This is a genomic window from Rheinheimera pacifica (genome assembly GCF_900108485.1).
Classification (GTDB): Bacteria; Pseudomonadota; Gammaproteobacteria; order Enterobacterales; family Alteromonadaceae; genus Alishewanella; species Alishewanella pacifica.
Map to the genome: position 1 here is coordinate 1 of NZ_FNXF01000020.1, position 56,311 is coordinate 56,311.

Below are 56,311 nucleotides of genomic sequence, written 5' to 3' on the forward strand. Positions count from 1 at the left end.
GTAGGAGTCTGGACCGTGTCTCAGTTCCAGTGTGGCTGATCATCCTCTCAAACCAGCTAGGGATCGTCGCCTTGGTGAGCCATTACCCCACCAACTAGCTAATCCCATATAGGTGCATCCGACAGCATATGGCCCGAAGGTCCCATACTTTGGTCCGTAGACGTTATGCGGTATTAACAGTCGTTTCCAACTGGTATCCCCCTCTGTCGGGCAGCTCCCTATACATTACTCACCCGTCCGCCGCTAGGTCCGAAAACCCCGCTCGACTTGCATGTGTTAGGCCTGCCGCCAGCGTTCAATCTGAGCCATGATCAAACTCTTCAATTAAAGTTCTTTCTGCCACCGAAGTGGCGCTCAGTCTTACTGACTTAAAACATATTTCTATGTAAGTCACTCAACCGATAAATTTCATTTTGTGAAATCCATCATAAGTGCCCACACAGATGATTGATTGCGAATTGTTAAAGAGCGTGCTTTGAACTCTCAAAGCGGGAGGCGTATGTTACACTTCCCAGTTTTTAAGTCAAGCGTGACGATGATTCTTCATTTAAAAACGCATCGTCACACCAGACTTCTTTACTCATTTCACCGCGTTAAACACCACCGTGAAGCGAGGGCGCCATTTTAGTGATTTAAGCGGGTCTGTCAAGCGTCTTTTTGAAAGATTTTTGCGAACCGTTTTAACTCACCTGAGACACCCAAACTGCAGCACCCGGCTGCGCGCCCCGCATGACATGGCGCGCATTATAGGTCCTTTTAGAATACCTGCAAGCGGTTATTTACCGGAAAAGCGTGACTGCTGATTATTTAGCCAAAACACGCTTTTCCCGTCTTTATATTAAGCAGCAACTTTACGACTATTATACTCAGCCACCATTTGCTGCATTTGTGCATCGTCGTAAGGCATAAGGTTACTCAGGATCATGCGTTTCTCGCCTTTACCTATCAGTTCGCCCTGCTCGCTTAACGAGAACTCCAGTAGAGCATTACCACGTTTACCATCTACTGACAGTGAAGATGCGGTAAGGCATAAATCCACTTTTTGTCTGGGCAGACGGGCAAAGCTTAGTGCCATACTCTCGTAGATCACCAGCGGGCGCTGCGGATTAATCATCACCTGATGCTTTTGCATCAGCGGTAACAGGATATGCGGGAAGTTCTGACCGGAGAATTTTACGTAGTCACGGATCAGTGGCTCAATAACAGCTAAGTCATGCTGGCAAGCGCCGTTATGTTGCAAAGACAAGTAGGTTTTATCCTGACTATCACAAATCGTTATCAGGTTATCCTGCTCTTTACATTGCAGCAGCACGTCAGCACCCACCATGCCAGAAAACTGGCAGCTAAGTTGCTCAGTAATGCCGTACCGGTTTAGCAAGTACGAAAACAGCAAATCGCCTGGTACGCAAAACCGTTTCGCCTCTTCGTCATGAATGGGATTAAAGTCTGTTGCCACTTGTTTGGCAAACTCACTGGCCTGTTTACGGCTGAAACTAAAACCTGCGCTACTCTGGTTAACATACTTTTCTAACAACATCGATTGCTGACTCTCTTACAATATAAGCAGGCTATTCTACTCAAATTTAGCGGGTTAATGGTCCAGCCAGTATTGAAACAGCTGTGGCCGGGCCTCTACGGCGCGAAACAAATACGCCTCCGGCCGGCAATTTTTTTGCCTCTGCTTTTGCTGATGCCGCTATGGCAGCCACATCATGATGACACACACATAGCACCGGATCGGGTAATACTACTCCTATAGATAAGGTCAGCAAAGGATAAAAGCAGCTATCACCAGAGCGATTAACGGCACTAAGCCCGCCCGCTTCGACATGCACTGCATCATAATAATGCACAATGCGCTGATTAAACTCCTGCACTATCTGCTGGCACGCAGTTTGCCAATTATCACTGGTAAAGATAATAATAAAGTCATCACCACCAACATGGCCAACAAAATTACCCGAGTCGGCCACGGCCTGGCTAATGGTTTCACCCAGCAGTTGCAACACTAAATCCCCTCTGCTGTAGCCATATATATCGTTGTATGGTTTAAAGTGATTTAAATCTGCATAAGCCAGAGTGAAGTTAATCTGTTGGCTTAGTAAGCGATCTACTTCCTGATAAATCGGCACATTGCCCGGTAATAATGTTAGTGGATTAGCATAGCGGGCATGTTGCAACTTTCGCTCGGTTATTTTCTTCAGTAATAGCCGCACTGAGCCAATACCGGCATAACGCTGTGCTGAGGTAACAATAAAAAACCAGTTATTATCACCATCTTCATTACTTGTAACTAACTGACTGACATCGTCCAGGCTGGTATGTTCATCTACCACTACCGGGCTTAATGCCATAAGGCGCTTTATTGGTTTTTTTTCATACAACGCCCGGCCATACGGCATTGCAAACATTGCCAGCAGCTGGGCCCGGTTTATCATTCCTACCGGAATGCCCGATTCAACAACAGCCAGGCCAGCCCAATCCGGGTTATTGCTAAATAATTGCATGACTTCGCCTGCCAGTATCCCACTTTCTATAGCCGGCAAAAACTGAATAATCGCAGACACTTTTTCCGAAGCTGCAGTATAGGGCTGCTTTTGTTTAACCAGTAAATATCGTCCAGGCGGTGAGGATTCTATTTTTGCAGCTGGCCGTCCGAGCAAAAAGCCCTGGCCATAATCAGCGCCCAGCTCCTGACACAGTAATAGCTCTTCCTGGGTTTCGATACCTTCTGCAACGATTTTTGAACCGGTTGCATTTGCCAGTGCCACTATATTTTGCACAAAAGCTCGTTTGGTCGGGTCGGTATGCAGTTGGCTGATAAAATAGCGGTCAATTTTAACAATATCTGGTTTTAATTCAGACCACAGCTTCAGGCCGGAAAAACCGCTGCCTAAATCATCAATCGCGATAGAGAACCCAAGCTCACGGTAATGGTTTACTGCCTTTATTAATACGCTTGGATCTTCAACCTGATATTGCTCTGAAATTTCAATAACAACCCGGGACGGATCAAGTTCGACTTGCTGCAATAGCCTGTTTGTCAGCCCGGAGGGATGATCTGATGTTAGTAATAACAAAGGGTTGACGTTCAGAAATAGTAAGCCAGGCATCTTTGCTCTGGCAAAAGCCTCGATACTTATCTGTCGGCACAACATTTCAAGCGGTTCCAGCATTCCACACATCAGTGCCGCTTTAAATAACAGTAAAGGAGAATGTAACGGGCTGTTAGACGGCCCGCGGATCAATGCTTCATAACCCAGCACTTCTGTAGATGACAGATTGAAAATAGGTTGAAAAAGCGGAGTCAGTGCGCGCTGCCGGATAAGGTGCGACAACTCAGTACAATAATTCGGGTTAACCGTCATAACTACAACCGATGTAAGCAACTGCGGCAAAAGGTTAATGCCTCAGTATGACAACTGCATGACATGACGTTGGTTTTATGACAGTAAAAAAACGGCTAAAACGCTTGCTTTTTACACAGCAAGCAAATACTGTATATACATACACTGTATAAATAAACATGTAGAGGTCGATATGTATAACCGCCCGGTTAATCAACAATTTTATGCTAATACAGCAACTGCTTACATCGATAGCCGTCTGTTAAAGATACATTCAGTAACCGATAGTGAAGCCGCTACAGCTAATGCCTCACATCACACTTTACTGCAGCTGATCCAGCAACATCAGCATCAGCAAGGATGGATTCTGTTAATAGCCCCATCCCATATACCGCATAAAACCTGGGCTGAACAGCACCACGTATCTTTTCATAACGTTTTGATTGTACATCAGAAGCAAATCAGGGATCTCAGTGCCACTATTCAGCAGGCATTAGTATCAGCGAGCTGCAAAGTCGTTATCAACTTTGCCCGGATGCTGGACCCGCAGCAGCTCGACATCTGCCGTAAACTGGCGGTAACGCATAACACCTGGTTTTATCAATGCGAACAGCTGCAACAGGAGCACATTACCCATTAATGCATGTTAAACGCGCGCGACAAAGATGCTAAGATCAGGCCTTTTAAAGAACAGGTAAAGCGGATTAATATGCAATGTTACTGTGGCTCAGCCAAAGAATTCAGTTTGTGTTGCCTGCCATTGATATCAGGGCAGGCACGAGCAGAACATTGTGAACAGTTAATGCGATCACGCTACAGTGCTTATTGCCAGCGTAATATCCAATATTTGTATCAGACTTACCATCTATCAAAACAGGCGGCTAATTCTGTTGCATCACTGGCAGCTTTTGCCAATAACAGTCACTTTATCAAACTGAGCATTCTTTCCTCAGAGCAAACAGATAGCGAGGGCTATGTTAGTTTCAGTGTGCGCTATATGCAGCAAAGTACACTGTACGAGTTTGCCGAGCGATCCCGTTTTGTATACGACAAAGCCTGGTACTACATTGACGGTATATTAAATGATAAAGCGCCGGTAAAAATTGGCCGCAATGAGCTTTGCCCTTGTGGTAGCGCTAAAAAATTTAAGTATTGCGTGGTGCACCGTCTATCGGGTAGCTAACAGCTTTGTTTAATAATCAGGCTGCCTCACTACCATGTAGTTGCTGTAATACTTCATAAAGATCTGCCGGGTTAGCCTGTGGTTTTTCAGGCGTGGTGTGTTGCAGTCTTCTGCGACTATGCAAACTTAAGCTTTGCCAGACATCATCAGCGATTCGCTGTTTATCATCATGCCGGGCTAAAGGCGGCGGACTAAGGTAAGTCGCTAGCTTTAGCTGAGCTAAACCAGTACTTGCCAGAGCCTCGCTATGCTTGAGCATTGTCATCGTATCAGTTTCTGTTTGTGCCAGACTACGCGGCAATGCAACACCGAGTTGCTGATATAAATTGAGTTGTGTACTTTGCTCAATAGCATCCGGGGTGAAAAACTGAGCAGACTCCTCTATGGCCGGTGACAACAGCGCAAGGTACAAAGCAAAATCTGTGCGCTGGGCATTTTGCAGAGCGCGATTTAGTTTTACATCAAGTTGCCATTCGTTAATTACCATCGACATTTTGCGCAGTTATACCGGTTTTGTTTTACTCTTGCTGCATTTATCGGCAGTCAGACAAAAAAGTTTAGTAAATGCCTTTACATCAAAAGTCAGTTTGATAATATGCCGTCCACTCGTGGAGGGGTTCCCGAGTGGCCAAAGGGATCAGACTGTAAATCTGCCGGCACTGCCTTCGAAGGTTCGAATCCTTCCCCCTCCACCATTTTCCTGCTTTATCAAGCTAAAACTTCACACTGCACTGCACTCCTGTATTAATTCTCTTGCTAATCACCTTGTTATTTCCGACACTTGACTGAATTTAGTTTTAAGCGAAGTGGTGTTGATGAATAACAAGACGCTTGAGAATCAGCGGATACTAATCGTTGACGATCAACGGGCTTTTCAATTGATGTTTAAAGGCATCCTGTACTCTATGGGAGCAACCAATGTTGCTTTTGCTCCCACCGGTGAGCAGGCACTGGCCAAATGTGCCAATGTAAATTATGACATCCTGTTTGTTGATTACCATTTGGGTGTAGGGAAAAACGGCAAGCAGTTACTTGAAGATCTGCGGGAAAAAAAGCTGCTTGGGCCACACAGTATTTTTATGTTGGTGACCGGCGAAAACACTGTCCCTATGGTGATGAGCGCAGTAGAGTTAGAGCCTGACGACTATCTGGTAAAACCCTTTTCACAAAACGTGCTACGCAGCAGAATTCTGCGGATAAAAAGAAAAAAAACTCAACTGGCAGCGGTGTATCAGGCGTTATTCGACGAGCAAGCTGAACAGGTAGTCACGTTGTGTCAGCAGGAAATAGGCACTGAAGGCCGGTATCAGCAATTCTGTAAACGTGTGCTGGTAGAAAATCTGATTAAGTTAAACCACCTTAGCGAAGCTGAACATATATTACAGGAAACGCTGTCACAACGACGCAGTGGCTGGGCATTGCTGCTGCAAGCTAAAGTATACTACCGGCAAAACCGTTATGAAGACAGTATGGCCCTGTGTCAGGAAGCGATAGAGAATAATCGTTATTTTGCCGAAGCTTATGATATTCAGGCACAAAATTATCGCGCCATGGGCGAGACGGATAAAGCCTTTAGCAGCATTCAGGCTGCAGCAGAAATAGCACCTTACAGTATGCAGCGTCAGTACCTGGTAATGGAGATAGCCCGCGATCTAAATAACATCCCCCAGCAGGTTCTTGCCAGTAAGCAGCTATATGAGATCACCCGCCGCTCTATAAAACAGGATATTATTCACTTACTTAACTATATCCGCACCGTTATCGAAGCCGCGGTAAGGGCCGACGAACCGGCAAGCCGCAACCGTTACCTGCAAGAGGTGTCGCTTGCTCTGCAAAGAGTTAAACGTGATGAAATGATGACCAGGGAAATCAACTTCGATTTATTTGAAGCCCTATGCCAGGCCCGGTTGGAATCATTAAACGGTGCCCAGTACCAGGCAAAAAAAACCTATGCGGCGGTATCTGAAGAACTGCATGACCAACATCAGATTTTACCTGACGCGATCTTTTTGCTGAATCAGATTGGCGAATATGAGCAAGCCGCAACTCTACAAAAGCTTTTACCAGCAGAGCTGATGGCCAACCCGGTGCTGAATTCACTGTTCGGTGATCAGCAACATTTTGTTGATCAGAAACAGCTGCAGTTTGGTGAGTTAAATAAAGCCGGTATCAAAAGCTATAAAGAGGGTAATTTTACTGCTGCCGTCAGGCAATTTGAAGCCGCACTGGAAGTGGCACCAATGAATACCGGCAGTGCTTTAAATCTTATCCAGGCATCCATTCAGCTGTTAAACAGTCAGCAAAGAAATAAATCAAGAGAGTTGTTTGAACGTTGTAAAAAAACATTCCGGGTTGTCGACAATATGCCATTACCCGAGCATCATCGCGTACGTTATAAAGAGCTTTTACAGCAATTTGATAAACTACGCGATGAATTCAGACGCTGATTACTGCGATAGAAGTTGTTGTGCCACGTCGTTAGCCAGCGCACTGGCGCCAATGCGCATGCCAGCATTGGTGGCAATTCGCCCGGTAATATCCTCATACAACTGCACCAGTTCAAGCGCCTGAGCAATACTACGTACACCGCCTGAGGCTTTAAAACCAACAGAGCGGTTTGCCGCCGCTATTACCGTGAGGATAATACGGGCCGCTTCAATAGTAACCCCCGTGGCTACTTTACCGGTGGATGTTTTGACAAAATCAGCGCCCCCTTCGATTACCAGTTCGGTCGCTTTGGTAATTTGTTGTGCAGTAACCAGCTCGCCAGATTCGATAATCACTTTTAGACAGGTGTTGTCACAGGCCTGACGTATATCGTACAAAAAACTTTTAACTAAACCATGCTCGCCCCGCAGCAGAGCTTTATAGGGCAACACACAATCAATTTCTGTTGCACCCGCCATTCTGGCTTGCTGAATTTGCTCGCATACGATATCGGCAGCTAAATCTGCACCGGGAAAGTTAACCACTGTTGCAATGTTAGCCTGTAGTGCCCGTTGCGGCCATCGTTGTAAAGTTGCCAAAAATTGAGGATAAACACAGTAAGCCGCAGGTGTCAGAGCGGGAACACTTTCAAGCCACTGGCCAAAGCTGTGTTCTGTTTCATCATCCTGTAAACGGGTAATGTCTAATAATTTTGCCAGTTGTTGCAGGCGTAGCAGGTTTGTCATAGTAAAAGTCCCGTCGCAAAACAGCGATATTAGCTGTCTGTTCGTTGTAGTAACACCACACTGTTGATGCCGCGGAGCTTAAACCAAATGCCTATAAAAATGCAAAGCGCTGTCACGAAAAATAATTGAAAATAATTTTGAATCTTTTGCCAGAAGCCCGGTCCTATTTACCAGTAGTAGCTAAGTAATACCTTTTTCTCTCCTGTTTCGATGTCCTAGTGTTTGCGCCGGTCTTGTACCGGCGCTTTTTTTATAGCTCTAATAAATGTTGATTGTGTTTTAGCCAGGTTTTAGCCTGCTCCGCTTGCGGATAATGCACACCCACCAATTGCCAAAAACGTGGCGAGTGGTTCAGGTGTTTAAGGTGCGCCAACTCATGCACCACCACATAATCCGTTACCCAAGCAGGCGCCATCATTAAACGCCAGTTAAACCCCAACTCGGAGTTACTTTTACAGTAACCCCATTTTGTTCGCCAATTGCCCACAAGTATAGTACCAGAGCGTATGTTCATCTTGTTTTGCCAATAAAACACCCGTTGGGTAAACCAGCTAAGCGCTTGTTGCTGATACCATTTTTGTAGCAACGCTAGCAGCACCTTTTCATAGCGTTGCGGTTGCACACGGGATGACACAATAACCGTAATGTTGTACTCATCGTACAGTACTGCTGATTTCGCTCCCCGCATCCGGGTTAGTGCGATGGTGTTGTCAAGTAGCGGTAATTGCTGCTCTGCCAGCCATTGTGGCCTGATTTGTAGTTTAACTTGCTGCAGATGTTTTAGTACCCACTGCTGCTTTTGTTGCACCAGCGCGTTAATGTCTGCCAGGCTATAACCCAGTGGCGCGCGCACTGTCAGCTGGCCCTGCTTAACCTGTAACGCCACGCTACGTCTTCGTGAGCTGTAATGCACGGTGTAGCTAAATTGCTCGGTTTCCATCATTAACGCTGACAATTTCTACTCCATACCGGTTTTCTGACTTAGGTTTATCCTGCCACCATTGTGCCACAGCATCGGATAAAGTGTTATTATCCGGCTACTTCGCTGCATTAAACAGATTAAGGGCCAACAACAACATGAAAATTATTTCATTTAATATCAATGGAATACGGGCGAGATTGCATCAACTACAAGCACTTATCGATAAGCATCAACCAGATATTATTGGTTTGCAGGAAATTAAAGTTCATGACGACGAGTTTCCTTTGGCAGACGTCCAGGCGATGGGCTATCACGTTTATCATTTTGGCCAGAAAGGCCATTACGGCGTGGCTATTCTCAGTAAACAGCCTGCCAGCAAAATGCAGTATGGTTTTCCTACAGACGAAGCGGATGCTCAGCGCCGCATGCTGATTGGCAGCTTTACTCTGGCCGACGGCACACCGCTAACCGTGCTCAATGGTTACTTCCCTCAGGGAGAAAATCGCGATCATCCGGTTAAGTTTCCGGCAAAAACCAAGTTTTATGCAGATTTACAACGTTATCTTACCGAACATCATACTCCAGACGAGCACATTGCCATTATTGGTGATATCAATATATCGCCAGTTGATCTGGACATTGGTATAGGCGAAGCCAATGCCAAGCGCTGGTTACGCGAAGGTAAAACCTCCTTTTTACCTGAAGAGCGGGCCTGGCTGCAGCAACTTAAAGACTGGGGCTTAATTGATACTTTCCGCGCCCTGCACCCGGAAACCGGCGCCCAATACAGCTGGTTTGATTATCGTTCTAAAGGTTTTGAGGACAACCGCGGCTTACGTATTGATGTTGTTATGGCTACAGCGCCCCTGGCGGAGCGTTGTATAGAGAGCAGTATTGACTATGAATTGCGTGGTATAGAGCGCCCTTCAGATCACGCTCCGGTATGGTCAGTATTTAACTAAGCTAACACTGTGTGCTAACAGGCAGTGACTACAGCCACTGCCTGACAAAAGTTTTATCCAACTGCTGGTAGGCTTTCTTCAATAAAGCTGCAAGGTCCTTGTAGCGCCCGGGTTGTGGCACGGGAGCCAGCTCTACCCCATGCTGCTGCATTTGCTGCCTTATTTGCTGATACCAGGATGCAATTGACGGAGGCAGCTTTGTTTCAGCACGCACTCCAAGCCAATACCAACCTTGTAACGGTAGCGATACTAAAAACAGCATCATCGCCAGAATTTGTGGTAAGAATGCTGCACCTAAATAACTGTATTGTACAGCCGCACACAGCAGTGCCAGGCCAGGTAAATAACGACCCGTTACTGATGTTAGCAAAATAACCTTATTTTCAATGAACAGGCTATTAAGCTCTGCCTTGGCAGGCCACAACTTACTGTACTCGCGCCCGGCGCGTAGGGTTGCATAAAGCGGATACTGCATTACCACCTCCTACTGAAAACTATGCCTGAACGATAGCATAAAACCAGCAACTTTACCCCCGGCATTATTAGCACTTCGCTCGGACGGCCGAATGTGCATGATATTACGGCAAATAAAATTACACTTTACCTAAGCAAAAAGTAGCGGTTCAATTAGTGGAAACTGAGATTTCAACCGGACTGAGCCATTGTTGTATTGCGAAACTCGCTTTTTACCAGCATTAGCCCCACCTTTAGCTTAAACACAAACTAACAAAAAATATGCCATAATATTTAGTCTTTAAGTTACATTAACTTAAGCAAGTTAAACAGCGTTACACACAAAGTTATCCACAAAATCTGTGGACAACACAACCCTATATAGCGCAATAAAACCACGGCTGCTGTCAGGTTATTTGCCAGTGAAAATAATGATTTCATGAAAAAATAATACTAAGTTCGTCAAAATGTCATATTTAACCTAAACAACACTGCTGATATTTTGTTTAACTTTGCCTGTAATCGCACGAATTTATTGAGTAGTCATGCCGGTTTGGATTAGGATAAGGCCAATGCTCTGTATTAGGACCTCCCCCTGTTGCTAAACTGGCTAGCGCAACTAAACGAAATAGAAGGTGTTGCTATAAAAAGCCCGGCCTGCGGCACCTTGTTGCCAATAAGCTCACACCCTGAGCTGTTGTATAACAGTGGCATTATGCAACAGGCTTTATGTATTAAATTACAGCAAGGCACTGTTGTGGCGCCGTTTAACAGTCTTTACCAGTGCTGCCTGAATGGCAGGCGCAGGTTGCGGTTTAAACATAGCAGCGGCCTGACTTTGCAACTGGATTTATCCTCACACCTGATCGCGGACTGTAGTCAGGGTATTGAGCATTTGGCTGCGTCAAACCAGCAGCTTAGAGCGGGTCAACCGGTATTAAGGCTGGACCCGCATTATTTGCAGGCTAGTCAGGGCTGTTATGCAGCGTTGATGATTTTGCCCCACCCTGCTATCGAGGCGATATTTTGCATGCAGCGCTATGTAGCTGCTGCGACAGATACCGCTATAATTATTCAGTTAAAGAACAAGTAAAATATGACTACGCTATACGGCATTAAAAACTGTGACACCATAAAAAAAGCCCGCAGCTGGCTGGAACAACAGCAAATACCCTATCAGTTTATTGACTACCGCGTTGATGGTTTAACAGCCGGGCAGCTGCAGAGCTTTGCCGCCCGGTGCGGTTGGCAAAACCTGCTTAATACCCGGGGCACAACCTACCGGCAGTTACCGCAGAGCGATAAAGCGGAGCTGACCGAACAAAAAGCACTGGCACTTATGCTGGCACAACCGGCCATGATTAAACGGCCGTTACTGGTGCATAATGGTGAACACCATTTAGGCTTTAAACCAGACGACTACCAACAGATTTTTGGACTAAACACATGAGCAGCCTGAGCGCCGTAGTGGCATTAACCCAAGACTTAATTTCCCGTCCGTCTGTCACCCCAGAAGATGCCGGTTGCCAGCAACTGATGGCTGCGCGCCTTGCTGCAGTAGGCTTTGATATTGAAGTTATGCATTTTGACGATACGTTAAACATGTGGGCCCGCCGTGGTAATGGCAAACCGGTATTTTGTTTTGCCGGCCACACTGACGTAGTACCCACAGGTCCGGTAGAACAATGGCACACGCCACCGTTTGAGCCCACTATTATCGGCGATACTTTATATGGCCGTGGCGCCGCTGATATGAAAGGCAGCCTGGCGGCGATGGTAGTAGCAACCGAGCGCTTTTTGCAACGCTTCCCGAGTCCCAAATTCGACCTGGCTTACCTGATCACCAGTGATGAAGAAGGCCCTTTTATCAACGGCACCAAACGTGTAATTGAAACCCTGGAAGCACGTAACGAAAAAATCAGCTGGTGTATTGTTGGCGAGCCCTCCAGCAGCCAAAAAGCCGGTGATGTGGTTAAAAATGGCAGGCGCGGTTCTTTAACCGGCCATCTTACAGTAAAAGGCATTCAGGGCCATGTGGCATACCCACAGCTGGCAGATAACCCGGTTCATAAAGCCGCTCCGGCCTTAGCCGAGTTAGCGGCCGAACAATGGGACAATGGCAATGCTTATTTCCCGGCAACCAGTTTTCAAATTGCCAATATTCATGCCGGCACCGGTGCCTCAAATGTGATCCCGGGTGAGCTAAAAGTTATGTTTAACTTTCGCTACAGCACCCAAAGCAGCGCAGAGCAACTACAACAACGTGTTATCGCCCTGCTGGACAAACATGGTTTGAGCTACGAGCTGGATTGGACACTAAACGGCCTGCCATTTTTAACCGACAGCGGTAGTCTGGTGGCGGCCACAGTTAAAGCGATTTATCAGGTTCAGGGCTTTGAAACACGGTTGGAAACTACCGGAGGCACCTCAGACGGCCGCTTTATTGCCCCCACAGGCGCCCAGGTGGTTGAGCTTGGCCCCTGTAATGCCACTATTCATAAAATTAATGAATGTGTGTCAGTAACTGATTTAGAGCAACTGGCCAAAATGTACGAAGCCGTACTGGAACAGCTTGAATTAAGCCTATGATTGACTGCAGCGATGACATTCTGACCGGCCTGAGCGAGCAGCACCTGCTAACGCGCCCGGACGGTTTTATGTTGCATAAAGCTGTCGCACAACCCTTTAGTGCATTATGCACTGCAGCAAAAGCAGATGGTATTGAGATAAAAATTGTTTCAGCCTTTCGCTCTTACCAGCGCCAGGCGGCTATCTGGCAGGCAAAATTAGCGGGGAAAAGGCCTGTTTACGATCAGGATGGGCAAGTAATTGATATCAGCAGCTTAACCGGCAAAGCTAAACTTGACGCCGTACTATTGTACTCTGCATTGCCCGGTGCCAGCCGTCATCATTGGGGCACAGAGTTTGATGTATACGATGCTGGCTCAGTGCCACCAGACTACAAACCGCAACTTGAGCCGGCAGAATATGGCCCGGATGGCCCATTTTACCGGCTACAACAGTGGTTAAGTGCATATGCCTCTGACTTTGGCTTTTTTTTACCCTACCGCGAGTTTCAGGGGGGGGTTGCCGCTGAACCCTGGCATATAAGTTACCAACCGCTGGCCAGCGCTTATCTGGCCAGCTTTAATAGCGGAATATTGCGTCAATGCCTGACACAGCATCCTCTGGCCGAGCAGCAATTAGTTTTAACCCACCTCGATGCTATTTTTAACCGCTATATTGCGAACATTTGTCTGGCAACACCATGAACTGGCCACTGTTTTGGGCATTAACCCTGGCCTTTGGCCTGGTGATCAGTAATCTTTTGCTGATAAAACACGCGGCAAAGTTAAAAATGCCCTCATCACCAAAACAGGCTGAGGGCAATAAAGGTAACGTTACCAAGCAGCATAACACTACTCAGCAGAGCCCTGTTCACGATCAAACGCCGAATAGCCCTGAATAAAGCGTTGTAACTGATCGCGCAGATTGGGTGGTGTGCCTTTAATCAAAATGGTATCGCTGTGCGGATCATACTGCACTCTGTCGCCAAGCAATTTTTGCTCAAAACTTAACGACAGGCCTGCTCCCTGTCCGGCAAATTTAATCAGTTTTTTCAGCTCTTTTACTTCTACCGGAAACTGCTCTGCCACCTCAAGCTGTTGCTCCTGGCAATAGCGTAAAAACCCCTGTTGCTCCTGTTCATCAATAACAGCCGACAGCTCTGTTAACACCACATCCTGCCCGGCTTTGGCCCGCTCTTCACAGTAGCTGAACACTTGTTTGCGGGCATCCGTTTTTTCATTGTTGTCAAACTCGGCAGCGCTAAAGTATTCTTCCACCGACGCCAGTACCACTTTACTGTTTACCCGCGCATCGGTACCTTCTTCACAGCCTAAAAAATCAAGAAAGAAATCGGCTACTTTGCGCCCGGCACGGCCACGGATAAAACTAATGTACTTTCCCTGCTCTGGCGAACTGCCATACTCGGTTAAATCAATACGGGCAGCCAGTTGCATTCTGGCAATATCCAGGTGGCGTGAAGTAGCCAGCTCCAGATCTTCGCTCAAAGAAAAATGATCCTTGCTGCCTAACAGACAAAACAGCAGGTAATCACTGGCCAGATAGCGATAATGGCAGATCAGCAAATAGCCGCTTTCCGGTAACTGATGCGCCTGCAGTTGCTGCTCCAGCGCAGCAGTAGAGGTATTGGCCAGCACAAGAAAATCCGAGGTTTGCTTTTGCCAGTCATTTAGTACTGTCATAACCTGCGGATCTTTATCGTCGTTAAAAGCAGCATAGCCTTTGGCGGGCTTACCGTTATAAGCCAGGTGCAACTGCTCTACCAAATGTGCCACTGCCGCCGTAGGTGCAACCAAAGACGGCCGGTAGTGCGCTTTACTCTGCGTTTGTTCATCCAGCTCAAGGTAATTTATTGCCAACTGCTGCACATCTACTGACATAACTTTTCCTGTTTAAAATGAATTCTGTTACTATTCTAACTGTTTAAACCACATGACTTGCGGATAATTCATGCCAATTGTATCAAAGTATTCCACCAGCCAGATTGAAAAACTGGTAAATCAGTTACTGGACGTACTGCACAACGAAAAAGCCACCACAGAACTAAGCCTGATGTGTCTGGGTAATGCCATTAGCCATGTTGTTAACAGCAGCGTACCGGTAGCACAGCGCCAAACTGTTGTTGCCCACTTTAATCAGGCATTAACCGATGCCGTAAATACCAAAGTGAACTAAGCGCGTATGGTGCTGGAAAATAATCTGTCACTGGTAAAAAAAGTAAACCGCCTGCTTAACTGGGGCCATTGGTTCAGTTTTTTTAATATTCTGCTGGCGCTGGCTGTTACATCAGCTTACTGGTTAGCAGAGCCCTCGCCGGTGTCTGTGCTGGGCTGGCTGTATCTGCTGTTAAACTGGATTGGCCACACCGCTTTTTTGTGTTTTATGTTTTTTATCCTGACTATTTTCCCGGTGTCGCTGGTATTTCCGTACCAGCGCCATGTACGTGGCCTGGCCGCTATACTGGCAACCACGGCCTTGGTGGTGCTGATTTTTGATGCTTATGTCTATGCCAGCCTTGGTTATCACATCGGCAGTGCCTCAATTGATCAGGCTACCGATCTGCTGCGCCAGCAAATAGTCACCAACTTACGTAATTTCGTGCTGATTGTACTGGCCGTTGGCTCTTTGTTGCTGGCCATTGAGTTGACCCTAAGCAACTACTGCTGGAAAAAGGTAGAACGTTTAAAGCAATCCGGTATCGCAACGCCTTTATTTGCGCTTTTTATCAGCAGTTTTATGCTAAGCCATCTGCTGCATGTTTATGCCGACGCTAATCTGAAGTACGACGTCACCAAACAAGACAATGTGTTGCCCTTATCTTACCCGGCCACCGCGAAAACCTTTCTGGCCCGTTATCAGCTGGTAGACTTAAACAACCGGGCTCTGGTTCAGTTGGATAAACTCAGCCTGCCAAACCAGTTTATTCATCAGGCGCTGGAGTGTAATGCTGATCATGCAGGTGCACCCACCCTGCTGCTGGTTACCAGCAACTTTAGTGAGCAGCTGAAAAACGCTGTTGCCAGTAAAGGCTTAAGGCCACTGGAGCAACATTTTGCGCCACGCGCGGTTAATGAGGCTTTGCTGAACTTACTGTATGGTAAGTTTATGATAGATAACCAAACAGAGCAGCAACTACAGGCAGAGCCGGGCTGGCTAGGTCAGCTTTCTTCCGCCAATATCAGCATCAACCGCAGCGCTGATACTGAAGTTGCAGACCTGCCCTGGCTACAAACCGGCGTTTCCGGTCAGTTTGCTATTTTATTTGATGACGCCCCACAGCTGCGCTGGGAAGAATATCAGCAATACAATAATATCGTATTGATGAACATCACCGGCAGCCACAATCAGTTTAATCTGGCGCCGGTTCAGGTTTGGTCAAACTGGGCTGCTTTGCGCCAGTTACAGCCGCACCAGGTAACCCAGCATCTGGACTGGCTGCCTACATTACTGGCGCAGGCTGGCTGCAGCTCTCATGCCAGTTGGCTTGGTGACAACCTGCTTAAACCCCGTTCATTACCCAAACTCAATATCAGTGGCCAGGAAATTATCAGCTTTAAAAAAGACAAGATGGTGATATTACGTGCCGATGGCAGTTACGGTGTGTGGTCTGCTGGTACACTACTGCCGCTAAACGATAAACTTGATTTGCCAATGTTGATTGATGCATTAAAACGGATCGAAACACCCGGCCATTAGCCTCAATGCACTGTTTGCGTAGGCCGCCTGGGCGGCCTGCCCGCCAGCTCTAACTCTGCCAGATGCAATATATTGGTTAATGCGATAGGCACTACCGGCTCAGAAAACCGCTCCAGATAAGCTATCTCAGCCTCTTTTAACATCTGCTGGCATAATTGATCGTACATACTAAAGCCATCATATGCCAAAGGCTCATCCAACTCAGCCAGTTTCAGTTCGCGCTGGCGTTGCATAAACCAATGCAATAAAAATTCAAACTGTTTTACCTCTAACCACTGCCGCCAATCCATACCCATCTCCGATAGCGTGTTACGACATCATTCATAAAAACGATTAACTTAAGCGGGTTTATTCACTTTAAACAATATTAAGAACCGTTATCATTTGGTCTATAGCGATTACAGAGGATACCACCATGACAAAGACTATTACTTTTGCTGTTATGCATTTCACCATTGCTTTTGCCGTTACTTACCTGATCACCGGCAGCTTTGTGCTAGGCGGCCTGATCGCGGTGGTAGAACCTGCAGTAAATACTGTCGGTTACTTTTTCCACGAAAAAATCTGGCAAAAACTTGGCAATACCAACCCGGTCGGCAAAAAAATAGAGTGTATAAATTAACTGGCCAGCTATTAGCGGCAATATGTTAAACAACACTTTACCATTGTGTTTGCTGCTGTGGTGTCAGAAAGCTCCAGGCAAGAATACGGCTGACTTTTTGCCCCTGGCGCATCTCTATCACTTCAGATTGCACAGCGCCGACACTACGCAATAGTTTTTTTAGTACGCTCACATGCTTTTGCTGTGACACCAAAGTACTGAACCATGATACCTGTTGTTTGAACAGCTGGCTTTCAGTAATCATCTGGCTGATAAATTTAAGCTCTCCGCCTTCGCACCACAACTCATGTTGTTGCCCGGCAAAATTGCGCTGATGCCCCTGTCCGGCTTTACCAAGGTTAGCCCATTTTCGGCTACTGGCCGCTTCGGCTTCTGCCGAAGATGCAAAAAACGGCGGATTACACATGGTCAGATGAAAGCGCTGGTCGCCTTTAATTACCCCACTGAAAATGGCCTTTACATCGTGCTGCTGCACAATATTAATATGTGATTTAAGCACCGGGTTAGCCGCAACAATAAGTGCTGCGGCCTTTACTGCCACAGCATCAATATCGGTGCCACACACCTGCCAGCCGTAGCTCTGGCTGGCGATAACCGGATAAATAACATTAGCGCCGGTACCAATATCCAGCAACTTAATTTGCTTGCCGGTTGGCAAACCGCTATAGCTGCGCGCCAGTAAATCTGCCAGATAATGCACATAATCTGCCCGGCCCGGAATAGGCGGGCACAAATAACCTGGCGGTAACTGCCAGTATTTCACCTGATAATATTTTGCCAGCAAAGCCTGATTAAGCAACACCACGGCCTGATTATCGGTGAAATCGATGGTGGGCTCCGCCGACGGATTCAACCGGACATAAGCTTCAAGTTGCGGTAAGGCTGCAATCAGCGCAGCAAAGTCGTAACGGCCCTGATGAAGATTACGCGGATGGAGTAACTGTTGTGAAGACACTTTATGACAGAGCCTGTATCAGGAAAAATTTCGCTAAGTTTATCATGCTATGGCTAATATGAAGCAGTACCGCAAAAAAACCGCTACAATAGCCGCCATTGTAATCTGCCCGCTTGGGGCGCACTTTTGGATACTGCATGCTGGCTCTTGGAAAAGTTAACCGTTTAACGGTAAAAAAACAGGTTAAATTTGGCTTCTATCTGGATGGGTTAAGCTGGGGCGAAATTTTGCTGCCCAATAATGTGGCTCCGGCGGGCCTGGAGATTGGCCAGCAACTGGATGTATTTTTATATCTGGACTCAGAAGATCAGCTTATTGCAACCACTGAACAACCGAAAATTAAAGTGGGTGAAGTGGCCCAGTTACAGGTTATTGCTACCACTAAAGTGGGCGCTTTTGTTAACTGGGGCCTTAAAAAAGATTTACTGGTGCCTTTTAGTGAGCAGCAAATTCCGCTGAAAGAAGGCAATAAATACTTGCTATATTGTTATGTCGATAACAGCAACCGCATCGTGGCCTCCAGCAAACTCGACCGCCACTTGCACAAAACCACACCAGTATATAACCCCGGTGACAAGGTAGATATTATTGTCAGTGAACAAACTGACATTGGCTATAAAGCTATCGTAAATCATCAGCACTGGGGCGTGTTGTACAAAAATGAGGTGTTTAAACCACTGCGCCGTGGCGAAAAAATGCAGGCTTTTATTGTTAAAGTACGCGACGACGGCAAAATTGATCTGCGGTTGAATGCCACTACTTATAAGCAAGCACTGGAACTTACGGAGCAGGTTTTGAAAAAACTGCAACAAAACGGCGGCAAGCTGGCGCTAACCGACAAGAGTTCTCCGGAGTTGATTTACGCTACCTTTGGTGTTAGCAAAAAAGCTTATAAGCAAGCTATCGGGACTTTATACAAAGATAAGAAAATCGTTATTCTGGAAGCCGGTATCATTCTGGTAAACAGTTAAAAGGGCCATATGGCCCTTTTAACCTGGTGGCATTACTCTCTGAAGCGCTTAAACTCATCTTCAGCTTCTTCGCGAGTCATGCCGTAATGTTCCTGCATTTTGCCGCAGAATTTTTCAAAGCGGCCATTTACTTCGGTCAGATCATCATCGGTTAACTTGCCCCATTTCTCTTTCACAGAGCCTTTAACCTGACGCCATTTGCCTTCTGCAATATCACTATTCATAATTTGCTCCACTGTTAGTTAGCTACTAAACGCTGCGATACGTTTGGACAATCCCCCGCGTATTGCAGCAGCAGTATTAGTAAAGCAAAGCGCATACCAAAAATGGGATTTAAAATAATGCTATATTTTTCATAACGTTAAAATTAATCCAAATCAATTTGTTAAATTATATTTAATAAACATAAGTAGCTTTTACCGGTGCTATTGCAACTTTTTCCGGAATATAAACTGCTAAGCACTGCGGTTTTGCGGTTTAGACAACACCAAATGTACAGCACTGGTAGCACGCTCTCTAAAACCGCCTTCACAGTAGCAAAGATAAAAGTGCCACAGCCGGACAAAGTTATCGTCATATCCCAGCTGATGTACCTTATCGCGGGCATGCATAAAATTATCGCACCAGTCTCTTAGGGTCCTGGCGTAATCAAAACCAATATCCTGCAGATGGCGCACAACCAGGTCAGTTTTACGGCCAATGGCATCGGTCATCCGGCTGACCGAAGGTAAACAACCGCCTGGAAACACATAACGCTTGATAAAATCAACTTCACGCACGTATTGGCTGTAGCGCTGATCAACGATGGTAATAGCCTGTAGCACCATTAAACCGTCTGGTTTTAACAGGCTGGCGCATTTCTCAAAATAGGTATCCAGATAGTCTTCGCCCACCGCTTCTATCATTTCTATCGACACTAACTTGTCATACTGGCCGGTCAGATCGCGATAATCATCCAGTAACAGAGTAATTTGCTGCTGTAGCCCCAACGCCTCAATACGAGCCTTGGCGTAGTCATACTGCTGCTGTGAAATAGTCGTGGTGGTGACTTTGCAGCCGTAGTGCTGCGCGGCAAATATCGCCATACTGCCCCAACCTGTGCCTATTTCAATCAGGTGGTCGTCGGGTTTTAACTGCAGTTTTTCACAGATCATTTGCAGCTTATGCAGCTGTGCCTGTGCCAGATCGGCTGCAGCATCAGGATAAACAGCACTGGAATACATCATGCTATTGTCGAGAAATAGCCGGTACATATCATTGCCAAGATCATAGTGTGCTGCAATGTTCTTTCTGGCTTGCTGTTTTGAATTACGGTTGCGCCAGTTCAGTAGTTTTAACAGCGGCCGGCCTAAGCGCGTTATGGTTGAATCCAGCTTATCCAAAGTGGCAAGGTTAAGAGCAAAAATACGCACCAGCGCCGTTAAATTGTCACAGCGCCACCAGCCATAAATATATGCCTCGCCTCCGCCTACGGAGCCAGCCATCACCATTTTCTGGTAAAAGCCAGGATCAACTACGGTAATAACGGTTTTTAGTTCGGCGTGCTCGTCACCAAAGCGCAGGCATTGGTTACCTTCTACCACGGTGATATCGCCATGTTTTAGCTGGCTAATAAAATCCAGCGCAAATTTGCGGCATAAGCGGTCAAACCAGCTCAGATTATCAAAAACTGAAACTTCAGTAAGGCTCATGGTCATGCATTTGTATCCTTCGTCTTGGGGTGGGCATGCACAGGGATCCCTTTTAAATAGAGCTTCACTGCATGCCAGTATATTCGCAGTACTACCTGTACGTTTTGCCATGGCTGGCGGATCAGCCATTTTCGCCGCCAGGCAGCGCTGAGTTCATGCCGGGTTAAGCTGATCCAGGCGCTGAAAATTTGCTTATCTGCCTCAGTATTGCGAATACTGCATTGTAAATGTTGATCCGGAGTGCTGATTTGCCAATGGTATTGCATCTTCATTGGATGAAATGGCGATACATGAAACGCTTTCTCGTGCACAAAATGATGTAAACCGGCATCCAAAGCATGCAGCGGCATAGTCTGCAAATAATAATGCCGCTCATTCCAGGGCGTATTGGTTACTTCGGCCAACAAATAGCAAAAATGATCTTGTTCATCATAGCAGTAGTAAAGTGTTAACGGGCTGAAATACAGCCCCCAATTAGCCAGTGGCGTCAATATATACACTTTTGCCGGTGTAGTGGTGCCACCAAGCTCAGCGACTTTGCTACATACGGCGCTGTGTACACTGCCGCTGCCTGGCAGATAATCCTTGCGCCGAAAGCTAAGCGCGCCGAAGCGTTCAAACGCAATACCACTGGCTTGCAACGAGGTTTTATCCAGCATACTGCAATCAAGCCAGTAGTGCGCCAGCGGGTAGCTAAAGCCATACTCGAGCGGGGATACGCGCAAATGCCCTACTTCGCCCTGATATACCGCATGACCGGAGTGCATTAATAATCCACACCTAATAACGCAGCAACCTCTACCGCGCTTCTGGCACCGTCTTCATGAAAGCCGTTATGCCAGTAGGCACCGCAATAATAAGTATGATGATGGCCATTGATTTTATGCCGCTGCTGCTGTGCGGCCAAAGTGTAATGGTTGTATACCGGATGATCGTACTGGAAAACGCGGATGATTTTAGCCGGGTCAATAGCCTGAGTATTGTTCAGCGTGACACAAAACGTGACCGGAGCGCTGATACCTTGCAGCAAATTCATGTTATAGGTAAGCGTAGCGCGATCCTTTACATTGGCATCCAGATTATAATTCCAGGCAGCCCAGGCGCGCTGCCGTTTGGGTAATAGGCGGGTATCAGTATGCAGCACCACTTCATTCTGCTGGTAAGCAATACCGCCTAATACTGCACGCTCTTGTTCTGTAGCGTTATCACCAAGCAAGCGCAGTGCCTGGTCGCTGTGGCAGGCCAGGATCAGCTTATCGTACTGTTCGGTGCGCCCATCAGCAAAGCTCAGTGTTACGCCGTGTTCATTGCGCGAAACAGCACTAATCTGCTGCTGTAGTTTTACCTTGTCATGCCCCAGTTTTGCCAGTAGAGCCTGTACATAGCTCCTTGAACCGCCTTTTATTACCGACCACTGCGGCCTGTCAGTAATATTTAGCAGACCATGGTTATTAAAAAACCGCAGGAAGAAACGCACCGGGAATGCCGGCATATCAGCCAGGCCTGCCGACCAGATCGCAGCGCCCATTGGCATTAAATAGTTATCACGAATGCCATTACCAAAATCATGTTTCAGTAAAAAATCACCCAGTGCCAGATCCAGATCGGGATCATTTGCCGCCAACAAGCGTTTACCCAGTTTATTAAAGCGCATAATGTCACTAAGCATTAACCAGAACGACGGCCGTAATACATTACGGCGCTGAGCAAATAAACTGGCCAGGGTATTGCCGTTGTATTCCAGATCCTGCGCACCGTTTTTTACCGAAAAACTCATTGTGGTGTGCTCAAACGCCACACCGAGCTCAGCAATAAAACGGTTAAAAATAGGATAAGTCCAGTTGTTAAACACTATAAAACCGGTATCAATAGCATACGACTTACCCGCAACTTCAACGTCTGTAGTCGCCGTATGGCCACCAAGGTAATCGTTCGCCTCCAGTACCGTTACATCATGTTTTTGCTGCAACAAGTACCACGCCATCATGCCCGAAATACCACCACCCACCACCGCTATGCGCATACTGCTCCCTTATACCACTCTATCTTTTAGCTAAATTACTGCCCGTTGGCCATACGCTGTTTTACTTTACCGGTTAACCAGCCAATAACAGGCAAATGCCGGTACACCATTTCGTTTAAATCATAGTAATCACGATGATAAATAATCAAACCGTCCTGCCAGCGCAACACACTGCAACCGTGCACTATTATGGTTTTACCTTTACCAATTGCCGGGTGGCTAAACTGCATTTGCCAGCTGAGAAAGCCATGCTCCCCCTGCTCCATTTGCTGCAAGCCGGTAAATTCACAGTGCAGCAAACGGGCGTAGGCATGATCAAAATACTCTGTCAGTGCGGTGCGGCCATGTAGCTCATGTACCGGGTCAATAAAGCTGACGTCAGCATGATACAACTGTGGCAATTTCTGCATATTCTGGCTGGACAAACCATTGTAAAACGCCAGAAATTGTTCAATGCGTGGAGCTGCTGCAGTATTCATGCTTTTTTCTTTACCTCTGCAAAAAGCGCTAATGTGTGTTTACGTGCTTCACCGTGATCAACAACCGGCGCCGGATAACCGTTAGCAGTGCCAGCCCCGTGTGGCCAATGTACTGCTTTACCTTGCAGCTTACTTAGCTGTGGCACATAGAAACGGATAAAGTCACCGTTTGGATCAAACTTTTCACTCTGGCTGACCGGATTAAAAATACGAAAATAAGGTGCAGCATCGGTACCGGTAGATGCAGCCCATTGCCAACCGCCATTATTGGCCGCAAAGTCACCGTCAATCAGCTTTGACATAAAGTATCGCTCGCCCCAGCGCCAGTCGATGTGCAGATCTTTTACCAGAAAGCTTGCCGTAATCATGCGCAGCCGGTTATGCATCCAGCCGGTTTGGTTTAACTGGCGCATCGCTGCATCCACAATCGGATACCCGGTCATACCATCACACCAGGCTTTAAACAGCAAAGGATTGTTACTCCAGCGAATAGCGGCGGTTTCAGCCTGAAATGGCTGATGTTTTATTAAATCAGGGTAAGCCAGCAAAATGTGTTTATAAAACTCACGCCAGATAAGCTCAGACAACCAGACTTCAGCACCGCTTTTATCCTGCTGCCAGCTGTCGGCGGCCTCCAGTTGCAAACGTGCAATACACTGTGCGGCAGAAACAACACCTATTGCCAAATAAGCCGACAGTTTTGACGTACCTTCTATGGCTGGAAAATCACGCGCTGTTTGATAGTCTTGCACCTTTTCGCGGCAAAAGGCTCGCATTAGTTGCAATACGTCTTGCTCTGCAACCGGCCACTCTGCAGAGCTGTTATCGCCGGCTTTTAACGGCGGAAAATCCGGCAGCTTAAGCTCAACTTGCGCCACTGGTTTAGGCCTGGCATAACAGCTGACGCCGTGCTGCTTTAACTGCGCCAGCCAGCTGCGCTTAAACGGGGTAAACACCTTGTAGATATCACCCTGCTGAGTGCGTACAGAGCCGGGTGGCATAATGCACTGCGTATCAAAGCGGATAAACTGGCCATTTAGTGCCAGCACAGCTTGGTCAACCGCGTTGTCACGCTGCTGCTCACGCAGTTCATATTCACTTTGCACAAATACTTTTAATAAAAAATGCTGCCCCAGCTGCTTAAACACAGCGGGTATTTGCTGGTAACTGCTACCTTCTACAGCTAGTAAAGGGATATTAAGCGTTGCCAGTTCTTGTTGTAGTTGCTTTACCCGCCGGCGAATAAGATCCTGCTTAATTGGCGCCATATCATGCAATTGCCAGGTTTTTGGCGTGGCAATATACAAAGCAATAACCACGGCACCGGTTCTGGCGCCATCTTCTGCTGCACTACTAAGCACTGCATTATCAAAACTACGTAAATCGTTGCGTAACCACACCACATTCAGCTGCTGCATATCAGGCCCTCAGCCCCAGGTTCTCCGGATAAGGTGAGAAGTAGCGCTGGGCGCTGATATAAGCGTTAGGGAACTGCTTTAAATGATGCTGCAATAAGGTCAGTGGTGCCATTAGCGGCACAAAGCCCTGGCGGTAGCGATGGATCAGCTCAGACAGCTCTTGCTTCGCTTCTGCCGTTAAACCATGTTTTAAAAAGCCCTGCAAATGCTGCAGCACATTGGTATGTTGCTTGCGGGTAGCGATATTTTTCAGTGCCTGCATTAAATCCTGCAGATAACGCTGTTGTAATTCCTGCGCTGAAAACAGTTTCGCCTGGGCAACCAGCCGGCCCAATTCGCGATATGCCACCGGGCTGTGCGCCATAACCAGAAATTTATAGCGGCTGTGAAATGCCACCAGCTTACCGACAGAAAAACCGTCTTGCATACTCTGCTGATAGTCGTAGCAGCTAAATACGCGGCAGATAAAATTTTCTTTTAGTTCTGCATCGAATAAACGGCCATCTTCTTCTACCGGCAACCAGGGATAGTGCTGCATCAATTGGCGGGTATAAAGGCCTACCCCCAGCTTGCCAAGCTGCTGGCCGGCAGCATCAAACAACCTTACCCGCTCCATGCCACAACTGGGTGATTTGGCACAGACGATATAACCACAAAGATCTGCTAACTCAGGCAGCTTTTTCGCGGTAAAGTCCAGCATGGCAGCGGTGTGATCAATGGCACTGTTATTACTTTGCACCAGATGAACATTGTGCCCGTCGTCCAACTGCAGCCTGATTGCCGGGCGCGGCGAGCTCATACCAATAGCCATTTCCGGACATATTGCTACATATTCAACTAAAGGTGCCAGTTGCTGTAAACAAAAAGCTGATGCTTTGTGTCCGCCATCGTAGCGCACTTTGTCACCCAGCACACAGGCACTGATCCCTACTTTTATCGTCATAATATTACCGTTTAATTCAAGCTAATATTAATTACAGCAGGCGAAACAATTTGGATCGGAAAATTTTAGCCGCGCAGTGTTATATGCATAAAAAAACGGCAAGTTGCCTGCGCAACTTGCCGCTTTGTTATTCACAATAACAATAGCTTATTTTTTGCTGGTGCCAACCTCAACACGGGATTTTAGCTTTTGTCCCGGCCGGAAAGTCACAACACAACGGGCTGAGATAGGAATATCCTCACCCGTCTTTGGATTACGGCCAGGGCGCTGATTTTTAACCCGCAGGTCAAAATTGCCAAAGCCAGATAACTTAACCTGATCCCCCGCTTCCAGAGCTGCGCGGATCTCTTCAAAAAAAGCTTCCACTATTAATTTGGCATCGCGTTTGCTAACGCCAAATTTTGTAAACAGACGTTCTGCTAAATCGGCTTTGGTAAGCGCCATTCTTAATCCCTCAACGTTGCGTTGAACTCTTCACCAAGCGCGTTAACTACTTGATTTACCAACTGTTGGATATCTTTATCTTCCAGGGTACGCGCTATATCCTGCAGGGTCAGAGCAATGGCCAGCGATTTAAAACCCTCTGCCACACCCGGTCCTGTGTACACGTCAAACAATTTTAGGTCAACTAATTGATTTCCGCCAACTTTTTTTATAGTAGCAGCTATATCCGCAAAACGCACCTCTGATTTCACTACCAGCGCTAAATCGCGCCGATTGGCAGGGTACTTAGACAGTTCACGTGCCTGCACTATATCACGCAGACCAAGCGCAGCGACATTAAGTTCAAACAGATAGGCTTTACCTTTAATACCCAGTTTACGCTCGGCCTCCGGGTGCAGTGCGCCTACATAGCCGGCTAACATATCGCCACGATAAATCGCGGCTGTCTGCCCCGGATGCAAAGCACTGTGCTCAGCGGTAACAAAGCGGAACTGCTCAGTGGCTGACGTTTGCGCTAACAGCGCCTCAACATCGCCTTTAACATCATAGAAATCCGCAGTACGGCTTTCCATGTTCCAGTGTTCGTTATGCATAGAGCCAACAATCACACCGCCAATCACGGCTTCCTGGCGCACACCGCCTTCTGCTGTCGCATCAGGTATAAATTTAAGGCCATACTCAAATAAACGAATACGGCTTTGCTGGCGGTTCTGGTTATATTGCACTGTTTGCAACAAACCCGGCCATAAGTTTAACCGCATAGCCGACATATCGGCTGAAATGGGGTTAGGCAACACCAGTGCAGTTTGCTGTGGAAACAGCTGCTGCTGTACTTTCGGGTCAACAAAGCTATAAGTAATCGCTTCCTGATACCCACGGTCTACCAGCACGGTGCGCAAACGCTGAACATTCAGCTCTGCCTCGTTAAAGCTGCGCATTTTCAGTGCCGCCTGTGGCGCGACATTCGGAATACTGTTGTAACCATATACCCGGGCGACTTCTTCAATTAAATCTTCAGCAATACTGATATCAAAGCGGTAACCCGGAACACTAACCTGCCAACCATCGGCTGTTTCATTTACATTCAGCCCCAAACGGCTGAAAATAGCCGTTACCTCAGCTTTAGCAATGCTAATACCCAAAATGCGCGCCAGCTTGGCTTCTGTCAGGCTGATATTAGCAACTGCAGGTAAATGCTGCTCAGATACCGCTTCAACAACCGGCCCGGCTTCACCACCACAAATTTGTAGTAATAACGCCGTTGCCCGTTCCATCGCGGCATGTTGTAACTGCGGGTCAACGCCGCGCTCGTAGCGGTGTGATGCATCAGTGTGTAAACCGTATTGGCGCGCTTTACCGGCAATGGCCAGTGGAGCAAAGAATGCGCTTTCTAAAAATACGTCTTTAGTTTGTGCGGTAACACCGCTATGCAAACCACCAAACACACCGGCCATCGCCAGCGCTTTGCTGTTATCGGCAATAAGCAGGGTATTGGCTTTTAGCGTGACTTCGCTTTCATCCAGCAATACCAGCTTTTCGCCCTCGGTTGCCAGACGTACGTTGATGTCACCGTCTATATTGGCCAGATCAAAGGCATGCATCGGGTGGCCCAGCTCCAGTAGCACGAAATTGGTAATATCAACCACCGCATCAATGCTACGCACGCCACAACGGCGCAGTTTTTCAGTCAGCCACAAGGGGCTTGGTGCCTGTACATTTACATTACGTACAATACGGCCTAAATAACGCGGACAAGCATCCGGGGCGCTTAACGTAATGCCTTTTTTATCACTGATTGCCGCTGCAACCGGGGTAATTTGCGGCTCGCATACGGCTTGCTTATTTAACACGCCAACTTCACGCGCCAGGCCTTTAATACCTAAGCAGTCGGCACGGTTTGGTGTTAAATCTACTTCAATAATATGGTCATCCAGTTGCAGATACTGGCGGATATTCTGCCCTACCGGTGCATCGTGCGGCAGTTCGATAATGCCATCAGAATCCTCAGCCATACCAAGCTCTGATAATGAACACAACATGCCGTTTGAGGGCTGACCGCGCAACTTAGCAGCTTTAATGGTAAAATCGCCCGGCAATACGGCGCCCACAGTCGCCACTGCCACTTTTAAGCCTTTACGGCAGTTTTTAGCACCACACACAATATCCAGCAGCTCGTTGCCGCCAACATTCACTTTGGTTACCTGTAACTTATCGGCATCCGGGTGCTGGCCACATTCAACCACTTCGCCCACCACTACACCACTGAATTGTCCGGCTACGGTTTCAATACCGTCAACTTCCAGGCCTGCCATAGACAGCTGTTCAGATAAGGTGTTGGTGTCAATGGCTGGATTTACCCACTCGCGTAACCAGGCTTCACTGAATTTCATCTAAATTAACTCCGCTTATCTGAACTGTTTTAAAAAACGTAAATCGTTTTCGAAGAAGGCACGCAAGTCGGTCACACCGTAGCGCAGCATGGTCAGGCGCTCTACGCCCATACCAAAAGCAAAACCGCTGTACACTTCAGGGTCTATGCCCACAGAGCGCAACACATTGGGGTGCACCATACCGCAGCCCAGTACTTCTAACCATTTGCCGTTTTTACCCATTACATCCACTTCAGCTGAAGGCTCAGTGAACGGGAAAAACGATGGCCGAAAGCGGATTTGTAAGTCTTCTTCAAAGAAGTTATGTAAAAAGTCGTGCAATATACCTTTTAGCTCAGTAAAGCTGACTTTGGTGTCGACCATTAAACCTTCTACCTGATGAAACATCGGCGTATGGGTTTGGTCGTAGTCGTTACGGTATACCCGACCAGGCGAAATAATACGCAGTGGCGGCTGTTGCTGCTCCATAGTACGGATTTGCACACCGGAGGTTTGCGTACGCAGCATCAATTTTGGGTTGAAATAAAAGGTATCGTGATCAGCCCGCGCCGGATGATGCTCAGGAATATTCAACGCATCAAAGTTATGAAAGTCATCTTCAATTTCCGGGCCCTGTTTAACTTCAAAGCCAAGTTCAGCAAAAAAAGCAGAAATACGCTCAATCGTGCGGGTAACGGGGTGTAAACCACCGGTTTCCAGCATACGGCCCGGCAGCGTCACATCAATTTGCTCTTGTGCCAGTTTGGCTGCCAGTTGGGCATTTTGCAGTAAATCGCGGCGCGCATTTAATGCATCCTGCACCTGCTGTTTTAACTCATTGATCTCAGCACCGGCTTGTTTGCGCTGCTCAGGGTCCATCGCACCGAGGGATTTCAATAATTCAGTAATACTGCCTTTTTTACCAAGAAACTCTACCCGGATAGTTTCCAGTGCCGGAATATCTGCGGCGCCGGCAACGGCCTGTAAGGCGTTTTCCAATATTGCTGTTAGGTTCATGCGTGTCCTCAAAGCAGCTAGGGGTTAAATCGTGTCAAAGCCGCCAATGATACACCAGAATTACCGCTAAACGCAGGCTGTTAAGGCATTTTTTCTAAAAAGCAGGCTGAAATAATGTTACAGATTAACTGAGGATTTCTTTAACAAAAGGAATTGTCAGCTTGCGCTGATGCACTATGGTAGCTTTATCCAGTTTATCCAGAATAGACACCAGAGCGCGAATATCACGATCCTGATGGTTTAATAAATACCGCGCCACTTCATCCGGCAGCTCCATACCACGCAGGCGGGCTTTTTGTTGCAGCAGCTTGTGCTTGTCTTCATCGGTAAGCAAACGCAGCTGAAACCCGGTACAAGCCTGCAGGCGCGAGACTAAATCGGCCAGTTGCAGACCAAGTTGCTGCGGCGCTTCGTTGCCAACAATAATCAGGGCTTTACCCTGCTCGGCCATCCGGTTGTATAAATCAAATACCGCCGTTTGCCAGCTTAATTCACCGGCAATAGCCTGAATATTATCCAGACACACCAGATCAAGCTGTTCTAAATCATCCAACAAACGCGGGCTTAACAGACGCCAGTCGTCCAGTGTTAGCAATTGGCTGGTCAGGCCCTGCTCTTGCGCCTGCACGCAGGCAGCATATAACAAATGTGACTTACCACTGCCACTGGCACCGAACAGATAAACCGGACTTTGATTGGCCGGTTTTTGCAGATAATTTTTTAAAAACGCTACCGCAGCGGTTTGCCCGGCAGCATAAAAACTGTCGAGCGTTTCATCTTCCGGCAAGGTTACTGCCAGCGTATATTGCAACGGCTGCATCAGGGCCTCAGATAGCGATATGTCGCCAACGTTGGCTGCGCAGGTTCATTGGCTGCTATAGCGTCATTAGCGGGTTGCGGCTGTAACTGCTTGTTAAACCGTAACGCGTTAAGTAAGCCGTCGGCAGAAATACCCGAGCGCATCGTAAAGCGCGCCACGCCAGCGTGATAATTGCTGACAGTAACCTGCGACACCCCGACAACCTGTTGCAACAGACGCTGCACCTGTACAATATCGGCCAGATCAGTTAGCTGTTGTACTTGCAGTACAAACTGCGCGCCGCTTTCACCCGATAGCACACTGGCATAGCGTTCAGACAGTTGGGCAGCCAGCACTCTGGTAAACTGTTGCATCAGGGTGGCTTCATCTGCAGCGGTAATTTCATCACGTAAGGTTCGGCCATCATCCTGGCGCTGCCAGTTTAGCCGCAGCTGTTCTTTGCCATCCACACTCTGGCGCTCAATGGTACCTATGATCACGATGTCTGCAGCATAGCGGCTGCTGGCATCAACAACAGGTTGCCAGAAGCCGGCCCAGACGTCGGTTTCTGCTAAATTAAGCAAATCGTCCATATCGTACAATGGCAGCATTAATGGCAAAGCCGCCTGGCGAAACGCCTGCTGCATTGCCACATTCAGTTGATGGCTGCTCTGGCGCACAAACTGACGTTCTGCACCGTTTTGCTCAACCAGCCAGACTAGTGTATCCGGGCGTAAAGCCCCCCACACCGGCACGCCTTGCTGCTGTAATAACTGGTTTACTTTATCGGCATCCAGCAATACCCGCATCCGGTTACCACCGGCCTGGCGCACATTTTCAAATTGTTTAACATAGCCGGCAGCTTTGGCCAGCTCAGCCTTTACCTGTGGTAACTCTGTTACCCCGGCTTTACCACTGACACGCACCAGCACTTGCGCCAACGCCTGACGCTGCCATTCATTGCCGGATGTTGTTGAGTCAACATCAGCCTGATATAAATCAGCGATTTGGGTAGCAAAAACTGTCTGTGCAGCAAAGATGCCCAGTAAAAATCCAATAAGCGAAAAATAGTGTTTCATTAGGTGTAACCTCAGGCCAATACCGGGAAAATACCTTTTAAACCGGCACCGATAAATTCAACCGCAATGGCAGCCAGTATCAGCCCCATTACCCGGTAATCCAATCAATATTTTCAGGTAGTTTTGTATTTGCAGCATAACCAAACTCCGTTATTTATGCCTGCAATAGCTGCAGTGTAATGACAAAAGCTAACCGGTTTCAATGCGTTAAAAAAAATAAAGCCACCTTACGGTGGCTTTATCGGGAACTTAATCTTTAATCCAGCTTAACACCCAGGCGGTTAGCCACTTCTTCATAGGCTTCTACCACACCACCTAACCCCTGACGGAAGCGGTCTTTATCCAGCTTTTTGCGGGTAGCTTTATCCCATAAACGGCAACCATCCGGTGAAAACTCATCGCCCAGCACGATTTCACCGTTAAAAACACCAAACTCCAGTTTAAAATCAACCAGCATCATACCGGCTGCATCAAACAGCGCAGCTAATACTTCATTGGCTTTAAAAGTAAGTTGTTTCATTTTTGCCAGCTGCGCTTCCGTTGCCCAGTTAAAGGACACCGCCAATGACTCATTCACCATAGGATCATGCAGCGCATCGTTTTTCAGGAACAGTTCAAAGGTTGGTGGCGTTAGCGCCATACCTTCAGTTACCCCCAGACGACGCACTAAAGAGCCGGCAGCAAAGTTGCGCACTACGCATTCAACCGGGATCATCTTAAGCTTTTTTACCAGCACTTCATCGTCAGACAGCAGCTGTTCTACCTGGGTAGGAATACCCGCCGCCTGCAATTTTTGCATAATAAAATAGTTAAACTTGTTGTTAATCATCCCTTTGCGGTCAAGCTGTTCAATACGCTCACCATCAAAAGCTGAAGTATCATTACGAAAGTGTAACACCAGCAAGTTGTCATCTGTTGTGTTGTATACCGTCTTAGCCTTACCACGGTATAACTCGGTTGTCTTCTGAACCATTCTAAAACTCCAGCCGCGCAGCGAAAAATTCAGCCGCAGAGTATAAAGATCTTTGCTCTTTATTCAACTGCGTTTTCTGTTTGCTTTGTAATTAAAGCTCAACCCTTGCCTGCCGTACAGCCTGCACGAACGGCTCATGTAATGTCAGCACCGTTTCGGCGCTCAGCGCTTCGCCATTGCTGTTTTGCATAATAATGGCAGTACCGTTGTCATTACGTTTCAGCACCAGCTGATACTCACCGTCCTGCAACGGCAACTGGATGGGTGCATCTTTACCCCAAATACTACTCCAGAAGCTCTGAGTCGGTTTTTCGTAAGTCAGATAATAGGTAAACGCCGAGCGGTTCATATCGGTTACCGTTAAATTTAATGCCGTGAATACTGCTTCAAGTTGCGACCACACCACATCAACTGACTGGCTACTTAATAAGGCAGCGTTACCGTCCTTATCTAACCCTGGCTCGACAGAAACGTCAGGTGCTTTGGCCCTGTTTGCCAGAGCAATTGCAATTTCCTCTTTGCCAACCCGGTCAATAATCTGGTTGAGCAAGGCAACTTCCTGACGATGCGCTTCGCGGCCAGCCAGTTTTTTTTCGGCAACAAAATGTTCATGCTCAAGCATAGTTACCGTTAAACTGGCAGAGCGGCCATGCGGGCGTGGCTCGAATAATAATTTAAAACGCGCCTGCTCGGTTGCTGAGGCTGATTTCCAAAACCAAAAGCCGGTTTCATCTGAACGCGTTATCCAGCCGGTAGTATATTCCAGCCCTTTCTCGTCAGTTTGCTGCAGGGTTACACCTTTTTCAGCAAATTGGGCGGTTAAGGCCTGCTGTAAAAAAGGAATGAGATCGCCGGTAAAGTCATTACGATCAAACCAGACACGCGCCAGGCGTTCGCCCTCTTCTACCCGGCTGCTGGACGCTGTAGCCAGCACCAGCGATGGTGCTTTTATTTCAACATCAACCCCTGCAGCGTCTGTAGGTGGGATATCGAACTGGCCTGGCCTGGCTGGTTGTTGTAATCCGGCCGGTACTTTAATGCTCTCAAGGCTGCGTTGCTCTGCGCTGGTATCAACCTGACTGCTGTCAAACATGGAACAACCTGCCAGCAACACGCTGACAGCAATACTACTTTTGGCCCAATATTGCACTTAACTACTCCTAATAAATAACGCTATGCATTATGGCAGCTCAATATCAGCCTGCTTTAATGCCTGTTCGATTACCGCCGCATGAATTGGTTCCAGTTGCGTTAAGGGTAACCGCATCATGTCAGAACCTATCAAGCCCATTCTGTGCAAAGCCCACTTGGCTGGAATGGGGTTAGCTTCAATAAATAAATCGTGGTGCAGTGCCTGCAGTTTTTTGTCAATTGCCTCAGCTTCTGTGCGGTTGCCCTGCATAGCGGCCTGACACAAATCAGCCATCAAACGCGGCGCTATATTGGTAGTAACAGAAATAACACCATGGCCACCTTGCAGCATAAATTCAGCTGCCGAAGCATCATCGCCACTTAGCAGCACAAAATCATCTGAACAGTGCTGCTGTAGTTGCGCCAAACGCTGCATTGAACCGGTGGCTTCTTTAATACCAACAATATTTTTTGTTTTTGCCAGCTCAGCTACGGTTTCAGGTAATAAATCCACCCCGGTACGGCCAGGTACGTTGTACAGCAATATCGGTTTATCTGTCGCCTCTGCTACCGCATTAAAATGCAATACCATGCCTTTTTGCATCGGTTTGTTGTAAAACGGCGTTACCGTTAAAAAACCGGCGATGGGCAATTTTGATAACGCTTTAGTGCGCTCTACTGCTTCTGCGGTGGCGTTAGCGCCATTACCGGCAATAACAGCAATAGCACCATTAACCTGCTTGCATACTGCAGCAATAACCTGTAACTGGTCATTAAAAGCAATAGTGGCAGCCTCACCGGTAGTGCCCATTATTACCAGGCCCTGAGTGCCATTTTTCAAATGAAAATCAACCAGCGCACTTAAGCCTGTGTAATCAATTTCGCCCTGAGCCGTCATCGGCGTTATCAGTGCAACCCAGCTTCCTGTAAACATGTAAAGCACAACCCTTTTTACGTTAAGGGCGCCTATGTTAAAGACAGCAGGCAGCAAACACAAGAATGGATCCATGCTTATTGCAACTTGGTACCCAAGGATGAAATATTCCAGCCTTGTGCTACACTGCCGCGCATCGTTTTACTTAGTCTGTTTTATGTTTCTGCCGGGATTTTATTATGTCGCAACAACTTGTTGTCACCGCCATCGGAACCGATCGTACGGGTATTGTCAGTAAACTGGCTCGTCTGGTTACTGACTGCAATTGCAATATTATTGATAGCCGCATGGCTATTTTCGGCGGCGAATTTACCTTTATTATGCTGTTGTCCGGTGATCCTGCGGCTATTAGCCGGATTGAATATTTATTACCCAACCTGGGGCTGGAGCTTGATCTGACTACTATGACAAAACGTACCAGTGCCCATCAGCGCAAGCCGGTAGCTGCACACTATGTGCTCGAATATACCGGGCCGGACCGGGTTGGAACCCTTGGCGCCATTACCGGCCTGTTGGCAAGCCGGCAGGTATACATTGGAGCCCTGCAATCAGAAAGCCGGCCCGGTACTGATAGCAATCAAACCGTAATGCACACGTTGATGACACTGGAGTTACCTGAAGGCGAACAGCCAGAACAGATAAAAGCAGACATTACAGCGTTAATGCAAACAATGAATTTAACCGGCAGTTTTCATGCCCAAACCTGAAATGGAGTGCCTAATGACTTATTTAAGCGCCGGTGCCAACGCGCCTGACTTTACCCTGCAAGACCAACAGAATAATCCGGTACAGTTATCTGCATTGCTAAAACAACAACGGGTATTAGTGTATTTTTACCCCAAAGCGATGACTCCGGGTTGCACGGTACAAGCCTGTGCTTTGCGCGACAGTAAAACAGAGCTGGCAGCCAAAGGCGTAACCGTGGTGGGGATCAGCACAGATGCACCGGCCAAACTGGCGAAGTTTGCGCAGCGTGACCAGTTAAATTTTACCCTGCTTTCGGATGAAGATCATAAAGTTGCTGACGCCTTTGGCGTATGGGGCGAGAAAAAGTTTATGGGCAAAGTGTATGACGGTTTACACCGCATCAGTTTCTTAATTGCTCAGGATGGTAAGGTAGAAAAAGTTTTTGACAACTTTAAAACCAAAGATCACCATCAGGTGGTATTAAATTATTTAGGCTGACCCTGTTAACGATACGCCGTGCCTGCACTGTATTTGGTCTTAATTTTGCCGTAGTGCATGGCGTAACCTGCTATGGTTTTTACAGTTAATTTGTTTTAATCCTTGATTATCCAATCTTTACAGGAGTACCACATGCAAAAACATTTAATGGCAGTGCTTATTGCTCTGGCAATAGTTCCGGCTGCACAGGCCGCTGATCTGACGACAGAAAAAACGCCTGTGACCGTAAACAGTGTAACCTCCGGGCTGAAACACCCCTGGGGTATGGCTTTTTTGCCTGATGGCAAAGTACTGGTTACAGAGCGTAATGGCGGCATGCTAATTGTTGATGCAGAAGGTAACAAAAGCGCGCCGCTGGCGGGTTTACCTGACATTGATGCCCGTGGTCAGGGTGGTTTACTGGATGTAGTACTGTCGCCCGATTTTGCTACCGACAACACGGTATACTTTAGTTTCAGTGAGCCTGGTGCTGATGGCAGTAGCACAGCAGTGGCCCGCGCCAAATTAGGCACCGACAAACTGACAGATGTGAAAGTGATTTTTAGCCAGCAGCCCAAATATAAAAGCAACCACCACTTTGGCAGCCGTCTGGTATTTGATAAAAACGGCGAATTGTTTATTACCACAGGTGATCGCGGCAGCCAGCGTGATCAGGCACAAAAGCTGGACAATCACATAGGTAAAGTGATCCGCATTAATACCGACGGTACACCGGCAAAAGACAACCCTTATATTAAAGACAGCAAGGCCAAGCCGGAAGTCTGGTCTTATGGCCACCGCAATATTCAGGGCGCAGCACTGCACCCGCAAACCGGCGCACTGTGGACACACGAGCACGGCCCTCAGGGCGGCGATGAAATTAATATTGCCCAGCCGACTAAAAATTACGGCTGGCCGCTGATCACTTACGGTGAAGAATATGGCGGCGGCGTAATTGGCAAAACAGAGCAGGATGGCCTTGAGCAACCGTTACACTACTGGGTACCGTCCATAGCACCAAGTGGCCTGATATTTTACACCGCAGATATGTTCGGTGAGTGGAAAAACAATATGCTGGTGGGCTCATTAAAATTTGGTCAACTGGTGCGCCTGGAGCTTGATGGCGATAAAGTAAGCCACGAAGAGCGCATTATGATTGGCCACCGCATCCGTGACGTTGAACAAGGGCCAGATGGTGCAGTTTACTTACTGACTGATAGCTCTGACGGCCAGTTATTACGTTTAACGCCGGCGAAATAATCCAGTGAAAAAAGTAAAATCTACCGCCAGCCTGCCGGCATGGTCAGCGCTGGCGCTGGCTTTGCCATGCCTGTTCAGCCACAGTGTACGCGCTGAAGAAACCGAAGTTATTGTGATCAGTGCCTCAGCACAGCCAGAATCCTGGTTAAACAGCGCCGCCTCGGTAGAGCGTAGCCCGCTGCCTGCGCAAGGTATTATTATCGACAGCGCGCAGATATTTGGTGCCATTAGCGGAGTGCAGGCAGACAGCAGAGCTAATTTTGCCCAGGACACCCGTGTCAGTATCCGTGGTTTTGGCAGTCGCAGCGCTTTTGGCATTCGCGGCCTGCACCTGCAGCAGGATGGTATACCGCTGTCTACGCCTGATGGCCAGGGCCAGCTATCCAGTGTTTTGCTAGACAGCGTAGCACAGGTAGAAGTGCTAAAAGGCCCGCTGGCGGCACTATATGGTAATGCCTCTGGTGGCGTTATATCACTGTATAGCCGCACACCGGTGCAAAACGCGGTGACGGCCAGTGTGGCAGGCAGTGAGCAGCACCGGCAGTATCAGCTGCAGGCCGACTGGGTAAGTGGTGATCATAGCCTGAGTACAGCAGTTAAGCAGTTTCGCACCGATGGCTACCGGCCGCACTCTGCTGCAGAAAAACAGCAGGCTCAGCTGCTGTACAAAACGCTGCTGGCTAATAGTGTCAACCTTAGCGCCCGGCTGGATTACGCCAGAGATCCTAGCCTGCAAGACCCACTGGGTATTACACTTAGCGCCTGGCAGCAGAACCCACAGCAAACAGATAGCGCAGCTGAGCAGTTTGATACAGAAAAAAACAGCCGGCACCGCCAGCTTAGTCTGAGTTTATCGGCCTATGATGACCCGGATCGCTGGCAGTTGGGTAGCTGGCTTGGTGACCGGCAGGTAAACCAACGTCTGGCCTTTACCGGCAGCGCGCTATCGTCTGCCGGTGGCGAAGTGGTGTTGCAACGCCAGTTTAAGGGTATCAATGGCAGCTATCGCTTGCTGCACGGCGATACCTACAGCATACGCGCCGGCGGCAGCCTGGTACAGAGTGACGACGAACGCCTGGGCTTTGTTAATGACTTTGGCCAGCGTGGCGACCTGCGCCGTGACCAGACCGACAGTGCCAATAATACTGATGCGTTTGTCCGCTTTAACTGGCAACCGGCAGCATTGTGGCAGGTTCAGGGTGGCTGGCGTTACAGCGAGTTAAAACTCAGCATTGCCGACCGCTTTATTTTGCCACAAAACCCTGACGACAGCGGCGTTAAACAATTTTACAACGACGCCTTTGCGCTGGGTTTAAGCTATCGCATTGCAGCGGGTTTTAGCTGGTTTGTTAGCGCTGGTACCGGCTTTGAAAGCCCCACTCTGGCGGAAATTGCTTATCAGACAGATGATACCGGCGTGAATCTGGCGCTAAACGCCAGCACCAACCAACAATGGGAAAGCGGCTTTAAATGGTTAAGTGACGGCTTAAGCGCCAGCCTGAGCTACTTTAACGTTGACAGTAAAAATGAGCTGTTAGTTGACAGCAACACTGGCGGTAGAACCAGTTACCGTAATGCCGCCAAAACAGAGCGCCACGGCGCTGAGTTGCAACTTAACTGGCAAACTAATGCTTACTTGCGCCAGCAACTGACAGCCAGTTATCTGTCGGCAAAGTTTGCAGATGCCGGGCTTGATGGCAAACGCTTACCAGGCATAGCCGACAGCCAGCTGCACTGGCAACTAGCCCTGCAGCCGTGGCAAGACAGCACTGAATTTGCCCTGCACAGCCAGTATCGCAGTAAAGTGTATATTGATGATACCAACAGTAACAGTGCGCCCTCAGCGCTGACATTTTCACTTAGTGCACGCCATAGCCAGCAATGGCAACAGCTTAATCTGGCTTACTGGCTGGTACTGGATAATGTCAGTGATAAAGATTACGTTGGCTCTGTTATTGTAAACCAGAGCAATGGCCGCGCCATTGAACCGGCACCGGGCCGTCAGCTCAGTGCCGGTATCAGCGTCGGTTATAACTGGTAACCTTATGCTAATCGGGCGGCTCCTAATCGGTCGGCTCAGAGTATGGATGTACTCTGGTCGACCAGGCATTCACAGTAGCTTTAACCAAGGAGGCCAGCGGAATGGCAAAGAAAATACCCCAAAAGCCAAACAGACCGCCAAAAAACAGCACGGCAATAATAATAAATACCGGGTTTAAATCTACCGCTTCAGAAAACAGCAACGGCACCAGTAAATTGCCATCCAGCGCCTGGATAATGCCATATGCCAGCATCAGATAACCAAACTCGGCTGTTGGGCCCCACTGAAAAAATGCCACCAATGCTACCGGCAAGGTTACTACCGCTGCACCGACATAGGGAATTAACACTGACAACCCCACCAGCACACCCAGTAACAACGGATAGTTCAGCCCAAACAGCGCAAACACGGCATAGCTAACCGTACCGACAATCAGGATTTCAAGAATTTTGCCCCGGATATAGTTCATAATTTGGGTATTCATTTCATGCCATACCTGGGTAATAAGCTTGCGCTCTGTTGGCAGCCACTGGGCAAAACTGGCAGTTAACTGAGCCTTATCTTTAAGCATAAAAAATACCATTAGCGGCACCAATACCAGATAAATCAACAGCGCCACTAAATCCACAATCGAAGCCAGCGACAACTCCAGCATATTACGGCCAAATGCCATCACCCGCTCGTCAACCGAGTGCATTAAAATATTAACTTGTTCAACACTGACAATACCGGGGAAGTTTTCAGGCAGCTCAAGCATATAAGCCCGGCCCTGCTCTATCATCTGGGGTAAATCGCGCAGTAAATTACGCCCCTGATACCAGAAAATGGGAATAATCCACATCAGAGTCAGTGTAGCCAGGCCGACAAAACCCGCTACCACCGCTATTGTACTGACACCACGTGACAAGCCTAATCTGCTAAGCCGTACGACCGGCCATTCCAGCAAATAAGCGAACGCGATGGCCACCAATACCGGCGCTAAAATGCCGCTTAGCCAGTAAATAGCCATAAAACCAATCAGTAATAACAGGAACAACGTAACAACCTGAGGATCAGAAAACTTATTGGCGTACCACTTCTTCAGCCAGTCGAGCATATTATTACTCCGTGTTACAGGGGGTTAAACGATTGCAGCAGTATTTTGAGTATACCGGAGATCACAGATAATTTGGCAGTTAACACGCTGAGCTGACAAAATATATGGTAAATTAGCACAACACAAACACTGGAACTAATCAGCAAAATAGCAGACAAAGTCTGCATTGTTGATCTGACACACAGAAGAGCCCGGGCGTTGTTATCATGAAATTTTCAGCAGTAATCAACTCTTTAACATCCTGCCTGTTTGCAGCCAGCCTGATTAGCTCAGTGTGCGCTGCCAGTAGCTTGCCGGATTTGGGTGGTAATGGCTTTAGCGTCATTACACCTGATAAGGAAAAACAGCTTGGCGATGTGATGATGCGCCAAACCCGCGGCAGTTTGCCTATGGTGTACGATCCGCTGCTTGACGAATATATCAACTCTCTGGGTAACCGTCTGGTAGCACGGGCAAACGACGTGCGTTTTCCGTTTAAATTTTACTGGGTGCAAGACAAAAATATCAACGCCTTTGCCACCTTAGGTGGCAATATCGCTTCGCATACCGGTACCCTGGCCATCGCGGATAGCGAAAGTGAGTTTGCCTCTGTTATGGCGCACGAAATTGCCCACGTAACCCAGCGCCATATTGCCCGGTTTGTGGAAGCACAAAGCCAGAAAGCGCCATTAACACTGGCCGGTGTGTTAGGCGCTATCGTGCTGGCCACCGTTAACCCGGAAGCTGGTATGGCCGCAATGATGGCAACTCAGGGCGCAGCGCAGCAAAGTGCAATAAACTTTACCCGCAGCAACGAGCAGGAAGCCGATCGCATTGGCATGCAGGTTATGGCAGATGCCGGCTTTGACCCTTATGCTGTGCCTAACTTTTTCCGTAAGCTGACAGAACAAAACCGTTTTATCAGTCAGCAGCTGTCTTTTCTACAAACCCACCCATTATCGCAAAACCGGGTAAGTGACACGCGGATGCGGGCCGAACAATTTCCACAACGCTTTATTCCTGACAGCCAGGATTTTACCCTGAGCAAAGCCAGGGTATTGGCGCGTTATCAGTACAATAAAAAAGATGCAGAGCAGGTGTTTCGTAAAAAGCTGGGCGAACCCGGTGGTAATACCAAGGCAAACCAATACGGCCTGGCTATCACCTTGCTCGATACCGGCAAATTGGACCAAGCCCGCAAACTGATCGAACAGTTACTGGAAAAAGACGAGCATAACTTGTACTACATTGATGTTTATACTGACATTTTACTTGAGCAAAAAGAGTACCAGCTTTGTCTTGAGATGCTTGAACAGCAATATCTGTTAAGACCAAATAATCAGGTGGTTACATTAAACTACGCCAATGCGGCGATGAAATCCGGCGGCCATCATCTGGCAATTCATTTGTTGAAAAGCCTGCTGTTTTACAAAAACGACAACATACTGGCCTACGATTTACTGGCAGATGCCTACAAAGCCTTAGGGGATTTTGGCAAATATTATGAGGCCAAAGCCGATTTAGCTTATCAGTTGGCCAACTATCCCAAAGCCATTGATGATCTTAATGAAGCGCTAAATCATCTTAAGCCGGAGCAAAAGCTGGAAAACCGCCGGCTCGAAGCAAAGAAAAAACAATTACAGGCCGAATTTAACCGCCTGCAGCGTATGTAACGCTCAGGCCCTGCCGTAACAGGAATACACCCATGATAAAAATTTTGCATAACCCGCGCTGCTCAAAAAGCCGCGAAGCGCTGGCTCTGCTGCAACAACAAGCACAGCCGGTTGAGGTAGTTGAGTATTTAAAAAATCCACTGACAGCGAACGAGCTGACAACCTTATTAGGCATGCTGGGTATACCGGCACGCCAGTTGCTGCGCAGTAAAGAAGACGAATACAAACAACTGGGGCTGGACAATATGGCCCTGAGCGAGCAGCAGCTGATTGAAGCAATGGTGCAACAGCCCAAACTGATGGAGCGACCGGTGATTATTAACGGTAATAAAGCCGTTATTGGCCGGCCGGCCAGCAATATTCTGTCGTTGTTATCATGAGCTGCCGCGTACTGATTTTATATTATTCACGCCACGGTGCAGTGGCGGCGCTGGCAGACAAAATTGCTATTGGTGTACAGCAAAGTGGCGCCGAAGCGCTGGTGCGGTGTGTTCCGCCACTGGACAAACAACACGCCAGCCGCCATGCCGTAGTTGATATTAAAGAGCTTGCCAGCTGTGACGGCCTGGCTTTTGGCAGCCCGGTGCGGTTTGGCAATATGGTAGCTGATGCCAAAGCATTCTGGGACAACACCACCAGTATCTGGCTTAAAGGTGAGTTAATTGACAAACCTGCCGGTGTGTTTACGTCGTCAGGCAGTATGCATGGCGGTAATGAAGCCACCCTGCTTAGCATGAGCCTGCCGCTGCTGCATCATGGTATGCTGCTAACGGGTATTCCCTACAGCGAGCCAGAGTTACATCAGACGCAAACCGGCGGCACTCCTTACGGCCCAACGCATGTCAGTGGCCACCATGCTGATGATAAACTCAGCGTTGATGAACAGCGGCTGGCCATTGCCTTTGGTAAACGGCTGGCTACATTAAGCCTGCAATTAAAACAACACAGGTTATAAATTATGCAACCAGGCAGTACTGCGCCGATGTCGGTTAAAACAACACGTTACTTATTAATGGGCCGCATTGGTTTTTTTGGTTTGTGGTTATTACAACCGCTGTGGATTTTATGGCTGGCACCGCCACAAATGGGTAATGCCTATGTATTACTTGCTTTACTCTGGCTGCCGCTGTGGCTGCCATTGTATGGCATTGTCAAAGGCCATGCTTATACCATGGCCTGGGCCAACTTTATTGTGATGATTTATTTTTTGCATAGCCTGACTAACCTTTGGGTAAGCAGCGGTATGCATCAGCTATTGTCAGTAGTGGAACTGGTACTGGCCAGCCTGATGTTTGTTGGTTGTACTTACTATGCCCGCCACCGTGGCCAGGAGCTTGGGCTAAAAATACCGAAGCTGAAAGACGACCCCAGACGTTAATGCTCTAACGGCCGCCCCATATAAAACGCCAGCCGTTGCTCAATAAAGCCGCTGGCGGTTATCTGCTGCAGCGTATCGTACAGCAACTGCGCATTTTCCGGGTTATGCCGGCTTAAGCCGCAATATACTGTTGGTGCTTTTGACCATAACGGATCCGCACTAAAGCTCTGATCATCCAGTGTTTTGACAAAAAAATGGTAAGACAAATCAACTGTCATCACCACATCAAGTCGCCCTTGTTTTAAGCGTAATAAATTGCTTTCTAACGAGTGGGCATCATCACGGATCACATCACCACTTTGAAATACCTGCTCCAGCTCCGGGTAGGTAAAACCACGTGTAGTCCCGACTCTTTTGCCTGCCAGATGTTGGATGGCAGTAATCGGCTCGCTTTCGCGGCGGCGCACCAGCAGTTGCCGGGTACTAAATAGTGCTGTGCTCCACAGCAGCTTATCAGGTTCATTTACCCAGTCTGGGTTTAAAAAACAGGCAATTTCAGCCTGCCCCTCAATCAGCCAGGGCTCAACTCTGGCCCGGGGTAAATTTATATATTGTACTGTGCGGTTAATACGCAGGCCCAACTCGTCAATAATATCTTTGCTCAGGCCTGCTTGCAGTTCGTTGTCGGCATTAAAAATTGCATAAGGAGCAGTATTGGTTTCACTGACAATGGCAGAAAGCGGCGCTTTATCAGGCCATGCTGTAGCAGCATAAAACAGCAGAATCAGTAACAATGCAGCTATTGGCATTAGCTTAACTCCCCGGGCAGGCTGTTACTGGCTTCTGCGTTAGTTTTTAACTTAATTTGTTGGTTGCAAATACAGCCTAGTCGCTTTCTTCCAGCCATTCCACTTTTTCTATCTGGCTGAAGCGGCTGCTTATTTTATGCGCTGACGTATGGATCTGTTTTACGTCAGTCGCGGCCTGATCAATATGCTTAGCCAGGTTATCAAAGCGGCCACGGAAGCGATCAAAGTCTTCTGCCAGCTTAACCAGGTGCTCCTGAATTAAATGGATCTGGCGGCGGGTGGCGTCATCTTTTAATACACTGCGGGCCGTGGTGAGCACGGCCATTAACGTGGTTGGCGAGGTTAGCCATACCCGGCGCCGGTAAGCTTCCTCTACAATATCAGCATGGTAAGCATGCAACTCAGCAAAAATGGCCTCGGCGGGTAAAAACATTATCGCGCCATCTGAGGTTTCGTTGGCAATAATGTATTTATCGGCAATATCGTTAATATGCTTTTTAATATCGAGCTTAAACTGGCGCTGCGCCAGCTTACGCTCTTCCGGGCCAAATTGCGGATCGGTCATCTTTTTATAGCTTTCCAGCGGAAACTTGGCATCGATAACAATGTTGCCACTGGGCTTGGGTAAAAACAGCACACAATCGGCAATACGGCCATTACTTAAAGTATGTTGTAGTGAAAAATGCTGTTCGGGCATCACATTGCGGATCAGCGCGGTTAACTGCACTTCGCCAAAAGCACCGCGGGAGCGCTTATCAGCCAATACCTCCTGCAGGCTGACAACGTTAGTAGATAGCTCGGTAATTTTTTTCTGGGCATCATCAATCAATGCTAACCGTTTAACGATATCGGTAAAGGTTTGGTTCGTTTTTTCAAAGCCTTCACTTAAACGCCGCTCTACCTGACCGGCAATGTCTTTTAAGCGCTGATCAATGCTTTGTGTTAATTGCTTTACCTGCTCAGCCAGCATAATTGCTTGTTGCTGCAGGTTTTTGCTTAGTTCAAAACGGGCTGATTGCTGGGTGTCAGTTATTTTTTGCAATACCTGCAGTAAATGCTCTTGCTGCTGATGTTGTAAATGCTGGCGCTGCAAATGCTGCTGTTCCAGCAACTGCTGCTGAAACTGCCCCTGCTGTTGCACCAGTTCGAGCTTATGCTGGGCCAGCTGCTCTGCCAGGTCACTGCCCGGCGCACGGCGCAATAATAACAGCAGCAATAGCACGATATTCAGTGCCAGCACCGCTGTTATCAGATAAATCCAGTGTTGTAATGTCATAAAACCTCTGCTGTGGCCAAACCATTGCCGCTCATGTTACGTATAACAGGCAACTATACAACTTTATCAGCAGCACTATGAAAGAACTGGCATTATTTCCGCTAAACAGTTTTATCTTACCTGAGGGCCGCATGCGCTTGCGCGTGTTTGAGCGCCGCTATGTGCGGTTAGTCAGCGAAGCCAGTGCCGGTAAACGCGATTTTGCCCTGGCGCAAATTAACCCTTATGTCAGCGGGCAACATGCTGATCGTATTTTGCCACTGGCAACACGGGTAAAAATTGAAGATTTTGAGCAATTAGAAGATGGCTTGCTGGGCATCACCATTACCGGTATTGAGCGGGTAAAGATTGCCCGCCGCTGGCAGGAGCCTGATCAGTTACACGTTGCGATGACAGAACCGTTGGCGAATTGGGCCACCGCAGATGTCAATGCTGAATACACGCCGCTTATCAGGCAACTGCAAAAACTGCTGCAAGAGTACCCGGCATTAAACCAGCTTTACCCAACGCCTAAATATACTGACGCGGCCTGGCTGGCCTCACGCTGGCTGGAGCTTATTCCTATGCAACCGGCACTTAAGCAAAAGCTGGCGCAGGAAAACAGCCCGGCACCTTGTCTGGACAGCTTACAGGCCTGGTTGTCGCATCAGGCCTGAGCGTTGCGCACCCGCTGATAAGCAGCTTGTTCGTCGTCAGTTAGCAAGGCAACCAGTTGCCAGATGCCTTGCTGTGATTGCAGTGTATAAGAGGTGTGGCAGGTAAATAGCACCTGTTCGTCCTTGCCATAAAAATACCAGTACAGGCTGACAAACCTTAAACTTTCTGACAACCTGACCTGGCTTTGTAAACGAAAGTCTGCCCGTGCCACCCCTACCTGACGATACTGCTCAAATTGCTGTTCAAAATACTGCCGCAGGCTTTCGGGCTCAGAAAACATTATTTTGCTTTCGTCAGCTAATAGCAGGCAAGGTAATGAGACCAACTCCAGTAAGGGCGGTAACTGATATCGGGAATAGGCGTCGGCATAACGCTGAAAAAACGGCTCAATATTTTGTGGCATTTAGCTGATCCCTAAATATTTATGCACCTGCACACTAAGCCGCCAGTTATGTTTTTTACACATAGCTATTGCCAGTTCGGTTGCCCGGCGCTGCTGACTGATCGGCTGCAGATAAATCAGCTTAGCTTTAGTATCAGTATGTTGCAATAACTGCAACAGTTCATCGACATGTTTTTCCATCGCAACCGGATGTTTAATCTCGTTGGCTCTGTCCAGCGCGCTTTGCAAAACCTTGTAGCCCCCAGCCATATTCACCTTGGGTGATACGGTAACCCAGGTTTGCGCTGGTGCTTTAATGGTAAAAGTACCACTGGTTTCAATTTGCGTACTGTAGCCATTTTGGTGCAGCAGTTCGCACAGGGGGTTAAGATCATACATGCATGGCTCACCACCGGTGATCACCACATGCTTCGCCTGATAGCCTTCTTGAATAAACCGCGCCAGTAACTCTGCCGCGGTAACTTGTGCCCAATGCTCTGTCTCGGCCGTTTTAATTACAATATCGCCCAGCGGCATTGCCAGTTCGTCTTTAATATCCCAGGTGTGCTTAGTGTCGCACCAGCTGCATCCCACCGGGCAGCCCTGCAACCGGATAAAAATGGCTGCTGCGCCGGTAAAACTGCCCTCGCCCTGAATGGTTTCAAAAACCTCGTTAACTTTATACACTCTGTGCTTTGCCCTTTAGCCTGTGGCTGAATTACAGTACAATGCGCGCCCGGCTTCAGGGCCGGCAGCATTAATTGAAAATTTAAGCCGTATTATACAAGAGAGAGCCTGCTATGCCGAACAAAGTTGTGGTGATTTACTCCGGAGGGATGGATTCCTTCACTGTGTTACACAAAGCCGTGCAGGCCGGCCATGATGTGTACGCCTTGTCTTTTAATTATGGCCAGCGCCATGTAAAAGAGCTGCAGTGTGCCGCACAGGTGTGTCAGGAGCTGGGTATCAAACATAAAATTGTTGATATCTCCGCTATTAACCAGCTTTTAGCCGGTTCGTCGTTAACCGATGATATTGATATTCCGGAAGGCCATTACGCAGCTGATAATATGAAGTCTACCGTGGTACCCAACCGCAATATGATTTTACTGTCACTGGCGGTAGGTTACGCGGTATCGCTGGGCGCATCGCAGGTGTATTACGGTGCGCACTCGGGTGATCATTTTATATACCCCGATTGCAGGCCGGAATTTGTGCAAAAAATGCATGATGTTTGCCAAATAGCTAACTACGAACCGGTCGATATTATCAGCCCTTATCTGGCGCAAACCAAAATAGAGATCCTTGCCGATGGCCTGGCCATGGGGCTGGATTACAGCAAAACCTGGACCTGCTACAACGGCCGCGAAAAAGCCTGTGGTAAATGTGGTTCTTGTCAGGAGCGGTTAGAAGCCTTTACGCTGAATAACGTCACAGATCCGCTGCCGTATGAGCAAAACCTGAGCTAATACCACGCAACTGGTTATAACATATAGAAAAGCGGCCTTGTTGCCGCTTTTGTTGTCTCTATAATGGCGTAAAATTGAATTATGGCGCTATTTTATGTTGGCTTTCTGGTTTGCAATTCCGTTTTGGCAAAGAGTGCTGGGAGCCCTGTTATTGGGTGTCACTACCGGTGTCCTACTGGGTGAAACGGCTACCGTCTTTAAACCGTTAGGCACCTTATTTATTAATGCCATTCGTATGCTGGTGGTGCCGCTGGTATTTTTTGCCCTGATCAGCAGCATTACTTCACTGGCCGACAACGGCAAAATGCAGCGGCTGGCATTTAAAACCGTGGGGTTATTTTTACTGACCGCCTTTATTGCCAGTTTAATTGGCTTAACGGTAGGTTCGCTGGTGAACTGGGGCGATGCCGTACAATTAACCGCTGCAGAGATAAAACCGCGCGACATTCCACCAGTAGCCGATGTACTAACCAACCTTATTCCTACCAACCCGCTGGCCGCTATGGTAAACGGTAATATTCTGCAAATTATCGTTTTTGCTGCCTTAGTGGGTATCGCCATTAATAAAATTGGCGAAAAAGCCGCACCGATGAAAAAAGTGCTGCTGTCCGGTGCTGATATTATGTATCAGATCACCCGTATGGTGCTGGAGTTAACCCCGCTTGGCGTATTTGGTTTAATGGCCTGGGTAGTGGGTAATTATGGCCTGGACACTTTGTTACCGCTGGGCAAATTTATTCTGGCCATTTATCTGGCCTGTACTATCCATATTGTATTTACCTATGGCGGCCTGGTTAAGCTGTTTGGTGGTATGCGCGTACGTGATTACTTTAAAGCCATTTTACCGGCGCAATTAGTAGCCTACAGCAGCGCCAGCAGCTACGGCACCCTGCCGGTAAGCCATAAAGTGGTAACCGAAAACTTAGGTGTATCAAAAGATTATGCCAGCTTTGTACTGCCACTGGGCGCTACCATTAATATGGACGGCTGTGGCGGTATTTACCCGGCCATAGCAGCCATTTTTATTGCCCATCTGTATGGTATAGACCTGACAACAGTCGATTATTTACTGATTGCCGGCACAGCAACACTGGCCTCAGTCGGTACTGCCGGCGTACCGGGTACTGCTATGGTCATGCTAACAGTAACCTTAAGTGTGGTGGGTTTACCGATTGAAGGCATCGCTTTTATTGCTGCGGTAGACAGGATTATCGATATGATGCGCACCGCCACCAATGTAACAGGCGATACCATGGTGGCGCTGGTGATTGGCCGCTCGGAAGGTTTGGTACAAACTCCCGCAGAGCCGACACAACAAAATACTGCAGTAGTATCTTAAATGATGCTACTGCAGTGCTTATTACGCTGCGCTAAACAAACTTTGGTGCAGCTGTTTTACCACTGCCGGGGCATCGGCATCCTGCACTAAAAAGCACAGGTTATGTTTAGAGGCGCCATGGCAGATCAGCCGCATATTAATACGCTCCAGCGTATTAAATAAATCGCCGGTCACGCCTTTGCTGCTGTGCAGATGGTTGCCAATCACGGCAATCAGGCTTAACCCCTGCTCCACAGACACCTCACAAAAACTGCGCAGCTCTGCCAGTGCCGGCTCTATCGACGCACTAAAAGCACTGCTCATACCGCCTTCATCTAACGTTAGCGCGACGCTGATTTCAGAAGTTGTCACTAAATCGACCGAAATCTGGTGCCGGCTTAAAATATCAAACACCCGGGTTAAAAAACCGGCAGCGTGCAGCATAGCCGGACTTTTTACGGTGATCAGCGTTTGGGCTTTTCGAAGTGCAATCGCACGATACGGCGGGCGCTCTTTAACTTCTTTGGCTATCCAGGTGCCGCCGGCTTGTGGCTCGCGGCTGGAGCCGACAAACACACCAATATTACGCCGCATTGCCGGTATCAGCGTTGCCGGGTGTAGTACTTTGGCACCAAAGGTGGCCATTTCGGCGGCTTCATCAAAGCTGATTTCTTTAATGCAGCGCGCCTGATCGGTTAAGCGCGGATCGGTAGTAAAAATACCGACCACGTCGGTCCATATTTGTACCACAGCAGCATTTAGTGCTTCACCCAATAAAGCTGCACTGTAATCGGAACCGCCACGGCCAAGCGTAGTAGTCTGGCCGATATCATCAGCGCCAATAAAGCCCTGGGTAACTACTACGTTATCCGCCAGCAAGGGCTGTAACTGAATTGCACACAACTCACTGATTTGCGTAATTTGTGGCTCGCCTTTACCAAAGCGGCTGTCGGTGCGCATTACCCGGCGGGCATCAAAGCATAAACCTGCGGCACCACGCTCACGTAGCACCTGAGCAAACAGCACTGAGCTTAAGCGCTCACCGAAAGATTGAATTTCGTCTTTATGCGCACCGCTGTATACCGCGCCGCCCTGCTCTATCAGCTCCTTTAGTGCCGACAGCAGCTGATCAATATCGGCTGCTACGGTATCGGGCTGCTGCAAACGGTTTAATACCGCCAGCGTAATACGCTCGATACCCTGATAACAGGCATAGCGCTCGGTAACATCGGTATGTTTGGTAATATCAACTAACAGGTTAGTGACGCCGGAACTGGCGCTAACCACCACTAAACGGATAGCCGGTTCAGCCAGAATAATGTCAGCACAACGCGACATAGCATCGAAGTCTGCGACACTGGTGCCGCCGAATTTTGCAACAATAAGTTTGGACAAGGGTGCCTCTCCTTATAAAACATAATAAGCAGAGCATGGCATTTGCTAACAGCAAAACGAGAATGGCACAGATTGCTTCTGTAATTTCTGTAAACTGTAGTTAACAAAGGCCAGAAGCTCTCCACCGAAATTCAGGTGACAGTCGCAAGGATTCAGCCTTAACGACCGAAAAGTGCAGCTCTATAACTGCGCTTTTCTCGGCGTTAGTCCCCCTTATTCAGGCTGCGATGTATAGACATCTGTCCTGAACTACCTGGCTAACGCGCCTCTTCTGGTCTATCAGATATGATTGACGGGCGACACCTTACCTTGTTTTGACTGAACAGGCAATAGCCTTTTAGCCGTCTAAAAAATAGTTACTCAGGTAACGCCCGCTGTCGTCTCTGCCAGCGCTTATAACTACGCGCTATGGTAGCGGTTTAAACTGAACAAATCCTTAGCCGAAGTGAAATAAAGCAGTAAAATAATTTAGTGCTGCCGGTTAATGTTACGCAGCTGTGCCATAAATTCATCCATATCGGTTTCTGATTTCGCATCGCTGTGCCATTTGTTATGAAATCCCAAGGTTAACTGCACCTTGCCATTGCTAAAATACACCTCGTAACCATCAAAGCCGGAATTTACCGTCACGCCTTCGAGCTCAAAACCTGCGCCAAGCTCGTTGTTAATCGCTTTGCCGTGTTTTTCAATTTTACTAAACACGCTGAATAAAAATTTAGCATCCAGTTCATTTTGCATCTGTAGTTTGCTCCTGTCTGTGTTGGCTAAAGAGTAACACCGGTTTGCAGCCAATACGCACAAAGGTTATAGTCCGGCGGTCTTATAAGGAGAAATATATGTACAAGACTCTGATTACAACCACTATTGCCCTGACATTTTCTGCCGCTATTTCGGCTAATATCGTTCAGCCGGCGCCACTGGTATCCATAACCAGCCACGATGCTTACTTCGACAACCTGCGCGCCCACTGTGGTAAAGCCTATGAAGGCAAAGTCAGCATTGATAATCCACAAAGTGGTGGCTTTGAAGGCCGCTTAGTAATGCATGTGCGTAATTGTACAGACACTCAATTACAAATTCCGTTTCATGTGGGTGATGATCACTCCCGCACCTGGATTATTACCAAAACCGGCTCAGGCCTGAGTTTAAAGCATGATCACCGCAAAAAAGACGGCAGCCATGATGTCTCTACCATGTACGGCGGGCACACTACAGATGCCGGCTGGGCGAATGTGCAAAGCTTTCCGGCCGATCAGTATTCAAAAGAGCTGTTCTCGCGTTTAGGTAACCCGCAGTCAAATACCAATATCTGGCAAATGTATATTTACCCGCAAACCTTTAGCTACCGCCTGATCCGCGAAGGCCGCGAGTTCCGGGTAGATTTTGATTTAACCAAACCGGTTGCCCTGCCGCCAACGCCATGGGGCTATAAAGACTAATCCCCCGGCACAGGCGACCGGTAAACTGGTCGCCTGATTTCAGTTACGCTAAGATAAACTGATTTTGCCCAACTGGCGCCGCCACAGCGTGTCAGGTAAAGCAGCAAACAACAATAAAAAAACACGGAGCCACTATGATTATCCTTTCCCGCTTTAGCGCACTTGCTACTGCGCTGACAGCCCTGGCGGTATTAACCGCCTGCTCAGAGCAACCGGCCAGTGAAAAAACAGCAGATGTCAGCCCTACAACAAGCCAAACTGCAACTAAAAGCTCTGAATTACAGTTTAGCGAAGTCAACCCGCGTTTAGGTGAATACATTAAAACACTGTCAGCGGATGAATTTCAGGGCCGCGCGCCGGCGACAAAAGGCGAAGAGTTAACCGTTGCCTTTTTAGAAGATAACTTTCGCCGCATCGGTTTAAAACCTATTGATGGCGACAGCTATAAACAGCCGGTATCACTGGTGCAGATTGACCCGGTTCAGGTATCAGCCATGACACTAAAAGGCGATAAGTTACCGGCGCAGTTTAACTATCGTGACGATATGACAGCCTGGACCACCCAGGTAACCGAACAGGTTGAAGTAACCGACAGCGAAATGGTGTTTGTCGGCTACGGTATTGTCGCGCCGGAATACGGCTGGAACGACTACGAAGGTTTGGACGTAACAGGCAAAACTGTGGTGATGTTTGTTAACGATCCAGGCTTTGCTACCCAGGACCCGGCATTATTTAACGGCAATGCCATGACCTACTACGGCCGCTGGACCTACAAATTTGAAGAAGCTGCCCGCCAGGGTGCCGCTATGGCACTAATTATTCATGAAACCGCACCGGCCAGTTATGGTTGGGGCGTGGTAGCCCATGGTTCGCCGATTAAATTTGATTTAATCAACGAAAACAAAAATATGGATCGCGCCAAAGTAGAAGGCTGGGTAACCACTGAAGCCGCCGAAAAGCTGTTTGCTAATATCGGCACCGATCTGGCCAGCATGCATAAAAAAGCCCTGCAAAAAGATTTTGCACCTGTCGCACTTAATGCAACCGCTTCTGTCAGTGTACAAAATAACCTGCGCGAACTGGTTTCCAGCAATGTGGTGGGCTATATCGAAGGCAGCAAATATCCGGATGAATATGTGCTGTATATGGCGCATTGGGATCACCTGGGCATGGACTTCTCTAACCCGAAAAACAAAGTATTTAATGGCGCTCAGGATAATGCGTCCGGTACCGGCGGCTTGCTGGCGCTGGCTGAATACTTTACCCAGCAACCTAAGCCAGAGCGCTCGGTCGTGTTTGTCGCGGTAACCGCCGAAGAGCGCGGCTTGCTAGGTTCTGCCTGGTATGCCGCTAACCCGGTATTCCCACTGGAGAAAACCGTGGTGGGCATTAATATGGACGTAATGAACGTTTATGGCCCGATGAAAGATATGGTGATTGTTGGCCTGGGTAATAACAACGCTGAAGATATCCTCATTAAGTACACCGAACAGCAAGGCCGTTATGCCGTGCGCGAACATAACCCGGAAGCCGGTATCGCGTATCGCTCAGATCACTTTAATTTGTCGAAAAAAGGCGTGCCAATCCTTTACGCAAAAGGCGGTAACGACCACTTTGAAAATGGTGCAGAATGGGGTAAAGCCCAGCGCGCAGAATACAATACCTGCTGTTACCACAAGGTAAACGACGAGTGGAACGACGACTGGGATTTACGCGGTGCGCAGCAAGACTTATTCCTGTTTTATCAGGTTGGCAACGAGTTGGCTAACAGCCGCCAATGGCCAAACTGGAATCAGGGCAACGAATTTAAGGCAATACGCGATGCCTCAGCCGATGCCCGCAAGTAAAAATACCCGCTGATACCAGGGCAGCCCAGGCTGCCCTTTTTTATTGCTGCTATTTTTATCCCACAGCTGCATAGAGATAACCCAGCCCAACTGATATATTCATAATCTATTCAGTAAGTTCAGCTTACTGTCGGTTCAATTGACTAAAGGATCATACCCATGCGCTGGTGGCATAAAACGCTGCTTACAGGCTTAGTGCTCATGCTGCTGTTACTGGCTACGGGTTACTGGTACCTGCAAAAAACGCTGGCCGCTCTGCCCGTGCAAAACCTGCATTATGACGTTAAAGCCCTGTCGCTGCGCCAACTGCAGCTAAGCCATGTCAGCTTCAACATTGCCGCAGCCAATGTGCATGTGCAGCTGAATGACGTGGCACTTAGCTGGCAGTTTCCGGCCTGGTTTAGTCTGGCACTTGATCATGTGCATTTGGGTAGCGGCAATATAACCCTTACCAATTGGCCACCGCCTGATAGCAGTGCAGAAGAGGTACCACAGCCTGCTTTTAGCTTGCCAGAAAACTGGCAACTGCCAGCCATATTGCCAGGCAGCGTTTCGCTGCAACAGCTTGGTATTCACCTGCCCTGCGGCCAGAACCGCTGCAGTTATCAGCTGCAGGCCGAGCTGAGCATTGTGCAGCAAAAACTGCAGTACCAACTTACTGTTGCTGATGCTGCCATTGCCGACGCTACCAGCAGCGATATAGTGCGGCTAAAACTGAGCGGCGATTATCAGACTATACAAAACCTGCCACTGCTTAATGCGCACCTCACGCTGGACGACAGCGCCTGGCTTGAGCTCAGCCAGCAGCTGTCAGCCCAGGGCAATGTTAACGCCAGCGGTGAATTTAAACTGGATATAGCCCCGCCTTCGCCCTGGCTATTGCAACAATTTAAACTGTGGCAAATTGAACTGCCGGTAGATGCTTTAGCCCAGTTTACCGCACCGGTAACAGTGCAAAGTAACTGGCAACTGGCACTGCCGGAACACCTTAGCCTGGCCAGCCTTAGCCAGCAAGCCAGCGGCAGCTGGCAGCTAAGTGCTAACCTGCCCACACCGCTTAGCCTGCCGGGCATAGGCCAGTTACAAGGCACTGTTGTTGCCAAACTGGGCCTTGAGCAAGGCGAGCTGACCCAATATCAGCTAAATAGCCAGCTAACCTTACTAAAACCACAGTTGTCAGGTGATTTGCTGCAATTGGGTCTCAATGCCGATGCGCTGCATATAACAGTTAATGCCGATGGCAAAAGCCAACCACAACTTAACGCTCTGCCACTCTATGTTGCACTTAACAGCGAAGGTAAAACTGCGCTGGGCTTAACCAGCAATGTTATGCTTAACCTTACGCCGCCAATCAGTGCACAACTGCAACAGGCAAAGCTAAGCCTGAAGCAGCAACTGTTTAACCCGGCGCCAGACACTAAACTGAGCGAAATAGCGCTTAACAGCGACTTCAATGCCTACTGGCTGGCCGACAACTGGCAGCTGGATATCCAGCAGTTAACCGCCAGTATCGCCAGCCTGAGCACACCGGATATTAAGGGCCGCAATATTAAACTCAGCCTTAGCCCTGGCCAGTTTAGTGGTGATGACCGCTTTAGCCAGGTAAAGCTGCACGCAGATATCAATCTTAGTGCGGCCGAGCTTGAACATCCACAGCTAAAAACCCAAAGCTGGCAGTGGCAAAGCAAACTCAGGGGCGATCTTAGCGCCTTGACGCTGGATGGCAATATAAGCAACGCTGCCAGCCTGGGGCTGAAACATCAGCTGCGCTATCAACAGGATCAGCTTGAGCTTAGCTGGCAACTGGATGATATGTTTTTGCTGGCCGGTAATCCGCTGGCAGCAACCTTAACCGACTGGCCTGCTTTACTTGAGTTTAACCGTGGCCGCATTGCTGGCACAGGTGAATTAACCCTGCTACCGGCGCTCAGTGCCAGTGCTAACGTTAATTTATCTGGTGTCAGTGGTATTTATGATCGCAGCCTGTTTAAAGAGCTAACCGCAGCGCTGCAGTTAAACTATCAGGCCGATACAGTACAACTGGGTGCAAAGGACGCCACCATAGCGGAAATTGAGCACGGCGTGGTAGTCGGGCCGCTAAAACTAAATGCACAGTACACCGCCAATACCGATGCCATTACTGCCGGTAAACTGGATATCCAGCAGTTACAACTACTGGCTATGGGCGGGCAGGTGCAGGTGCAGCCGGTACTACTGGATTTAACCCTGGCAGAGCAGCAGGTATTACTACAGTTAAAACAAATTGATTTAACCCAGTTGCTGCAACAACATCCTACTACCGATCTTACCGGTAATGGCCGTATCTCCGGCACTATTCCGCTGCTGCTGGGCCGTAATGGTGCCAGTGTAAAAGATGGTAGCATTGCCGCAGAAAGCCCGGGCGGCAAGTTACAGTATCGCCCGCCTACAGCGCAATCTATGGCAGCAACCAACCAGGGTATGAAAGTGGTTTTGGAGGCACTGGACGATTTTCATTATTCGGTGTTATCGAGCAATGTCAGCTATGATACCAGTGGTAAATTGTTGCTGGGGCTAACATTGAGAGGACAAAACCCGGCGCTGGAAGCTGGCCGGGCGATAAACCTGAATATCAATCTGGAAGAGGATATACCGGCGCTGATCACCAGCCTGCAGCTTAGCAGCAAAATCAGCGATAAAATAAAGCAACGGGTGCAACAACGTTTACAACAGTCAGGCGCAAAACGCGCTAACGGAGTACAACAATGATACAACAACTTAGTGGAGCAGTCGTTCTGGCACTGTTACTGGCCGCCTGCACCCCCAAAGTGCAGGTGGCTTTGCCAGCCGAACCGATTAACATCAACCTGAATGTGAAAATTCAGCACGAGATCTATATTAAAGTCGATAAACAGCTGGATGAATTGTTCAGCGATGACAGTGGTTTATTCTAAGGAGCACATGATGAAACGTTTTACTAAATTAAAACTGCTACTGTTACCTGCGCTGTTTGCCATTAGCCTGCCGGTACTGGCAATG

The 56,311-nt window shown here is 48.1% G+C and carries 60 protein-coding genes, 1 tRNA gene, 1 rRNA gene and 1 riboswitch (1 of these 63 cut by a window edge); of the genes, 30 read left to right on the plus strand and 32 right to left on the minus strand.

What is annotated here, in order from left to right; translation table 11 throughout:
- The 3 genes from BLW68_RS18465 to BLW68_RS18475 form a co-directional block, all read right to left on the minus strand.
- A 16S ribosomal RNA gene (locus tag BLW68_RS18465) occupies positions 1–327 on the minus strand; the annotation flags it as partial.
- 511 nt (positions 328–838) lie between these two features.
- Complete coding sequence (locus BLW68_RS18470; RefSeq protein WP_092796471.1) at positions 839–1,537, minus strand: DUF3581 family protein; 699 nt, start codon at positions 1,535–1,537, stop codon at positions 839–841.
- Positions 1,538–1,583: 46 nt separating this feature from the next.
- Positions 1,584–3,368 (minus strand): GGDEF domain-containing protein, encoded by a 1,785-nt coding sequence (locus BLW68_RS18475; RefSeq protein ID WP_092796473.1) that lies wholly within the window; start codon positions 3,366–3,368, stop codon positions 1,584–1,586.
- A gap of 172 nt (positions 3,369–3,540) precedes the next feature.
- Here BLW68_RS18475 and BLW68_RS18480 point away from each other — a divergent pair, with 172 nt between their 5' ends.
- Both BLW68_RS18480 and BLW68_RS18485 read left to right on the plus strand, forming a co-directional pair.
- A complete protein-coding gene (locus BLW68_RS18480; protein WP_092796475.1) occupies positions 3,541–3,987 on the plus strand; it encodes a SulA-like leucine-rich domain-containing protein in 447 nt (148 codons plus the stop codon).
- Positions 3,988–4,149: 162 nt separating this feature from the next.
- On the plus strand, positions 4,150–4,530 hold the full coding sequence (locus tag BLW68_RS18485) for a YchJ family protein (protein WP_245728398.1): 381 nt from the start codon (positions 4,150–4,152) through the stop codon (positions 4,528–4,530).
- A 16-nt stretch (positions 4,531–4,546) separates the two neighbouring features.
- On the opposite strand, the gene BLW68_RS18490 is transcribed toward BLW68_RS18485, so the two are convergent.
- A complete protein-coding gene (locus tag BLW68_RS18490; RefSeq protein WP_092796477.1) occupies positions 4,547–5,023 on the minus strand; it encodes a VC2046/SO_2500 family protein in 477 nt (158 codons plus the stop codon).
- Positions 5,024–5,140: 117 nt separating this feature from the next.
- Here BLW68_RS18490 and BLW68_RS18495 point away from each other — a divergent pair.
- Positions 5,141–5,225, plus strand: a tRNA-Tyr gene (locus BLW68_RS18495).
- A 120-nt stretch (positions 5,226–5,345) separates the two neighbouring features.
- Positions 5,346–6,977, plus strand: a complete 1,632-nt coding sequence (locus tag BLW68_RS18500; RefSeq protein WP_092796479.1) for a response regulator — start codon at positions 5,346–5,348, stop codon at positions 6,975–6,977.
- On the opposite strand, the gene deoC is transcribed toward BLW68_RS18500, so the two are convergent.
- Both deoC and BLW68_RS18510 read right to left on the minus strand, forming a co-directional pair.
- Complete coding sequence (deoC, locus tag BLW68_RS18505; RefSeq protein WP_092796481.1) at positions 6,978–7,703, minus strand: deoxyribose-phosphate aldolase; 726 nt, start codon at positions 7,701–7,703, stop codon at positions 6,978–6,980. It lies immediately after the preceding gene.
- A 250-nt stretch (positions 7,704–7,953) separates the two neighbouring features.
- Complete coding sequence (locus BLW68_RS18510) at positions 7,954–8,658, minus strand: M48 family metallopeptidase (RefSeq protein WP_143039985.1); 705 nt, start codon at positions 8,656–8,658, stop codon at positions 7,954–7,956.
- A 122-nt stretch (positions 8,659–8,780) separates the two neighbouring features.
- Here BLW68_RS18510 and xthA point away from each other — a divergent pair, with 122 nt between their 5' ends.
- Positions 8,781–9,587 carry an exodeoxyribonuclease III gene (xthA, locus tag BLW68_RS18515; RefSeq protein ID WP_092796595.1) on the plus strand — a complete coding sequence of 269 codons (807 nt, stop codon included), beginning with the start codon at positions 8,781–8,783 and terminating at the stop codon, positions 9,585–9,587.
- 28 nt (positions 9,588–9,615) lie between these two features.
- On the opposite strand, the gene yfbV is transcribed toward xthA, so the two are convergent.
- Positions 9,616–10,062 carry a terminus macrodomain insulation protein YfbV gene (yfbV, locus tag BLW68_RS18520; RefSeq protein ID WP_092796485.1) on the minus strand — a complete coding sequence of 149 codons (447 nt, stop codon included), beginning with the start codon at positions 10,060–10,062 and terminating at the stop codon, positions 9,616–9,618.
- Positions 10,063–10,638: 576 nt separating this feature from the next.
- Between yfbV and BLW68_RS18525 the strand changes: the two genes are divergently transcribed.
- The 5 genes from BLW68_RS18525 to BLW68_RS21700 are packed head-to-tail and all read left to right on the plus strand — an operon-like array spanning position 10,639 to position 13,509.
- Positions 10,639–11,133, plus strand: coding sequence for a PTS glucose transporter subunit IIA (locus BLW68_RS18525; RefSeq protein WP_177172291.1), 495 nt, complete (start codon positions 10,639–10,641; stop codon positions 11,131–11,133).
- Between the two features lie 3 nt (positions 11,134–11,136).
- Positions 11,137–11,490: an ArsC family reductase gene (locus BLW68_RS18530; protein ID WP_092796489.1), complete on the plus strand. Its 354-nt coding sequence runs from the start codon at positions 11,137–11,139 to the stop codon at positions 11,488–11,490.
- A 5-nt stretch (positions 11,491–11,495) separates the two neighbouring features.
- Positions 11,496–12,629, plus strand: coding sequence for a succinyl-diaminopimelate desuccinylase (gene dapE, locus BLW68_RS18535; RefSeq protein ID WP_425438504.1), 1,134 nt, complete (start codon positions 11,496–11,498; stop codon positions 12,627–12,629).
- On the plus strand, positions 12,626–13,312 hold the full coding sequence (locus tag BLW68_RS18540; protein WP_092796493.1) for a M15 family metallopeptidase: 687 nt from the start codon (positions 12,626–12,628) through the stop codon (positions 13,310–13,312). The genes dapE and BLW68_RS18540 overlap by 4 nt, the downstream gene beginning before the upstream one ends.
- Positions 13,309–13,509: a DUF2897 family protein gene (locus BLW68_RS21700; protein ID WP_092796495.1), complete on the plus strand. Its 201-nt coding sequence runs from the start codon at positions 13,309–13,311 to the stop codon at positions 13,507–13,509. Before BLW68_RS18540 ends, BLW68_RS21700 begins: the two co-directional genes overlap by 4 nt.
- Here BLW68_RS21700 and yejK read toward each other — a convergent pair.
- Positions 13,460–14,506, minus strand: coding sequence for a nucleoid-associated protein YejK (gene yejK, locus BLW68_RS18550; protein WP_092796497.1), 1,047 nt, complete (start codon positions 14,504–14,506; stop codon positions 13,460–13,462). The genes BLW68_RS21700 and yejK overlap by 50 nt on opposite strands.
- Before the next feature lie 70 nt (positions 14,507–14,576).
- On the opposite strand from yejK, the gene BLW68_RS18555 reads away from it, so the two are divergent.
- Together BLW68_RS18555 and BLW68_RS18560 are read left to right on the plus strand one after the other, a co-directional pair.
- The gene (locus BLW68_RS18555; RefSeq protein ID WP_092796499.1) at positions 14,577–14,801 is read left to right on the plus strand and encodes a YejL family protein; all 225 of its coding nucleotides are present in this window, start codon (positions 14,577–14,579) and stop codon (positions 14,799–14,801) included.
- A gap of 6 nt (positions 14,802–14,807) precedes the next feature.
- Positions 14,808–16,322 (plus strand): DUF3413 domain-containing protein, encoded by a 1,515-nt coding sequence (locus BLW68_RS18560; protein WP_092796501.1) that lies wholly within the window; start codon positions 14,808–14,810, stop codon positions 16,320–16,322.
- A gap of 2 nt (positions 16,323–16,324) precedes the next feature.
- Here the strand turns inward: BLW68_RS18560 and BLW68_RS18565 are convergent, their stop codons facing one another.
- Positions 16,325–16,612, minus strand: coding sequence for a hypothetical protein (locus BLW68_RS18565; protein ID WP_092796597.1), 288 nt, complete (start codon positions 16,610–16,612; stop codon positions 16,325–16,327).
- A 125-nt stretch (positions 16,613–16,737) separates the two neighbouring features.
- Here BLW68_RS18565 and BLW68_RS18570 point away from each other — a divergent pair, with 125 nt between their 5' ends.
- Positions 16,738–16,944: a DUF2061 domain-containing protein gene (locus BLW68_RS18570; RefSeq protein ID WP_092796503.1), complete on the plus strand. Its 207-nt coding sequence runs from the start codon at positions 16,738–16,740 to the stop codon at positions 16,942–16,944.
- Positions 16,945–16,981: 37 nt separating this feature from the next.
- On the opposite strand, the gene rlmF is transcribed toward BLW68_RS18570, so the two are convergent.
- Positions 16,982–17,899 carry a 23S rRNA (adenine(1618)-N(6))-methyltransferase RlmF gene (gene rlmF / locus BLW68_RS18575; protein ID WP_092796505.1) on the minus strand — a complete coding sequence of 306 codons (918 nt, stop codon included), beginning with the start codon at positions 17,897–17,899 and terminating at the stop codon, positions 16,982–16,984.
- A gap of 137 nt (positions 17,900–18,036) precedes the next feature.
- On the opposite strand from rlmF, the gene BLW68_RS18580 reads away from it, so the two are divergent.
- Positions 18,037–18,870, plus strand: coding sequence for a CvfB family protein (locus tag BLW68_RS18580; RefSeq protein ID WP_092796507.1), 834 nt, complete (start codon positions 18,037–18,039; stop codon positions 18,868–18,870).
- 32 nt (positions 18,871–18,902) lie between these two features.
- Here the strand turns inward: BLW68_RS18580 and BLW68_RS18585 are convergent, their stop codons facing one another.
- From BLW68_RS18585 to dapA, 15 genes are all read right to left on the minus strand, one after another.
- Positions 18,903–19,094 carry a CsbD family protein gene (locus tag BLW68_RS18585; RefSeq protein ID WP_092796509.1) on the minus strand — a complete coding sequence of 64 codons (192 nt, stop codon included), beginning with the start codon at positions 19,092–19,094 and terminating at the stop codon, positions 18,903–18,905.
- Positions 19,095–19,325: 231 nt separating this feature from the next.
- Positions 19,326–20,567 carry an SAM-dependent methyltransferase gene (locus BLW68_RS18590; protein WP_092796511.1) on the minus strand — a complete coding sequence of 414 codons (1,242 nt, stop codon included), beginning with the start codon at positions 20,565–20,567 and terminating at the stop codon, positions 19,326–19,328.
- Positions 20,564–21,328, minus strand: a complete 765-nt coding sequence (locus tag BLW68_RS18595) for a DUF1365 domain-containing protein (RefSeq protein WP_092796513.1) — start codon at positions 21,326–21,328, stop codon at positions 20,564–20,566. Before BLW68_RS18595 ends, BLW68_RS18590 begins: the two co-directional genes overlap by 4 nt.
- Entirely contained in the window at positions 21,328–22,584 is a 1,257-nt protein-coding gene (locus BLW68_RS18600; RefSeq protein WP_092796515.1) for an NAD(P)/FAD-dependent oxidoreductase, read from the minus strand. The genes BLW68_RS18595 and BLW68_RS18600 overlap by 1 nt, the downstream gene beginning before the upstream one ends.
- Before the next feature lie 35 nt (positions 22,585–22,619).
- Positions 22,620–23,063 carry a nuclear transport factor 2 family protein gene (locus BLW68_RS18605; protein ID WP_092796517.1) on the minus strand — a complete coding sequence of 148 codons (444 nt, stop codon included), beginning with the start codon at positions 23,061–23,063 and terminating at the stop codon, positions 22,620–22,622.
- Positions 23,060–24,481 carry a deoxyribodipyrimidine photo-lyase gene (gene phrB, locus BLW68_RS18610; protein ID WP_092796519.1) on the minus strand — a complete coding sequence of 474 codons (1,422 nt, stop codon included), beginning with the start codon at positions 24,479–24,481 and terminating at the stop codon, positions 23,060–23,062. The genes BLW68_RS18605 and phrB overlap by 4 nt, the downstream gene beginning before the upstream one ends.
- A gap of 1 nt (position 24,482) precedes the next feature.
- On the minus strand, positions 24,483–25,424 hold the full coding sequence (locus BLW68_RS18615; RefSeq protein ID WP_092796521.1) for a YbgA family protein: 942 nt from the start codon (positions 25,422–25,424) through the stop codon (positions 24,483–24,485).
- Positions 25,425–25,571: 147 nt separating this feature from the next.
- Positions 25,572–25,868, minus strand: coding sequence for an integration host factor subunit alpha (ihfA, locus tag BLW68_RS18620; protein ID WP_068235786.1), 297 nt, complete (start codon positions 25,866–25,868; stop codon positions 25,572–25,574).
- 2 nt (positions 25,869–25,870) lie between these two features.
- Positions 25,871–28,258 carry a phenylalanine--tRNA ligase subunit beta gene (gene pheT / locus BLW68_RS18625; protein WP_092796523.1) on the minus strand — a complete coding sequence of 796 codons (2,388 nt, stop codon included), beginning with the start codon at positions 28,256–28,258 and terminating at the stop codon, positions 25,871–25,873.
- 15 nt (positions 28,259–28,273) lie between these two features.
- Complete coding sequence (pheS, locus tag BLW68_RS18630) at positions 28,274–29,254, minus strand: phenylalanine--tRNA ligase subunit alpha (RefSeq protein WP_068235781.1); 981 nt, start codon at positions 29,252–29,254, stop codon at positions 28,274–28,276.
- A gap of 124 nt (positions 29,255–29,378) precedes the next feature.
- Entirely contained in the window at positions 29,379–30,074 is a 696-nt protein-coding gene (gene hda / locus BLW68_RS18635) for a DnaA inactivator Hda (RefSeq protein WP_092796525.1), read from the minus strand.
- Positions 30,074–31,132 (minus strand): DUF2066 domain-containing protein, encoded by a 1,059-nt coding sequence (locus BLW68_RS18640; protein WP_092796527.1) that lies wholly within the window; start codon positions 31,130–31,132, stop codon positions 30,074–30,076. Before BLW68_RS18640 ends, hda begins: the two co-directional genes overlap by 1 nt.
- A 256-nt stretch (positions 31,133–31,388) precedes the next feature.
- Positions 31,389–32,105, minus strand: coding sequence for a phosphoribosylaminoimidazolesuccinocarboxamide synthase (gene purC / locus BLW68_RS18645; protein WP_092796529.1), 717 nt, complete (start codon positions 32,103–32,105; stop codon positions 31,389–31,391).
- 91 nt (positions 32,106–32,196) lie between these two features.
- Positions 32,197–33,255, minus strand: coding sequence for an outer membrane protein assembly factor BamC (gene bamC, locus BLW68_RS18650; RefSeq protein WP_092796531.1), 1,059 nt, complete (start codon positions 33,253–33,255; stop codon positions 32,197–32,199).
- A gap of 30 nt (positions 33,256–33,285) precedes the next feature.
- Complete coding sequence (gene dapA, locus BLW68_RS18655) at positions 33,286–34,170, minus strand: 4-hydroxy-tetrahydrodipicolinate synthase (RefSeq protein ID WP_092796533.1); 885 nt, start codon at positions 34,168–34,170, stop codon at positions 33,286–33,288.
- 179 nt (positions 34,171–34,349) lie between these two features.
- Here dapA and BLW68_RS18660 point away from each other — a divergent pair, with 179 nt between their 5' ends.
- The 4 genes from BLW68_RS18660 to BLW68_RS18675 all read left to right on the plus strand — a co-directional run bounded on the left by BLW68_RS18660 (position 34,350) and on the right by BLW68_RS18675 (position 38,635).
- A complete protein-coding gene (locus BLW68_RS18660; protein WP_092796535.1) occupies positions 34,350–34,877 on the plus strand; it encodes a glycine cleavage system transcriptional repressor in 528 nt (175 codons plus the stop codon).
- A gap of 13 nt (positions 34,878–34,890) precedes the next feature.
- Positions 34,891–35,355 carry a thioredoxin-dependent thiol peroxidase gene (bcp, locus tag BLW68_RS18665; protein WP_092796537.1) on the plus strand — a complete coding sequence of 155 codons (465 nt, stop codon included), beginning with the start codon at positions 34,891–34,893 and terminating at the stop codon, positions 35,353–35,355.
- 132 nt (positions 35,356–35,487) lie between these two features.
- Complete coding sequence (locus tag BLW68_RS18670; RefSeq protein WP_092796539.1) at positions 35,488–36,594, plus strand: PQQ-dependent sugar dehydrogenase; 1,107 nt, start codon at positions 35,488–35,490, stop codon at positions 36,592–36,594.
- Between the two features lie 4 nt (positions 36,595–36,598).
- Positions 36,599–38,635: a TonB-dependent receptor family protein gene (locus tag BLW68_RS18675; RefSeq protein ID WP_245728399.1), complete on the plus strand. Its 2,037-nt coding sequence runs from the start codon at positions 36,599–36,601 to the stop codon at positions 38,633–38,635.
- A gap of 22 nt (positions 38,636–38,657) precedes the next feature.
- On the opposite strand, the gene BLW68_RS18680 is transcribed toward BLW68_RS18675, so the two are convergent.
- A complete protein-coding gene (locus BLW68_RS18680) occupies positions 38,658–39,731 on the minus strand; it encodes an AI-2E family transporter (protein WP_092796541.1) in 1,074 nt (357 codons plus the stop codon).
- Between the two features lie 206 nt (positions 39,732–39,937).
- Between BLW68_RS18680 and bepA the strand changes: the two genes are divergently transcribed.
- Genes bepA through BLW68_RS18700 form a run of 4 tightly spaced genes read left to right on the plus strand, consistent with a single transcriptional unit; the run spans position 39,938 to position 42,761 of the window.
- Positions 39,938–41,383, plus strand: a complete 1,446-nt coding sequence (bepA, locus tag BLW68_RS18685) for a beta-barrel assembly-enhancing protease (RefSeq protein ID WP_092796543.1) — start codon at positions 39,938–39,940, stop codon at positions 41,381–41,383.
- Positions 41,384–41,415: 32 nt separating this feature from the next.
- On the plus strand, positions 41,416–41,763 hold the full coding sequence (arsC, locus tag BLW68_RS18690) for an arsenate reductase (glutaredoxin) (protein WP_092796545.1): 348 nt from the start codon (positions 41,416–41,418) through the stop codon (positions 41,761–41,763).
- Positions 41,760–42,338, plus strand: coding sequence for an NAD(P)H:quinone oxidoreductase (gene wrbA, locus BLW68_RS18695; RefSeq protein WP_092796547.1), 579 nt, complete (start codon positions 41,760–41,762; stop codon positions 42,336–42,338). The genes arsC and wrbA overlap by 4 nt, the downstream gene beginning before the upstream one ends.
- Positions 42,339–42,341: 3 nt before the next feature.
- Positions 42,342–42,761: a DUF2069 domain-containing protein gene (locus BLW68_RS18700; protein WP_245728400.1), complete on the plus strand. Its 420-nt coding sequence runs from the start codon at positions 42,342–42,344 to the stop codon at positions 42,759–42,761.
- Here the strand turns inward: BLW68_RS18700 and BLW68_RS18705 are convergent.
- Together BLW68_RS18705 and BLW68_RS18710 are read right to left on the minus strand one after the other, a co-directional pair.
- Positions 42,758–43,510: a substrate-binding periplasmic protein gene (locus BLW68_RS18705; protein ID WP_092796549.1), complete on the minus strand. Its 753-nt coding sequence runs from the start codon at positions 43,508–43,510 to the stop codon at positions 42,758–42,760. The two genes, BLW68_RS18700 and BLW68_RS18705, sit on opposite strands and share 4 nt — an antisense overlap.
- A 76-nt stretch (positions 43,511–43,586) precedes the next feature.
- Positions 43,587–44,786 (minus strand): DNA recombination protein RmuC, encoded by a 1,200-nt coding sequence (locus tag BLW68_RS18710; RefSeq protein ID WP_092796551.1) that lies wholly within the window; start codon positions 44,784–44,786, stop codon positions 43,587–43,589.
- A 77-nt stretch (positions 44,787–44,863) separates the two neighbouring features.
- Here BLW68_RS18710 and BLW68_RS18715 point away from each other — a divergent pair, with 77 nt between their 5' ends.
- Positions 44,864–45,442: an LON peptidase substrate-binding domain-containing protein gene (locus BLW68_RS18715; RefSeq protein ID WP_092796553.1), complete on the plus strand. Its 579-nt coding sequence runs from the start codon at positions 44,864–44,866 to the stop codon at positions 45,440–45,442.
- Here BLW68_RS18715 and BLW68_RS18720 read toward each other — a convergent pair.
- On the minus strand, positions 45,433–45,846 hold the full coding sequence (locus tag BLW68_RS18720; protein WP_092796555.1) for a hypothetical protein: 414 nt from the start codon (positions 45,844–45,846) through the stop codon (positions 45,433–45,435). The two genes, BLW68_RS18715 and BLW68_RS18720, sit on opposite strands and share 10 nt — an antisense overlap.
- Positions 45,847–46,512, minus strand: coding sequence for a 7-carboxy-7-deazaguanine synthase QueE (gene queE, locus BLW68_RS18725; RefSeq protein WP_092796557.1), 666 nt, complete (start codon positions 46,510–46,512; stop codon positions 45,847–45,849).
- A gap of 113 nt (positions 46,513–46,625) precedes the next feature.
- Between queE and queC the strand changes: the two genes are divergently transcribed.
- Positions 46,626–47,294 carry a 7-cyano-7-deazaguanine synthase QueC gene (gene queC / locus BLW68_RS18730; protein ID WP_092796559.1) on the plus strand — a complete coding sequence of 223 codons (669 nt, stop codon included), beginning with the start codon at positions 46,626–46,628 and terminating at the stop codon, positions 47,292–47,294.
- A 94-nt stretch (positions 47,295–47,388) separates the two neighbouring features.
- The gene (locus BLW68_RS18735; RefSeq protein ID WP_092796561.1) at positions 47,389–48,633 is read left to right on the plus strand and encodes a dicarboxylate/amino acid:cation symporter; all 1,245 of its coding nucleotides are present in this window, start codon (positions 47,389–47,391) and stop codon (positions 48,631–48,633) included.
- Between the two features lie 21 nt (positions 48,634–48,654).
- On the opposite strand, the gene lysC is transcribed toward BLW68_RS18735, so the two are convergent.
- Both lysC and BLW68_RS18745 read right to left on the minus strand, forming a co-directional pair.
- Complete coding sequence (gene lysC, locus BLW68_RS18740) at positions 48,655–50,007, minus strand: lysine-sensitive aspartokinase 3 (RefSeq protein ID WP_092796563.1); 1,353 nt, start codon at positions 50,005–50,007, stop codon at positions 48,655–48,657.
- Positions 50,008–50,113: 106 nt separating this feature from the next.
- A riboswitch (Lysine riboswitch) is annotated at positions 50,114–50,286 on the minus strand.
- 189 nt (positions 50,287–50,475) lie between these two features.
- Positions 50,476–50,745, minus strand: coding sequence for a DUF3081 family protein (locus tag BLW68_RS18745; RefSeq protein ID WP_092796565.1), 270 nt, complete (start codon positions 50,743–50,745; stop codon positions 50,476–50,478).
- A gap of 98 nt (positions 50,746–50,843) precedes the next feature.
- Here BLW68_RS18745 and BLW68_RS18750 point away from each other — a divergent pair, with 98 nt between their 5' ends.
- From BLW68_RS18750 to BLW68_RS18770, 5 genes are all read left to right on the plus strand, one after another.
- Positions 50,844–51,446 (plus strand): hypothetical protein, encoded by a 603-nt coding sequence (locus tag BLW68_RS18750; RefSeq protein WP_092796567.1) that lies wholly within the window; start codon positions 50,844–50,846, stop codon positions 51,444–51,446.
- Positions 51,447–51,580: 134 nt separating this feature from the next.
- Entirely contained in the window at positions 51,581–53,293 is a 1,713-nt protein-coding gene (locus tag BLW68_RS18755; RefSeq protein ID WP_092796569.1) for a M28 family metallopeptidase, read from the plus strand.
- Between the two features lie 159 nt (positions 53,294–53,452).
- Complete coding sequence (locus BLW68_RS18760) at positions 53,453–56,041, plus strand: intermembrane phospholipid transport YdbH family protein (RefSeq protein WP_092796571.1); 2,589 nt, start codon at positions 53,453–53,455, stop codon at positions 56,039–56,041.
- Positions 56,038–56,226, plus strand: a complete 189-nt coding sequence (locus BLW68_RS18765) for a YnbE family lipoprotein (RefSeq protein WP_068235700.1) — start codon at positions 56,038–56,040, stop codon at positions 56,224–56,226. The genes BLW68_RS18760 and BLW68_RS18765 overlap by 4 nt, the downstream gene beginning before the upstream one ends.
- A gap of 10 nt (positions 56,227–56,236) precedes the next feature.
- Positions 56,237–56,311: the 5' end (the start) of a YdbL family probable chaperone protein gene (locus BLW68_RS18770; RefSeq protein ID WP_092796573.1), read on the plus strand. The gene runs 279 nt beyond the window's last position; only the first 75 of its 354 coding nucleotides appear in the window; its start codon is at positions 56,237–56,239; its stop codon lies beyond the right edge, outside the window.

Bases quoted from the DNA above. Each gene is read 5' to 3' on its own strand.
- BLW68_RS18470 (WP_092796471.1), bottom strand. From the start codon at position 1,537: ATGTTGTTAGAAAAGTATGTTAACCAGAGTAGCGCAGGTTTTAGTTTC.
- BLW68_RS18475 (WP_092796473.1), bottom strand. From the start codon at position 3,368: ATGACGGTTAACCCGAATTATTGTACTGAGTTGTCGCACCTTATCCGG.
- BLW68_RS18480 (WP_092796475.1), top strand. From the start codon at position 3,541: ATGTATAACCGCCCGGTTAATCAACAATTTTATGCTAATACAGCAACT.
- BLW68_RS18485 (WP_245728398.1), top strand. From the start codon at position 4,150: ATGCGATCACGCTACAGTGCTTATTGCCAGCGTAATATCCAATATTTG.
- BLW68_RS18490 (WP_092796477.1), bottom strand. From the start codon at position 5,023: ATGTCGATGGTAATTAACGAATGGCAACTTGATGTAAAACTAAATCGC.
- BLW68_RS18500 (WP_092796479.1), top strand. From the start codon at position 5,346: ATGAATAACAAGACGCTTGAGAATCAGCGGATACTAATCGTTGACGAT.
- deoC (WP_092796481.1), bottom strand. From the start codon at position 7,703: ATGACAAACCTGCTACGCCTGCAACAACTGGCAAAATTATTAGACATT.
- xthA (WP_092796595.1), top strand. From the start codon at position 8,781: ATGAAAATTATTTCATTTAATATCAATGGAATACGGGCGAGATTGCAT.
- yfbV (WP_092796485.1), bottom strand. From the start codon at position 10,062: ATGCAGTATCCGCTTTATGCAACCCTACGCGCCGGGCGCGAGTACAGT.
- BLW68_RS18530 (WP_092796489.1), top strand. From the start codon at position 11,137: ATGACTACGCTATACGGCATTAAAAACTGTGACACCATAAAAAAAGCC.
- BLW68_RS18540 (WP_092796493.1), top strand. From the start codon at position 12,626: ATGATTGACTGCAGCGATGACATTCTGACCGGCCTGAGCGAGCAGCAC.
- BLW68_RS21700 (WP_092796495.1), top strand. From the start codon at position 13,309: ATGAACTGGCCACTGTTTTGGGCATTAACCCTGGCCTTTGGCCTGGTG.
- yejK (WP_092796497.1), bottom strand. From the start codon at position 14,506: ATGTCAGTAGATGTGCAGCAGTTGGCAATAAATTACCTTGAGCTGGAT.
- BLW68_RS18555 (WP_092796499.1), top strand. From the start codon at position 14,577: ATGCCAATTGTATCAAAGTATTCCACCAGCCAGATTGAAAAACTGGTA.
- BLW68_RS18560 (WP_092796501.1), top strand. From the start codon at position 14,808: ATGGTGCTGGAAAATAATCTGTCACTGGTAAAAAAAGTAAACCGCCTG.
- BLW68_RS18565 (WP_092796597.1), bottom strand. From the start codon at position 16,612: ATGGATTGGCGGCAGTGGTTAGAGGTAAAACAGTTTGAATTTTTATTG.
- BLW68_RS18570 (WP_092796503.1), top strand. From the start codon at position 16,738: ATGACAAAGACTATTACTTTTGCTGTTATGCATTTCACCATTGCTTTT.
- BLW68_RS18580 (WP_092796507.1), top strand. From the start codon at position 18,037: ATGCTGGCTCTTGGAAAAGTTAACCGTTTAACGGTAAAAAAACAGGTT.
- BLW68_RS18585 (WP_092796509.1), bottom strand. From the start codon at position 19,094: ATGAATAGTGATATTGCAGAAGGCAAATGGCGTCAGGTTAAAGGCTCT.
- BLW68_RS18590 (WP_092796511.1), bottom strand. From the start codon at position 20,567: ATGACCATGAGCCTTACTGAAGTTTCAGTTTTTGATAATCTGAGCTGG.
- BLW68_RS18595 (WP_092796513.1), bottom strand. From the start codon at position 21,328: ATGCACTCCGGTCATGCGGTATATCAGGGCGAAGTAGGGCATTTGCGC.
- BLW68_RS18600 (WP_092796515.1), bottom strand. From the start codon at position 22,584: ATGCGCATAGCGGTGGTGGGTGGTGGTATTTCGGGCATGATGGCGTGG.
- BLW68_RS18605 (WP_092796517.1), bottom strand. From the start codon at position 23,063: ATGAATACTGCAGCAGCTCCACGCATTGAACAATTTCTGGCGTTTTAC.
- phrB (WP_092796519.1), bottom strand. From the start codon at position 24,481: ATGCAGCAGCTGAATGTGGTGTGGTTACGCAACGATTTACGTAGTTTT.
- BLW68_RS18615 (WP_092796521.1), bottom strand. From the start codon at position 25,424: ATGACGATAAAAGTAGGGATCAGTGCCTGTGTGCTGGGTGACAAAGTG.
- ihfA (WP_068235786.1), bottom strand. From the start codon at position 25,868: ATGGCGCTTACCAAAGCCGATTTAGCAGAACGTCTGTTTACAAAATTT.
- pheT (WP_092796523.1), bottom strand. From the start codon at position 28,258: ATGAAATTCAGTGAAGCCTGGTTACGCGAGTGGGTAAATCCAGCCATT.
- pheS (WP_068235781.1), bottom strand. From the start codon at position 29,254: ATGAACCTAACAGCAATATTGGAAAACGCCTTACAGGCCGTTGCCGGC.
- hda (WP_092796525.1), bottom strand. From the start codon at position 30,074: ATGCAGCCGTTGCAATATACGCTGGCAGTAACCTTGCCGGAAGATGAA.
- BLW68_RS18640 (WP_092796527.1), bottom strand. From the start codon at position 31,132: ATGAAACACTATTTTTCGCTTATTGGATTTTTACTGGGCATCTTTGCT.
- purC (WP_092796529.1), bottom strand. From the start codon at position 32,105: ATGGTTCAGAAGACAACCGAGTTATACCGTGGTAAGGCTAAGACGGTA.
- dapA (WP_092796533.1), bottom strand. From the start codon at position 34,170: ATGTTTACAGGAAGCTGGGTTGCACTGATAACGCCGATGACGGCTCAG.
- BLW68_RS18660 (WP_092796535.1), top strand. From the start codon at position 34,350: ATGTCGCAACAACTTGTTGTCACCGCCATCGGAACCGATCGTACGGGT.
- bcp (WP_092796537.1), top strand. From the start codon at position 34,891: ATGACTTATTTAAGCGCCGGTGCCAACGCGCCTGACTTTACCCTGCAA.
- BLW68_RS18670 (WP_092796539.1), top strand. From the start codon at position 35,488: ATGCAAAAACATTTAATGGCAGTGCTTATTGCTCTGGCAATAGTTCCG.
- BLW68_RS18680 (WP_092796541.1), bottom strand. From the start codon at position 39,731: ATGCTCGACTGGCTGAAGAAGTGGTACGCCAATAAGTTTTCTGATCCT.
- bepA (WP_092796543.1), top strand. From the start codon at position 39,938: ATGAAATTTTCAGCAGTAATCAACTCTTTAACATCCTGCCTGTTTGCA.
- arsC (WP_092796545.1), top strand. From the start codon at position 41,416: ATGATAAAAATTTTGCATAACCCGCGCTGCTCAAAAAGCCGCGAAGCG.
- wrbA (WP_092796547.1), top strand. From the start codon at position 41,760: ATGAGCTGCCGCGTACTGATTTTATATTATTCACGCCACGGTGCAGTG.
- BLW68_RS18700 (WP_245728400.1), top strand. From the start codon at position 42,342: ATGCAACCAGGCAGTACTGCGCCGATGTCGGTTAAAACAACACGTTAC.
- BLW68_RS18705 (WP_092796549.1), bottom strand. From the start codon at position 43,510: ATGCCAATAGCTGCATTGTTACTGATTCTGCTGTTTTATGCTGCTACA.
- BLW68_RS18710 (WP_092796551.1), bottom strand. From the start codon at position 44,786: ATGACATTACAACACTGGATTTATCTGATAACAGCGGTGCTGGCACTG.
- BLW68_RS18715 (WP_092796553.1), top strand. From the start codon at position 44,864: ATGAAAGAACTGGCATTATTTCCGCTAAACAGTTTTATCTTACCTGAG.
- BLW68_RS18720 (WP_092796555.1), bottom strand. From the start codon at position 45,846: ATGCCACAAAATATTGAGCCGTTTTTTCAGCGTTATGCCGACGCCTAT.
- queC (WP_092796559.1), top strand. From the start codon at position 46,626: ATGCCGAACAAAGTTGTGGTGATTTACTCCGGAGGGATGGATTCCTTC.
- BLW68_RS18735 (WP_092796561.1), top strand. From the start codon at position 47,389: ATGTTGGCTTTCTGGTTTGCAATTCCGTTTTGGCAAAGAGTGCTGGGA.
- BLW68_RS18745 (WP_092796565.1), bottom strand. From the start codon at position 50,745: ATGCAAAATGAACTGGATGCTAAATTTTTATTCAGCGTGTTTAGTAAA.
- BLW68_RS18750 (WP_092796567.1), top strand. From the start codon at position 50,844: ATGTACAAGACTCTGATTACAACCACTATTGCCCTGACATTTTCTGCC.
- BLW68_RS18755 (WP_092796569.1), top strand. From the start codon at position 51,581: ATGATTATCCTTTCCCGCTTTAGCGCACTTGCTACTGCGCTGACAGCC.
- BLW68_RS18760 (WP_092796571.1), top strand. From the start codon at position 53,453: ATGCGCTGGTGGCATAAAACGCTGCTTACAGGCTTAGTGCTCATGCTG.
- BLW68_RS18765 (WP_068235700.1), top strand. From the start codon at position 56,038: ATGATACAACAACTTAGTGGAGCAGTCGTTCTGGCACTGTTACTGGCC.